Raw genomic sequence first — 56,645 nt, forward strand, 5'->3', positions numbered from 1 at the left:
CGCCCGTAACTACCGCACGACCCGGGCGAATACACTGCTGCTCGACAATGCTCTGGCGACGATGGGCGCTGGGCTGCCGTCGGCTATCGGGGCGAAGCTGACCTACCCGGAGCGTCGGGTCATGGCCGTGGTCGGCGACGGCGGGTTCATGATGAACAGCCAGGAGATGGAGACCGCTGTCAGGCTCGGGCTGGACCTCGTCGTGGTCATCCTCGAGGACAACGCCTACGGCATGATCCGCTGGAAGCAGGCCGCGGACGGGTTCCCCGACTTCGGGCTGACCTACGGCAACCCCGACTTCGTCAAGTACGCGGAGTCGTATGGGGCCACCGGCACCCGCGTCGATGATGTCGACAGCATCAGCGATGCCCTGGAGGATGCGTTCGAGTCCGGAGGAGTGCACGTCGTAGTCGTGCCGATCGACTACTCGGAGAACAAGCGCGTGCTCATCGACGAGTTGGGCAAGCGGTGAGGTGCTCGACTCACTCACAGTGAAATAAGGCCTGAGACAAGTACAGAGCCCCTGCCGACGCGATCTCGGCAGGGGCTCTGTACGTCTATATCACTGCATTGGTTGTTCGCGCATTGCGTGCGTTTGAGTTGTCATTGTGCCCACAGCGAGTCGGCATGCCGGCCTGAGTAACTGGTCTGACACCCTTGCTACAGATCAGGAACGTCGGACCCATCCGCCCCACTTCGTCATTTCCTAGAGTGAAAGTGGCCCACCGAAAACAGCAATTATGCAGGAGGAAACATGCCGAATCGCATGCCAAAGAAGATTTCGGCGACGATGGTTGCCCTCGCCACTTCAGCGTCTCTGCTCATCGCTGCTCCGGCAGCAGCTGCACCTACCTATTATTGGGGGACCTCAGTTCCGGGCCCCAAGGGAAATTGTATGGCGGCGACCGACAAGAAGATTCATCAAATCAAGAAACGCGGCGGTGAGCTCGTCGAAAGTTCCATTTGCAAATTCAGTTTGGGATGGAACGATGCCACTAACCGACCAGTCGCCTACCATTCGACGAACCTTAGGTGGAGATACTAATAGAGCCAGTCAGACTCTCTATCCATGCGATTGGCGCGTTCGACATTTCGCTTTATCAGTATGCCGGTGGACGTTCAGGCGACTCAAACGGGTAGCGAGCGCGGAAGTCGTCGGCGATTTCGCCCATTGTCACGATCTTCACTCCGTCGTGTCCGCCGATGTAGTCCAGCAGCCGTTCGAGCATGAGCAGCACCTGCGGACGGCCGGACACGTCCGGGTGGATCGTGATCGGGAAGATCGCATAGTCGAGTTCGCGGTAGACCCAATCGAACTGGTCGCGCCACAGGGTCTCGATATCGCGCGGATTGACGAAGCCGTGGCTGTTCGGGCTGCTCTTCACGAACAGCATCGGCGGCAAGTCGTCAACGTACCAGTTCGCGGCGATCTCGACGAGGTCGATCTCCTGACCGTGTTTAAGCGGCTTCATCCACGTTTCAGGCGACTGAGAATAGTCGATCGGCGTCCATTCGTCGCCGGCGATGGAGTAATAAGGCACGAAATCCTTATGGCTCTGGCTGTGGTCGTATTCGAAACCGAACTTCTTCAGCAGCTCAGGCGTGTATGCGCTCAGCTCCCACCATGGGGCGACGTAACCACGCGGCTGGCTGCCGGTGAGGTTCGTGATGAGCTCGACGGACTTCTCCATGACGATGTCTTCCTGACGGTTCGTCATTGCGACGGGATTCTCGTGGCTATAGCCGTGGGCGCCGATCTCATGTCCGTCGTCGTGCACCATCTTGCATTGGTCAGGGAAGGTCTCGAGCGAATGACCGGGGATGAACCAGCTTGCCTTGAGGTCGCGGCGTTTGAGCATCTTCAAGAGCCGGGGAACTCCGATTTTGCCGGCGAAGATGCCCCGCTGAATGTCCGAGGGTGAGTCTTCCCCACCGTAGGAACCGAGCCAGCCTGACACCGCATCGATGTCGATACCGAGTGAAACGAAAATCTCCTTGGCCATCTTGCGCATCCTCCGTCGATTCGAAAATGAGAACGCGGACTCGCTGCGGGCGAATGCCGCGATGCTGTGAGTCTTTCACCGAAGTGTGATCTGCGCAATGGGTCTCTCACCTGGTCAGAGAGCCTGCCTCTCCGCTAGGCGGCGCACTCTCATTCGACGGAGATGCCGAGTTCGGAGGCGAAGAGGTCGGCGAAGAGCATGAGCTGGGTATCGTCGATGGTCGCTCCACGCAATGAGTGCACACCAGAGATTCTGTGCGGTTCCAGTCCCCGGATATCGAAATTGCCGAGAGTGGCGCCTTCGCATTGGAAGACTCCTACGCTGCTTCCCGGAAATGCGACCCGGCTGACCTTCGCACGGTCGAGGTCGATCTCGTCGATCTTGCAGTCGCGGAACTCGACGTCGGTGAGCCTCGACTCACGCAGGTTGAGGTAGGAGATCCGGCAATTGATGAATCGCACCTTCTCCCACACACTGTCATAGACGACGCCGGCCCCGATCCGGGTTCCGGAGATCTCGGTGTGCAGCAGGCTTCCCCGGGGCATGCTCCAGGTGTCGGCGCGGCAGTCCGTGATCTCCGTACCGGAGATCCTGGCTCCGTTGAGGGCGATCGGAGCCACGGCATCACCAAAATTGACGTTTGACCATCGGCAGTCGAGGAACGTTGCTTGGGTGGCGTCCGCCTCGGCGAGGTTGAGGTCGGTGAACTCCATGCCTTCGAGGAATTCCTCTGGACCGATATCGCCGAGGTAACCCCCAACCAGATCGCCGAGGTTGAGCTTCGGTGGGCGTGGGGCTGAAGTCACCATGCGCCCACCTTAACTGCTGCTGGTGACACGGCGGCCCCTGCCCAACCGTGTTCGTCACCACTAGACTGCAGGCATGAAGCCACTGACAACGATCCTGTCATTGCCCGTCGCCGACCCGCAGGCCACAGCGAACTTCTACGCCGATGGACTCGGACTCGAAACCGACGGAGTGGAAGACGGCATCGTCGCCTTCGAACTGCCCAATCTGTCGATCTTCTTCATCACCGCAGACGAATACGGCCAGTACCTCGAACTCTCGGGCCGGCCCGGCTCGAAGAACCCTGTCCCGGGCGCCAGCATCATCTCCTGTGCGTTCGCCACCCGAGCCGAGATCGACGAGGTGCTCGACCGTGCTGTCGCCGCTGGCGGATCAGCCGATGGAGGCCAGGACGTCGATGGATCGTACATGGGCTACTTCGCTGACCTCGACGGATACATCTGGGAACTCGTCGCCAATGAGCAGACGGCTTGGGCCGCTGGGACCAGTTAGGGACCGGCTAGTCCTCACATCCGCTGGTTGCGCGCACTCTCGTAGATGCACACGCCGGCGGCGGTGCCGAGGTTGAGGCTTTCGGCCGAACCGCAGATCGGCACGGCCACGGACGAATCGCACAGCTCCAGATCCTCGGCGCTCATCCCCCACGCCTCATTGCCGAAGACCCACGCAGTCCGTGCGGTCAGATCCAACCCTGTATCCCACGGGTGGTGCAGATCGTGCGCCTCGTCGTTGGCATCGGCGGCAAGCACCTGCAGACCACGGGCCCGCGCCAGCTCTGTCACCTCGGACAGGCCGACTCCGGTGACAACAGGAATGTGGAAGAGCGAACCGGCGGTCGACCGTACCACTTTGTCGTTGTAGACATCGACCGACGACGTCAGCACCACAGCATCCGCACCCGCGGCATCGGCGAGGCGGATGATGGTGCCGGCATTGCCCGGGTCGCACACCTGCGACAGGACGACGACGAGCTGCGCCTCGTTAAAGTAACTAACTGTGGGGAAGCGGCATTCAGTAGCGGACGTGGAACGAAGTGGTCTCTGAGACCGGTTGTCCGTGAAGTGGTGAGGTTCAGTGTCCACGATGTAACGAGGTTACCCACCACTTCATTACACAGGTGCTACCGAATACCGCTTCCGTACAACTAGCTGATGGCGCAGAAAATCAGCCACCACAAGCCCGCCCACGTCGGTACAGAATGCACATTCTCAGAACCCTAGTCTTCTAGGGCAAAACCAACCATCAAGAATGGAGTGCGCAAATTTTCATATCATCAATCGATCTGCCCCACCGCGTAAACCACTCCAAAAGCCGATCCAAGCGACATCAGCTCCTGCTATTACGGCCTAGACCAGGTGCTTCCAATCAGCAAATCACACGTGGAAACATGACCACTGCCGCCGCCGCGAAAGAGCACGAACAGATACATTTTCCGTCTTAACCCCGCCCCAACTGGTGCGGCCAGGTCAACTTCAGCACGCCAGCTCCAGCTCACTGAAGGAAAATCTGCGACAGCACCGCCTTCAGATCAGATCGGCCGAGTATCAGCTGAACTTACCCAATAGACTCAATGTATGAGCAACGAACTTCCACTCAGAATCTTCCTAGCTTCCCCGTCGGATCTCACTGCAGAGCGCGATAGTGTCAAGGCAACCGTCGAACGATACAACTCATTATTGCGCAATCGGGACGATCGCCCCTTTGAGGTTGTCGGTTGGGAACGTACTCGAGGAACAGCAAACCGTCCCCAAGAAGAAATCAATCAACTCATAGGAAATGTCGACTTCATGGTCGTTCTCTTTAAGGAAGCGTGGGGCAGCGAACCAGGTGGACCACTTGGCTACACTTCGGGAACTGAAGAGGAACTCTTTACCGGGCTACTGGCGTTGGGTACGAAGGATAGACCCCTTCAGGACATTTGGGTCGGCTTTGTATCAGCGCACTCGCCAAGCGAAGAAGTTCTCGCCCTAAAGTCTCAGATCCAAAATCAACACGCACTGCTATACGACGTCATAGAGGGCGATCTAGATACGAAATTGACTGAAAGACTCCGGGATTGGCAGCAAACGTCCGGCCAGAAGACAGTAAAATGGATAGGACTTGTTCCACGATCAGGCAAAGACGTCATAGGCGCAGCTCAAAACCGAGCCAATGGTGAGCTATTGATAAGCCTTGGACAAGTAGAGGCCGGGATTCAGAAATTGAAGTTGGCAACGGAAATAGGGGGCCCGCGGGAACACATAACTTACGCTCGAGCGCTCGGAAGACGAGGCCAGTTCACAGAAGCTCTAGACACCGTGGCCGTCGCAATTTCTCAAGTGCTTAATGATTCTATCCAACTAAATTCAGAACTGGTTGGAGATGTTTTTACCACAGAAGCGGAACTATTACGCAAGCAGGGATCAGATTTAGAAGCAATTAATCGCCTTGGGATCATCCTCGGTGGACTCGACGGACAAGGCCAAGAGTTGCTAGAACTCCGAGCCCGAATCTACGATCAAAGAGGACTTGCAAATCACCGCGTTGGACGACTCGAAGAGGCGAAAGCAGATTTCGACGAAGCGTTCCGTCTCCGTACAGACTCCGGTCGAAACGTTGACATAGCTCAATCACTATTAAATCTCCTCAGGCTCAGCGTCAAGCTCGAAGATCTTGACGGTGCCAATACCTACGCAGAAAGTTTGCAGGACTCTTTACGACGGACGACTCCATCCGATCTTCATGCAAACGCGTGGACTGCGATAGCGCAATTACGTAGGCGGCAACAGAGACCGTACGACGGTATAGAAGTCGCGAGACAGGCGCTCAGCTTAAATAGACAGACCGGCCACAAGACCGGAATTGCGATATCTCTGCTAGTACTCGGCCAATGCCTACGCGATACCGGCGAAATTGACGAAGCGATGACCTGCTTCAAATCGTCCCGAAGCATCAACCAAGAGATAGGGAATGAACTTGGTGAGCAAAAAGCACATTGGCAAATTAATCACCTAAAGAACGTATACTACACATCCGAGTAGAAATCTTCTTAGATCGCCGCTTCGACGCGAATTTCAGTTGTGAGACATCGTTCCGCCCATTAGGCAATGTCAGATCCTAGTCCTATCAACCTGCAGGACACTGCGATCAGGCCACAAGAACGCAGTCAATCGGCCCAAATTGCCACCAGAAATAGAGCTAGTATCTATATGAGCAGATTCATTGTCTATTTTAGGCATCAATCCGACCGGAACGTGTGCCGAAACTGAAAACTTCCCACGAGCATTTTGAATGGGCTCATGGCTGGCGATCACCTCGCTCGACTCCCATTTTGAAGCCATAGATTTTAAACCGTGAATATGTGACTTTGGAATCTTTTCAACAAGGTCAGAGAGCACGTCGGCGGATACAGGACCTTCTGTATAAGATCGGATAGTACTGGCGCCGCCCATTTTCAAGAACGGCCCCAAGTTGCGAGATTCGAGTGCGTTAAGTAATTCAACCTCGTGATTACCTGACAGCAACGTTACTTCGGGAGCCTCGTTTAATATTAGTAGCGTATCTATGACTTCCCGAGACGACGATCCCTTGTTTATATAATCGCCCAGAAATACTTTCTCACCGACACCCTCCCGGTCGAGGGATACGAGAAGGTCATTCAGGGCACCGACGTCGCCGTGTATATCCCCAATAAATGCGATTCGTTTGCTCATAACAATATCTTCTCAACTTCAGCATAATCCGAGCCGCCACCGAATGAGCCTATTGCCATAAAGGCCATAGATAGAAGGTCTGAATTGGCGGTCCACTCGTTCACCACCGTGGCCTCAAGCGAGCCGTGTTTACTCGACATCAGTGGCCCAACTAATTGAGGCAATCTTTCAACACACATTGTGTAGTCCTCCACACTAGGCTCACTGTCGTGGCGGGAAGCTAAAAGCGAACTAAGTCGCGGATCTTTATGTCTACGCGCGATCTCTCGCACAGAAAAACATGGGCGACCCTCCTCAATCGCCTTTGCGTATAAGCTACTCCTCAAGAGATATCGAGCTTCTCGAAGGAGACCAGGCAAATAGTTCGGGACGTCAAACTCAGGCGTTGTGAATAGTTGCGACATATTACGAACTCGCTGAAAGAGTCGCTTCGTATCTACAGCACCCATCGATTTCAAAGCTTTCTCAAGAGACCCATCGGAGTCAAAGAGAATGCGCCCATCCCGCCTCAAATGTGCCCCAAATAGAGTACCGATCCCTGTGCTGAGCTGTTTTGGAGTGTAGAAGCTCACACTCACGCTACCTGAATGAATTGCACGATGAGCAGTCCCCGCTAGAGCCAATAGGTCGAGATCAGAACTAGGCAATTCATCTTTCCGAGCGCGACTCCCATAGAGAACTACTCCACATGTGTCATCTGGGAATACGGGTAACTCGTTCAACAACCAGTTCGGTACCCCGAACTGTTCGAGTGACTCTTTGAGCAAAGCCTGAATCATATGACCCACTATACGGTTGCTCGAGGTCATCACCTACGCTGCGTTCACCTACTGACTTAGAGATAGGCCGCAAATTGCAAGGTCAAAGTCACCCCGGACGTCAGCGTTCGCCAGTTTGCAAAAGCGAAAATCGCCTCACATCCGCTGGTTGCGAGCACTCTCGTAGATGCACACGCCGGCGGCGGTGCCGAGGTTGAGGCTTTCGGCCGAACCGTAGATCGGCACGGCCACGGACGAATCGCACAGCTCCAGATCCTCGGCGCTCATCCCCCACGCCTCATTGCCGAAGACCCACGCAGTCCGTGCGGTCAGATCCAACCCCGTATCCCACGGGTGGTGCAGATCGTGCGCCTCGTCGTTGGCATCGGCGGCAAGCACCTGCAGACCACGGGCCCGCGCCAGCTCTGTCACCTCGGACAGGCCGACTCCGGTGACAACAGGAATGTGGAAGAGCGAACCGGCGGTCGACCGCACGACCTTGTCGTTGTAGACATCCACCGACGACGACGTCAGCACCACGGCATCGGCCCCTGCGGCATCGGCCAGGCGAATGATCGTGCCGGCGTTGCCCGGGTCGCGCACCTGTGACAGGACGACGACGAGCTGCGCGTCCTTGTCGAGCACGGAGGTCAGTTCCAGATCGAGGGCGTTGCACACGGCCACGACACCCTGAGAGTTCACGGTCGATGCGAGCTCGGTGAGCACCTCGGGGGTGACGATGCTGCACTGCATGCGACCGTGCTTTGCCGCGGAGACGAACGCGGGGTGCTCCTCAGCGGCCTCCTCGGTGATGAACAGCTCGACAACGGAGCCCTTGCGCGCCAGTGCCTCACGGACGGCCTGCGGACCCTCGACGAGGAACTGCCCCGTGGCCTTGCGGTCTCGGCGCTTGAGCAGCTTCGCGGCGTTCTTGATCCGCTTCGACTGAGGTGAGGAGATGACGTCAGGGAGTTTCATGAAACCGTGTTCTCGATCCGTTGAATGCTGAAGAGGAAAAGGTGCGAGCTGAAGAGGCGGAAGCTGAGCTGAGAGCCAGGCGAATCCTGGTCAAAAGACCGACGGCCCCGAACCTGCAGTTCGGGGCCGTCGTCGATCACCGAAGCGATCGGTCAGTCACTTAAGTGACCGGAGTTTAGATAAAACGCTGCTCAAGCGGCGTCGGTCTTCGCTGCGTTGACGTCAGCAGGAAGAGCTTCCTTGGCGACCTTGACCAGGTGCGCGAAGGTGGCCGAGTCGTTCACGGCGAGCTCGGCGAGCATGCGACGGTCGACCTCGACTCCAGCGGCCTTGAGGCCCTGGATGAAACGGTTGTAGGTCATACCGTTGGCGCGGGCGCCGGCGTTGATGCGCTGGATCCAGAGACGACGGAAGTCGCCCTTGCGCTTGCGACGGTCACGGTAGCTGTAGACCAGCGAGTGGATGACCTGTTCTTTGGCCTTGCGGTACAGGCGCGAGCGCTGTCCGCGGTAGCCGCTTGCCCGGTCGAGGATGACCCGGCGCTTCTTGTGAGCGTTGACCGCTCTCTTCACACGTGCCACGTGTTACTCCTTTAGAAAGTTCGTATCTGCCGGCGGTGCCGGACTCTGGTTCAAGCTCTGGGAGCCGCTTTCGACTGCCCGTGGGAGATCCCGGAGACTGTCCGGGAAAGAAAGACCCGAAAGGGGTCTCACCTGCCCTTGAGCTTGCCCAGAAGCTTGCGGGCCATGGCGCGGTCGCCGCCGGTGAGTTCCTGGTCGGTGGACACGCGGCGCTTACGAGCCGAGGACTTGCCCTCGAACTTGTGCTGGTTGTTCACGCCTTCACGCATGATCTTGCCACTGCCAGTCACGCGCATACGCTTCTTGGCGCTGCTGTTCGTCTTCTGCTTCGGCATAGTGCCGTTCTCCTTTGCAATTCGTTGCCCGCGTCAACCGCCGGCAACTACTTCACACGCACAGACCAGGACGGACCTGGAACGCGACGTACTTAATTTCTCACGCGTCCGGGCGAGCTGCGTTCTTCTCTGCAGCGACCCGATCGCGACGGGACTTCACCTCAGCGGACTTGCCCTTGGCATCTGCCGATGCCTTCCGGGCCTCCGCCTTGGCGTCAGACTTTGACTTGTGCGGGGCGATGACCATCACCATGTTGCGTCCGTCGACTCGCGGTGAGGATTCGACGGAGCCGAGGTCGGACACATCTTCGGCCAAGCGGTTGAGCAGCTTGATGCCCATCTCGGGACGGGACTGCTCACGTCCGCGGAACATGATCATGACCTTGACCTTGTCGCCGCCTTCGAGGAAGCGGGTGACGTGGCCCTTCTTCGTCTCGTAATCGTGTTCGTCGATCTTGAGACGGAAGCGGATCTCCTTCAGCGCAGTGTTCGCCTGGTTCTTCCGGGCTTCTCTGGCTTTCTGGGCAGATTCATATTTGAATTTTCCGTAGTCCATGAGCTTGGCTACGGGTGGCTTCGCCTGTGGGGCTACCTCGACGAGGTCGAGGCCGGCTTCACCGGCGAGATCGAGTGCCTTGCGAATGGCAACGATACCGACCTGTTCACCATTGGGTCCGACCAACCGGACCTCGGGAACCCGAATCCGGTCATTGATGCGCGTCTCGCTGATGTGTTCACTCCTTTTGCTCAAATGTGGTCGTGACAACGAAAAAGGCTCCCGTTGACACATGCCAAGGGAGCCTGCACACACGAGCAGTACGGTAGACGTACGTTCAGTGAATACACCTCGATCTGGACCCGATCAGACTATGCCTGACGGACAGATCTTTGGACCCGATCGCTCTTCGCGATCAAGGTGGGAGACAGACTCCGCTTCGCACCAGCTACCAGTGTACTACGCTTCATGACTCTTCGCACATCGAGGCTCTGGTGTGATCGCCGCATTGATTTATATGTCAAGCTTATGGCATGAGTTCTGAAGAATCTGTTCCCGCCGAGGCGATCGCCGACGTTACGCGCGACATCGCCGAGGTCCCCGCTGTCGAGGTCATCACCTCCAGCGCCGTCCACCTCATGTCCGCCGCCGCCGTCAAGTGCGGCCTGGCCGAGGACACCGCCGAAGGTCGCGGCGCCGACCTCCAGGACCTCGATGAGGCCCGCAAGCTCATCACCGCACTGGCCGGCTTCGTCACCGGCGCCGCCACCGTGATCGGCGACCACCATGCCCGCCCGCTGCGCGATGGACTGCGCAGCCTGCAGCTGGCCTTCCGCGAAGCCTCGGAATACCCCGACGCCCCCGGCGAAGGCCCCGGAGAGAAGTTCACCGGCCCCGTCCGCTGACACTCCCCCACTGCCCATTCGCACAACGGCCCTCGACCAACGATCGAGGGCCGTTGTCATATCCTCATTCGCCGAGGTGGCCAGGCAGTTCCACACGGACTCCCGCCGGCTTACTCGCCGAGGCGGCTCACCACTCCGGACATCAGATCGTCTTCGACGTCGTCGAATCCCGGCCCGAATTGGCCGAACCGCAGACCGTTGATGAGGCCGATGACCGCGACCCAGATGGTCACGGTTTCCAAGATCACGCGATCGTCATACTCAAGCCCCAACTCCGCAAGCCCGTCCCGCAAAGGTTGAAGCGCGGACTCCGCGCCTCGCAATCCCTTGCTGCGGGGTGAACTGTTCGCCACTGATCCTCTCGGTTTCGCACCACTCTCAGGTGCCGCCTCGGCGTCGTTCCGAGCTTCCGCAACCAGCCCCGCGAGCGTCACCATGATCCGCGTTCCCGGCACCACAGTCTGCTCACGCGGAGCCTCATAGTCAGCGATCGGCGTGCCGTAGATGAGCGCCCATCGGTTCGGGTAGGTGCGCGACCACTCGAGCATCCTCAGAGCAAGAGCCTCTACGCTCCGCTCCTCCTCCATGGCCTCGTCGACCGCGTCGGCGATCTGAGTGAAGGCATCGCGGATGAGGATCGTCAGCAGTTCATCACGACTCTTCACGTACCGGTACACAGCACTGGAGACGACTCCGAGCTCTCGAGCGATCGCTCTCAGCGACAGTCCGTCGACACCGTCATCGTCGACCATCCGGTTGCCGATCGCGGTGATCTGGGCTTCCGTCTCGATCCGGGCGCGCTGTCGTGGGGTCGTCTCCGTCATGCTTTCACCATACGATCCGAGAGCAAAGATAACAACAGTGAGCACTGCTCTTGAATTGTCGACGCATGAGGCCTACGCTGATTCGAGAGAGCACTGCTCTCATTTGCTACTCGGAGACATCGGAAGGGTTCCGTCATGAAAACAGCACTCGTCATCGGCAATGGTCAGATCGGTTCGGAGATCGCGGCTCAACTCATCGCTTCAGGCACAGATGTCCGCATCGCCACCCGCTCCGGCAGTGGTTCCTCCAGTGCCGGGGCCGGCGCGAGCAACGCGACCGCCCCGTCGGAAACGTCGTCTACGACCGGCACGACGACAGTCAGCGCTCCCACCCATATCAGGGCCGATGCGAGTAATCGGGCCCAGTTGGCCGAGGCGGCGGCGGGAGTCGATGCGATCTTCGCATGTGCTCATGCCGCGTACGACAGCCGCACATGGGAGCAGCTTCTCCCCCGCCTCGATGCGGCGATCCTCGATACCGCCGCAGAACTCGGCATCCCCGTCGTCTTCCCTGAGTCCGTCTATGCCTTCGCCGGACTGCGCACCCCGATCACTGAGACCTCCCTGTTCGCTCCGGTGGAGGAAAAGGGACGAATTCGGCAGCGACTCATCGAAGCCCGTGAGGCTCACGCAGCGACCAGTGCGAGCGTCATCGCCGGGGATCTGCTCGGCAGAACCGCAGAGAAATGGTCATCCGTCGTGCGCATGTGCATCACCGAACCGATCTCTCACGGGCGCCGAGCCATGGTGCCGGCACGGACTGATGTCCCGCACGGAATCACCGTCATCGCCGATCACGCCGCCGCGATGATCCAGGCGGCAGAGGATCTGAAGGACGTCTCCGCGGGGACGCATCAGCTGCGGATCGCACCGGCATCAAATCCGACACTGGCCGAGATCGCCGACTTCACCGCGGACACTCTTGGGCAGAAGCACAAGCGTCCGCTCTCAGTCCCACGCTGGGCGACCCGTGCCATCGGTGCTTTCGAACGCTCCTTCTATGAGCTCAACCAGTTGGCACCGATCTGGTACGAACCCTGCGTCATCGCCTCCAGCGATTTGGCCGAAACAGTCGGAACAACCGACTGGCGCGAGGGCGTACGGCAGATGCTCGGAGGCATAAAGGTCGCGAACGACCTCTGACCGCGGAATTCCGACAGTAATCCGCAGAACTGCATGGTCGTTTCCTGCTTCTGTCACCGATTGGGTTGGGACTCAGCCATGGAAGTCGTCCGGCTCTGCGGGAATGCGCTTCGCCATGAGACAGAACTTGTTGCCGTCCGGATCCGCGAGGACATGCCAGCTTCCGGACGGCACGACATCAGTCTTCGTGGCACCCAAAGCCATAAGTCTTTCGAGTTCGTCCGCCTGGCTGCGGTCAGTCGGACAGAGGTCGAGATGCAGACTATTGTCCCCAAACGAATCGCTCGAACGCTCGAAGAGAATAGTCGGTGCATTCGACGCCCCGGAGATCGCGACTCCGGTTTCGTCTGTGGCCGTCACCTCGTACCCCAGTGCTTCGCACCAGAATCGGCTCAGCCGAGCCGGGTCCGGGGTTTTGACGATAAGATCGCTGATTCGGCTCACCATCGGCAATCGAACCTCACAATCGGATCCCATTGCCCGGGCCCAACGGCAGGTCGAAGACGAACCAGATGCCCAGCAGCAGGGCCCAGGCCAACCAGAACGGGATGACGAAGGGGAACATCCGAGAGATGACCGTGCCCAGCCCGGCGTTCGGCTCATAACGGCGGACGAGGCCGAGGAGGACGATCATGTACGGGTTGAGCGGGGTGATGACCTGAGTGGCCGAGTCTCCGACGCGGAAACCGGCTTGGATGAACGCCGGTTCGTAGCCGAGCAGGGCGAAGAGCGGGACGAACACGGCGGCCATGAGTGTCCACATCGACGACCCGGACACGATGAACAGGTTGAGCACGCTGGCCAGGAGCATGAAGCCGATGACCGCGGCGAACCCGGTCAGCCCGATCGCCTCGAGCCCAGACGCACCTGCGACGGCGATCCACGAACCGATTCCCGTCCAGTTGAACAGGGCGATGAACTGGCCGAGGATGAACGCGAGAATGAGGAACGACATCATGTCGATGATCGACTGGCTCATCATCTTCACGAGGTCGTTCATCGATCTCACGGTGTGCACGACGATGCCGTAGACGACGCCCATGAGCATGAAGTAGGCGAAGACGATGAACACGATCGACGACAGCAGCGGGGACTCCGGGAGGAATCCGCCGTCCTCGTTCCGCCAGGGTGAAGCGGGGAGAAGGAAAGCGAAGAGGAAGACCGCGGTGAGGACGAGCCCCGAGACGACCGCCCAGATCAGCCCTTTCTTCTCCTCCGGTTCGAGTTCGGCCTTGATCTCTGTGGACGACTCATCGTCCGAAGACTCAGAGGATCCATCCGATGTCGCCGAGGCATCCCCATAGGGGCTGTCGGGCGACTGGTATTCGCGGGCCAGTCCGCTCGACGAGGCATTCGCGTATTCGCGGGGCACTCCCTTGCGCACCATGTTCGGTTCGATGAGCCGGTCGATGATGAATCCGGCGATGATCGCGAGCACGATCGACGAGGCGATATTGAAGTAGTAGTTCGATACCGGGTTGACCGCGGTGTAGTCGGTGTTCGGCAGGGTCTCCATCACCGAGGTGGTGATCCCGGCGAACAGAGCGTCGAGGCTCGTAGGGACGATCGAGGTCGAATAGCCCGCACCGGTGGCGGCGAACCCGCCGATGAGACCGGCCATCGGATGCCGTCCTGCGGCTTTGAATACGAGCGCAGCCAGAGGCGGGATGATGACGAACGCCGAGTCGGCCATGATCGACCCGACCACCCCGACGAAGCCGACGGCATAGGGCAGCAGCCACTTCGGGCTCTTGCCGAAGGCGATGCGCACGGCCGCGGCGAGCATTCCCGACTTCTCTGCCACACCGACGGCCAGCAGAATCGGCAGCACCGTCGCCAAGGGCGGGAACCCGATGTAGTTGTCGCCCATCGTCGTGGTCAGCCACGCCAGGCCCTCCCCGGTGAACAGGCCCTTGATCGCGATGGTCTCGTCGCCGCCGGGAATGGCCACGGTGACATCGGCCATGGCCATCGCCGTGGAGACGAGGCCGGTGATGATGAAGAGCCCGAGGAACAGTGTGAACGGTTCGGGCAGCTTGTTTCCGATGCGTTCGATCCAGTCCAGCGTGCGCTGGCCGAAACCGACTTTCCCATCTGTCGTCGTCGACATGAGCGGTCCTTCTCTTCGATGGCGCGGGTCTGGGTGCGGCGGGACGATCTCAGTCGAAGAAGTGCTCGACGTCGATGGCTCCCCCGTCGCGGGCGAACTCTTCGGTCACCTCGGCGGCGAGGGCATCGTCGACGAGGAAATCCAGGGCGGTGCACGCAAGACCGTAGGCACCGTCGAGTGCCGCGGATTCGGCGGCAGGGGTCTTGGCGGCTGCGGCGAATTCTCGGGTGTGCAGCGCCACCTCGGCGTCGGCGGTCTTGATGAGCGGATGGATGCCGGGAATCCGGTAGGAGACGTTGCCGAAGTCCGTCGACGCGGCAATCGATTCGTCGAGGACCCCGGCAGGAAGCGGCTGGCGACCGCGCGCCTGTTCGTGTTCGGCCCAACGGGCGGTCAGCGTCGAATTCGTGCGCACGGGCAGCGACGGCGGATGTTCGTCCCAGTCGACGGTGACTCCGGTGCCGGTCATGAGCGCGGCGCCTTTCGCCGCGTCCTCGACCCGGTCGGAGAGCTCTTTGAGCGTCTCGGGGAACTTCGAACGGACGTAGCACTGCACGGTGGCGGTTTCGGTGATGATCGACGGCCTCGTTCCGCCGTCGGTGATGACCGCGTGCAGGCGTGAGATCGGCGGCATTTGCTGCCGCATCAACCCGAGCCCCTGGTAGAAGAGGTTCGCCGCGTCGAGGGCGTTGCGCCCCATGAAGGGCTGCGCGGAGGCGTGGGCGGCGACCCCTGAGTATGTGACCTTGAGCAGGCGGCGTCCCAGCCACACCTGGTCGGCGCAGTCGTATCCGTAACCATGGACCATGATGGCCGCGTCGATGCCGTCGAAGGCACCGGCCCGGGCCATGACCTCTTTGCCCGAATGGCCTTCTTCGGCTGGTGTGCCCAGCAGGACGACGGTGCCCGGCACGGCGTCGGGGTCTTTCTCGCACAGGGCGTGGAGGGCCAGGAAGGCACCGATTCCGGCGGTGGCGATGATGTTGTGTCCGCACGCATGCCCGATCTCGGGCAGGGCATCGTATTCGGCGAGGATCGCGATCGTGCGACCGTGTCCGGATCCCGTCGTCGCCCGCAATGTGGTCTTCACACCGTAGAGGCCGGTCTCGACGTCGACTCCGTGATTCTCCAGCACCGAGGCGATCGCGGCGACCGAATCGAACTCTTCGAATGCGGTCTCGGCGAGGTCATGGATGGTGTGGAGCAGACTCGTGAGGTCGCCTTCCGCAGTGTCGAGGCCCGCGGCGATGCCGGACCGGCCCGCCTCGGGGGCACCGGTGAAGTCGGAGGCCCACTCGGCGGCCTGCTCGGCCCGAGCCCGGGTCTGTCGAGCCATCTCATCGAGGTAGCTGTCGTCCGGTGCGGTCGAGTGGCCGAGGTCACGGATTTCGCTCATGGGTCATAAGCATAGGTGCCCCGCCGATCTGACACGCCCGGAACGGTCAGACTTCGACGAGGCGGATGGCCAGGGAGTCGATCTTCGCGACGAGGTCCTCGTCACCGGCGACGGTTTCCTGGAACCGGCGCACCTCTTCCGACGGCACCTCGGACTCGACACCGAGCGTGATGCCGAGCTCCGGCCCACCGAGGTGGACGCTGTTGCTGCCGGGGCTCACACCGATCCGAGCCAGCCACGGGAAGGACTCGGCGATGGCACGCAGACGCTGGGCCACCTCGGCGTCGGCCCAGGACGGAGTCCAGGGCTGGGACTGCACGAACGCGAACATGGCGGGGCGGCGCAGCAGGAATGAGGACTCGGCTCCGGGGTCGAGGACGACGAGCTGGGACTCGGCCTCGATCGCCCCGAGGACGAGCCGTTCGGACTCGATCGGGACGGGTCTGGCATCGGAATGCCACGCAGTCAGCGGTGGGATTCCGGTGAATCCGGGGGTGCACTCGCGGCCGTCCTCGGCTTGGAGGCGGACCATCGCCATCTCCGAGGAGTTGTCGGCCATGAGCCCGTTCTCTCCGACCTCCTGGTCGAGAACCATCGGCACGATCGGGGCATAGAGCCTGGCCCCGGACAGAGCCGTGACGACCTGCTGGTGTGCGGCCGGGTCCAGGGGTGTCTGAGCGACCTGGTTCATGGCCTCCAGCAAGGCCGCATCCGCCAGCCCGGTATCACCGGAGAACGGGTTGGGTTTGAGAGCCCGGCCCTCCCACGCCTGTCCGGCGGAATCCGTCGGGGCGTGGGCGTCGCCTGCCGGGGCATCAGACGCGGCGGACCGGGGCTCGCCCGGCCCATGCGGCTGGTCCGGCCCATGCGGCTGGTCCGGCTCGTGCGTGCTCACAGACTCACCGTCCTGCGACGTCGAGGGCTTCTTCCAGAGTGAACTTGCCGGCGTAGAGTGCCTTGCCCACGATCGCCGAGTCGACGCCGAAGGGCACGAGCTCACGGAGGGCTCGCAGGTCGTCGAGGCTCGAGACTCCGCCGGAGGCGACGATCGGGGAGTCGGTCTTCTGCGCGAGATCCTTGAGCAGGTCGACATTGGGGCCCTGCAGGGTGCCGTCCTTGCGCACATCGGTGACGACGTAGCGGGAGCAGCCGGCGGCTTCGAGGGTGGCGAGGACTTCGTAGAGGTCGCCGCCGTCCTTCGTCCAGCCGCGGGCGGCCAGGGTGGTTCCGCGCACGTCGAGGCCGATGGCGACCTGATCGCCGAAGCGCGAGATCATCTCGGCCGTCCACTCGGGGTTCTCGAGAGCAGCGGTGCCGATGTTGACGCGCTCGGCTCCGGTGTCGAGTGCGCGCTCGAGGCTTTCGGTGTCACGGATGCCGCCAGAGAGTTCGACCTTGATCCCCACGGCCTTGACGACCTGGTTGAGCAGATCCGAGTTCGATCCGCGCCCGAAGGCGGCATCGAGGTCGACGAGGTGGATCCATTCGGCGCCGCGGCTCTCGAAGTCCTGAGCGGCGTCGATGGGTGAACCGTAGTCGGTTTCGGTTCCGGCTTCGCCCTGGACGAGGCGGACGGCCTTGCCGTCAGCGACGTCGACGGCCGGGAGGAGGACCAGCTTGTTCGAACTGTCTGTCATTGTGACCTTTCTGCCAGGGTGCCACGGGGTTTGAGGCAACCATAGTCGGTGTGCTCGGTCAGGAGCTGAGTGAGTCTGTGGGGTTGGTGCCGGTACTGCCGGTGCTGCCGGAACCGCTGCCCGGGTTGCTGTCGGCGGCGAACGAGGCGAGCCAGTTGCGCAGGAGCTTGGCACCCGCCTCGGCGGATTTCTCGGGATGGAACTGTGCTGCCCAGGTGGTTCCGTCTTCGACAGCGGCGATGAAGTCATTGCCGTGGCGGGCGGTCGTCACCGTCGCGTTCGCCGGGGGCTCGGTTGCGGCGTAGGAGTGGACGAAGTAGAAGCGTTCGTCTCCGATGCCGGCGAACATGGCCGAGTCTGCGGGAGCGTTGACCTTCGACCATCCCATATGCGGGATGACCGGTGCCTCGAGGCCGGTGACAGCTCCGGGCCACAGACCGATGCCCTCGGTCTTGACTCCGTGTTCGACGCCGCGGGCGAAGAACACCTGGAGGCCGACGCAGATGCCGAGCAGCGGTCGCCCCTGTTCGTGGCGGTCCCGGATAAGGTCGACTCCCCCGACGTTCTCCAGTCCGGCCATGACGGCCGAAAACGCGCCGACGCCGGGGACCAGCAGTCCGTCGGAGTCGTTGATGACATCGTGATCGGCCGTGAGCGTGACCTCGGCGCCGGCTGCGGCGACCGCACGCACGGCGGAGCGGACGTTTCCGGCACCGTAGTCGAGGACGGCAACAGTCGTCATCGCTTCGCCCCCTTGCTCAGCACCGACCAGATCCTCCACAGGGAGAACCCGAGGACGACGGCACCGAGTGCGGCGACGACCCAGGCGATGGTGTTCCCGCCGAGGGCCAGGGCGATGCCGAAGGCCATGACGAGTCCGGCGAGGACGGCGGCGATGATCCACAGCAGTGCCGTGCGTGCCATGGCGGCCCGACCCGGGCTCATCGTGGCCGCACTGGCCTGCAGCTTCGTCATCGACGAGGTCGGGATATTGCCTTCGACGTCCTCTGCTGCAACGGTTTCGAGCAGCAGACCTTCGAGCACATCGGGCAGGTTCTTCAGCGCCAGCCCGGCCGGCACATCGGACTCCCGGGCGCCGTGGCGGAAATGGCCGGCGTCGATCTGCTCTTCGCTGCGCACGAGGAGGAGGACCTCATGTTTGCCCGCGAGCTTCGAGATCGCGGCGGCCGCCTCGTTGCCGGCTTTGACATCCGTGTCGGCGAGCACGATTCCGCTGAACTCGCCGATCGGCACGATGGTGCCGGAGATGTTCGATAGCACGCAGGCGGCGGCCAGCTGTTGGGCGACCCCGAACGGGGTCACGATGACGGTCGTGCTCACAGGACTCCCTTGGTGCTGGGAACGGAATCGCTGCGCGGATCGGTTTCGACGGCCTCGCGCAGCGCGCGGGCGAAGGCCTTGAACTCGGCTTCGACGATGTGGTGCGGGTCGCGACCGCGCACCAGGTCGAGGTGGACGGTCAGGCCGCCGTTGAAGGCGATCGATTCCAGCGAGTGGGAGGTCATCGAACCGGTGAAGTGACCGCCGATGAGGTGGTACTGCTGGCCCTCGGGCTCGCCTTCGTGGACGAAGTAGGGGCGGCCGGAGACGTCGACGACGCACTGTGCCAGGGCCTCGTCCAGCGGCACGGCGGCGAAGCCGTAGCGGCGGATGCCGACCTTGTCGCCGAGCGCTTCGCGCAGGGTCTGGCCGAGCACGATCGAGGTGTCCTCGACGGTGTGGTGGACGTCGATGTGCGTGTCACCGGTCGCGGTGATGTCGAGGTCGATCATCGAGTGCTTCGACAGGGCGGTGAGCATATGGTCGAAGAACGGCACGGAAGTCGAGATGTTCGAGGTGCCGGTGCCGTCGAGGTTGACGGACACGGACACCGTGGACTCGGACGTGGTGCGTGAGTTCTGGGCCTGCCTCATGGAGTGCCTTTCGTCGGGGCGGCTGATGACGGGGTCGGAGACTGCGGACGGTCCGCGAGGATGTCCGGTGATTCGGCGAGGATATCGTCGATGGCGGTCAGGAACGCTTCGGTCTCTGCCTCGGTGCCGGCGTTGACGCGGGCGTGGCCGGTGATGCCGATATCGCGGATGAGGACTCCGCGGTCGAGGAGCTTCTGCCACAGGTCGGCCGGTGAGGCGATGTTGCCGAAGAGCACGAAGTTCGAATCGCTGTCGTGGACGGTGAAGCCCGCCTCGGCGAGGTGGCACGACATGCGGTTGCGCGAGTCGATGAGACGGTCGACATTGCCCAGCAGCAGTTCGGCATGTTCGAGTGCCGTGCAGGCCAGCACCTGAGTGATCTCGGACAGGTGGTAGGGCAGACGGACGAGGCGGAGGACGTCGATGAGTACGGGGGCGGCGATGGCGTAGCCGAGGCGCAGTCCGGCACAGGCGAAGGCCTTGCTCATGGTGCGGGAGACGACGAGGCGGGGCCGGCCCTCAAGCAGAGTCATCGCCGAGGGCTTGGCGGGGCGGGAGAATTCCGCATATGCCTCGTCGACGATGACTATCCCTGCGCAGTTGTCGTATGCGGCTTCGATGACGTCGAGGCCGATCGAGGTGCCGGTCGGATTGTTCGGGGTACACAGGAAGACGATGTCCGGATTCGCACGAGCCACCTCGGCGGCGACCGTCTCGGCGTCGAGAGTGAAGTCGTCCTTGCGTTCGACGTGCTGCCATTCGGCACCCGTGCCCGTGGTGATGAGCGGGTGCATCGAATACGAGGGGGTGAAGCCGAGGACTGTGCGGCCCGGGCCACCGAAGGCCTGGACGATATGGCTGAGCACTTCGTTCGAACCATTGGCGGCCCAGATCATGGAGGGGTCGAGGTCGACGGAGTCACCGGCGCGTTCGTTCACACCGTCCAGATAGGTGACAAGGTGTTCGCGCAGTGCGGTGAATTCGCGATCGGGATATCGATTGAGTCCGGCGAAATGATCGTCGACGGCTGCGCGCATGCTGTCGACGACGACATCCGGAAGCGGATAGGCGTTCTCGTTGACGTTGAGCTGGACCGGCACATTGAGGTGCGGCGCCCCGTACGGCTTGAGGCCGACGAGGTCTGAACGCACTGGCAGAGAGTCGATGTTTCCCACGGCGATCATTCTACCGAGAGGCCCCCGCCGCCCGGGCGGCGGGTCGGGCATCGAGATACGCCGGTCGGCTCACCCGATCGAACGGGTCAGCGCACTGCCGGACGGGCCCGGCTGCTGCCGGTCGAGCCGGGTTCGGCCTCAGCGGACGGGGACGTCGAGGGTCTGTCCGGGGTGAACCGTCGGTGTGTCCAGGTGGTTGATCTCGACGATATCGGCAACGACATCGCGGGTGTCGCGGTCGATGCCGAGATTCGAAGCCACGGTCCACAGCGATTCACCCTCACCGACGACGACTGCCTCGGCGTCGATGCCGATGCTCTCCGTCTCCGATTCGGCGACGGCAGCGGCCGAGAACGACTGGGTGGCGAGGAGGACCGCCCCGCCGATGACGACGAGAGCGACGAGCAGGGTCCGGAGAAGGCGCACAGCCTGGCGTCCACGAGGGGTCAGGTGCAGCTCGGTGTTCTGTGCAGACATCGCATTACCTCTTTCATTCGTACGATTCCACCAGTAATCGGTAGAACGTCTGTTCTATTCAACATGCCAATCGAACAAATGTCCAGTCCAACTCGAACATCTATGCGACAATGAGAGGGAACCAGCGTTGTTGATTGATCTGTCAGAACCATCTCAGTCGGCACTGACACGAGAATTTCCGAAGCGGAGATCACGGTGTTCAGCGGCAGGGAATAGAACGAAGGGGAACGAGCAATGGTTCAGAACAAACGAGGCAGAGGCAGGCCTCGCAACGAAGATGTTGCCAGCGAGATCGCTGCCGCTCGCACAGATGACGACGTCGTCCAGATCCCTGAGGGGTCATCCGGTGAGGGCGACTTCCGCCTCACTCCCCGTCAGCGTCTCGTGCTCGAAACCATCGAACGCGCGGTCGTGACCAACGGCTACCCGCCGAGCATGCGCGAGATCGGCAAGGCCGCCGGGCTGGCCTCCCTCTCCAGCGTCGCCCATCAGCTCTCCCAGCTCGAACGCCTCGGCTATGTCCGCCGTGACCCGAAGCGCCCGCGTGCCATCGAAGTGGTCAATCCGTTCGAAGAGGAAGAGGCCGAGCGCGCGAAGTACGAGGAGCTGGCCAACAACACTGTGCAGGTGCCGGTCGTCGGACGCATCGCCGCCGGTGGCCCGATCCTGGCCGAGCAGGAAGTCGATGATGTCTTCTCCCTGCCGACCCAGGTCGTCGGCTCCGGTGAGATGTTCCTGCTCAAGGTCGTCGGCGATTCGATGATCGAAGCCGCCATCTGCCACGACGACTGGGTGGTCGTGCGCAAGCAGCACACCGCGGACAACGGTCAGATCGTCGCCGCCCTCCTCGACGGCGAGGCCACGGTGAAGACCCTCAAGCGCAAGGCCGGTCAGCAGTGGCTGATGCCGCAGAACGAGAACTACGAACCCATCGACGGCACCTACGCGCAGATCATGGGCCTCGTCGTCGCCGTCATCCGCCGCCTCTGACCCTCTGTCGGCTCTCCGCTGCCGAAACGCAAAGGCCCGCGACCGAATCGGTCGCGGGCCGTTGCGTCATCCTTCGTCGGTTTCGGCCAGCCTCGCCAGGCTCTTGCGGACGAGACCGGAATTCGTCGTCGGCCACATCCTCGGCATCGAATTGACGAGGAACCCGGCATACCGGGCCGAGCGCAGCCGCGAGTCGAGCACGGCCACCACTCCCCTGTCCTTGGTCGACCGGATGAGTCGTCCGGCTCCCTGAGCCAGACGCAGGGCGGCATGCGTGGCCGATACGGCCATGAATCCGTTGACTCCCCGCTGGTCGGCATCGCGTGCCCGCGCTTGCATGAGCGGGTCGTCCGGACGTGGGAACGGCAGACGGTCGATGATGACCAGTCGGTTCGTCCGTCCCGGCACATCGACTCCCTGCCACAGTGACATGGTTCCGAACAGGCAGGTCTGGTCGTCGGCGGTGAACTGAGAGACCAGTGCCGGCAGGCCGTCTTCGCCTTGGAGCAGGATCGGGAAATCGAACTTCTTCCGCAGGTGTTCGGCCGCCGCATTGGCCGCAGCTCGGGAGGAGAACAGGCCCAGTGCCCCGCCGTTCGAGGATTCGACGAGTTCCTCGAGTTCGGTCAGCGCTTCTTCGCTCAGTCCGCTGCGTCCGGGTTTGGGCAGGTGGGAAGCGACATAGAGGATTCCCTGTCTGCCGTAGTCGAAGGGAGATCCGACATCGAGGCTGTCCCATTTCGGGGCGTCGGGTCCGAAGAGTCCCAATGAGGCTGCCACCGCGTCGAAGTTGCCACCGAGGGACAGGGTCGCCGAGGTGGCCACGACTGTGGATTCTTCGAAGATGCCGTTGCGCATGGTGCCGGCCACGCTCAAGGGCGCGACGACGAGATTCGTCGTCTCTTTCTCCCGGAAGGTCGAGCGCGACAGCCAGATGACGTCGTTCTTGCCCGGATCGCAGAAGCGTTCGGCGAGTTCGAAGATCTCCTGGCAGCGCGCCTTGGCCATCTGCCGGCCGGCATCGGCGTCCTCGGTCTTGCCGCCGATGTCGTTGATGATCTGGCGGGCGGAGTCGCGGATCTGTGCCAGGGCCAGTCCGAGCGCCTCGCTCATGTGCAGGATGAGCCCCTCGGGTACCGAGGTCTGCGCACGTTCGAGTGCCGCCGCGGCGGAGTCGAGCAGGGACACGACCCCGTCCTGGACGGTGGTGTGTTTGCGTACGGAGCTCGTCGCGGCCGAGAGCATGCTCGTGTTGATCTGCCCGGACAGGGCGCTGGTCACCCGGTCCTTGAGCTCATGGGCCTCGTCGATGATGATGACATCGTGTTCGGGCAGCACGTTCGATTCCCCGAAGGCGTCGATGGCCAACAGGGCATGGTTCGTCACGACGATATCGGCTTCGGCGGCTTTGTTCCGGGCGATTTCGGCGAAGCATTCGGTGAACAGCGGACAGTTCGAACCGAGGCAGTCGAAGGCGTTGACGGACACCTGTGACCAGGCACGATCGCTGACGCCGGGCAGGAGGTCGTCCCGGTCGCCGGTGTCGGTGGTCTTCTCCCAGGTGCGGATCCGCTGGATCTCCTCTCCCAGGCCGGAGCGTTCTGTGGGTTTGCGTCCCGCCTCGGCGTCGGCACCGAGGTCGAAGAGCATGCCCTCGCCCTCGTCGGGGTACCCGCCGGCGAGCTTGTGCTTGCACACATAGTTCCGGCGCCCCTTGAGCAGTGCCGCCCGGGGCAACGGATCGAGGTCCTTCTTCACGGCCTTGAACAGCCGCGGCAGGTCGCGGTGGATGATCTGCGTCTGCAGGGCCAAGGTCGCCGTGGACACGACGACCTTCCCGCCGGTGCGGGTGACGTACTCGGCCGCCGGCACGAGGTAGGCCAGCGATTTGCCGGTGCCGGTTCCCGCCTGCACGAGCAGATGGATTCCCTTGTCCAGCGACGAGGCGACCGCCTGCGCCATCTCCTGCTGACCCTCACGTGGCGATCCGCCGATGGCGCCGACAGCGGATTCGAGGAGGGTGTCGACAGCCTTCACTCGTCGATGACCAGGTCCGGACGTTGGAATTCGCGCAGTTCGTCGACGAGTTCGGTCGGCACCTTGGCCTGCAGGCTGGTGCCCTCCGTGCCGTGCGATTCGTGTTCGACCGTGCCGAGGGCGTAGATCTTCGACACGAGGTCACCGCGTTCATAGGGAATGAGCACGGTCATGTCGATGTCCGGGACGGGAAGGCGGTCCTCGATGGCCTCGATGAGGTCATCGATTCCTTCCTTCGAGACGGCGGAGACGAACTGGGCGTCGGGATACTCCGCGCGCAGGCCGGTGATCACGGCCTCCTCGGCGATATCAGCCTTGTTGAACACAAGGAGTTCGGGGATGTCCCCGGTCTCGACGTCCTTGAGGACGTCGCGCACTGCCTGGATCTGACCGTGCGGATCCGGGTGGGAGGCATCGACGACGTGGAGGAGCAGATCCGAGCCGGCGGCTTCCTCCAGGGTCGAGCGGAAGGCCTCGACGAGCTGGTGGGGCAGGTTGCGGACGAACCCGACGGTGTCCGTGTAGGTGAAGACGAGGCCGTCGGCGGTCTTGGCCTGCCGGACGGTCGGGTCGAGGGTGGCGAACAGGGCGTTCTGCACCATCACCTCGGCGTCGGTGAGCAGGTTGAGCAGTGAGGACTTGCCCGCGTTCGTGTAGCCGACGATCGCGACGGAGGGCACGTGGTGGCGGGCGCGGTTCTTCCGCTTGGTCTCCCGGGAGGGCGCCATGGCGTTGATCTCGCGGCGCAGCTTCGACATGCGCGTACGGATGCGGCGACGGTCGAGTTCGATCTTGGTCTCACCGGGTCCGCGGGAGCCGATTCCGGCACCGCCGGCGACTCGGCCGCCGGCCTGACGGGACAGCGACTCACCCCAACCGCGCAGTCGCGGCAGCAGGTATTCGAGTTGGGCGAGTTCGACCTGGGCCTTGCCTTCACGGGATTTCGCATGCTGGGCGAAGATGTCGAGGATGAGCGCGACACGGTCGACGACCTTGACCTTGATGACGTCCTCGAGTCCGCGCCTCTGGCTGGGGGCGAGTTCGGAGTCGATGATCACGGTATCGGCGCCGACGGAGGCGACGACCTCGGCGAGCTCGGCGGCCTTGCCCTTGCCGAGGTAAGTGCCTGGGTCGGGCTTGTCGCGACGCTGGATGAGCGCGTCGAGGACTTCGGAACCGGCGGTTTCGGCGAGTGCGGCGAGTTCGCGGATCGAGTTCTCGGCTTCGGCCTGAGTGGTGTTCCAGATGCCGGCGAGGACGACGCGTTCGAGGCGGACCTGACGGTATTCGACCTCGGTGATGTCTTCGAGCTCGGTGGAGAGTCCGGCGACGCGGGTGAGGGCGGCGCGCTCGGCGAGGTCGAACTGGTCATCGCCCGGGGTGGTGTCGTGATCATCGAGGGCTTGGGCGCCTCGGGAAAGCACACGATCGAGCATCGCGTTGCGACGCTCTTTGTCTTCAGACGTCATTCATTCCTTTGTTCTCTGCCGTCCGCACGGTGCTTCTCGTGCGGACGTCGTCATGCTTGCCACCGGTCGCGGCGATTCGCACCGACGGTGGTGTCCATCAATTCTCCCACAGCCGTCTAGACTGAAACGGTGTCAGAGCACTATTTCACCGAATCGCCGAGCAGCGAGGCCAAGTCGCGGGTACTCAACCTCGATCTGGCCGGCCGCGCCGTCACCGTCGAAACCGTATCCGGCACGTTCTCGCCGACTCGCCTCGACCTCGGCACGGCTGTGCTGCTGCGGCACCTGCCTCAGCCGCCGGCCGGCGATATCCTCGATCTCGGGTGCGGTTGGGGTCCGATCGCCCTGCACACGGCCTTGGACGCCCAGGACGCCGAGGTGGATGTGCGAGTGTGGGCACTCGACGTCAACTCCCGGTCCCTGGAGGCCACCGCGGCGAATGCGCGCAGGCTGGGTCTCGATACGATCAACACCGTCACCGCCGCAGATGTTCCCGCCGGCCTGCAGTTCGCAGCGATCCGGTCGAATCCGCCGATCCGCATCGGCAAAGAAGCGCTGCACGAGCTCTTGGAGACGTGGCTGCCGCGTCTGGCCCCGGGTGGTCGCGCCGATCTCGTCGTGTCGAAGAACCTCGGTGCCGATTCCCTGCAGAAGTGGATCGCCGGGATGCTCGGTGACGAATTCGAGGTCGTGCGCACAGGTTCGTCGAAGGGCTTCCGCGTGCTCACGGTCGAGCGCGACTGAGAGACTCTTCCCGGCTTCGGCTCAGCTGATCGTGCCGCTGGCGACGAGAACTGCGGGGCCGGCGAGGCTGACGCGTCCGCTCGTGCCTTCGGCATCGGGTTCGATTTCGATGCGCAGCTGACCGCCGGGCACGTCGACTCTCCATTGCAGAGGCGACTTCTCGCCGGCCCAGTGGTGGGCTGCGATCGCTGCCGCGCAGGCTCCGGTTCCGCAGGAGCGGGTCTCGCCGACGCCGCGTTCGAATACGCGCATGCGCAGGGCGCCTTCTCCCCCGGCCACATCGGATCGGGCCGGTTCCATGACGATGTATTCGACATTCGATCCCTGTGCCGGGACGGGGTCGAGGACGGGTGCATCGCGCAGTTCGGCTGCGGCGAGTTCGGCGTTCTCGGCCAGGGCGACGACGGTGTGCGGGTTGCCGGTGGCCACGCGCAGTCCGGGACGGGCGACGTCGATGCCGCCGGTGGTCACGAGCACGCTGCTCGCGGGGTCGAGTGACCATTCGCCCATGTCGATGGTGTACCAGGCGTCGCTGGCGGATCCGGGTCCGGCTGTACCGGTGTCGACGACATCGTCTCCGGTCTGGACGCCGAGGGCCGGATTGAGGGTGGAGCGCACGGCTTTGATGCCGTCACGGGTGCCGACGAGGATCTCGCGGGCATCGGCGGGGACGCGACCGCTGGTCACAAGTGCGTGGGCGAAGACGCGAACTCCGTTGCCGCACATCTCGGAGAGGCTGCCGTCGTTGTTGTAGTAGTCCATGAACCATTCGGCACCGGCGTCGGCCTGTTCGGCGGCTCCAGGGATGCCGCTGGCTGCGGAGCGGACGATGCGGATGATGCCGTCTGCGCCGAGTCCGGCGCGTCGGTCGGCGAGTGTGGCCACGGTTTCGGGGTGCATCTCCAGTGTGCTGTCGTCGTCGGAGAGCAGAACGAAGTCGTTCTGGGTGCCGTGCCCCTTGACGAAGCTGACATCGGTCCAGGCGGCGAACGGGGTATCCGAAGTGCTCATGGCTCCATCTTATCGGTGAGCGTCCAGTCGGGTCTTCAGTGCCCGTTCAGGACGTCGAATGCCGCCGCCATATCGTCAGCGATCGCCCAGCACATCGAGCGGAGTCGCCACTTCCTCAGCGATCATTCAGCACATCGAGTGCAGTCGCCAGATTCTGTTCGGCGTCGGCGGCGCTGCCGTCGATCCAGCGGATGCGCGGGTCGCGGCGGAACCAGGTGTCCTGTCGGCGTGCGAACTGCCGGGTGCGGATCGTCGTCTCTTCCTTCGCCTCGGCGGCAGTGAGCTCTCCGGCCAGAAGGCGTTGGATCTGTGCGTATCCGATGGCACGTGATGCTGTTTTGCCTTCGGCCAGCCCAACGCCGAGCAGACGCGTCACTTCGTCGACCCATCCGTGCTCCCACATGAGGTCGACGCGGGTGGCGATGCGCTCGTGCAGAATGGCCCGGTCCATGCTCAAGCCCAGGTGGATGGTCGGTTCGATCTCCTGGTAGTCCGGCAGTTGGGCGCTGAAGGGACGTCCCGTGAGTTCGATGACTTCGAGCGCTCGTGCGATACGTCGTTGGTCGTTGACGGTGATCTTCTCGGCCGCTTTCGGGTCGAGTTCGCGCAGCTTCTGATGCAGCGCCCACCGGTCTGCTGCGACCTCGGCCTCGAGGCGAGCCCGCACCTCGGGGGCGGTGCCGGGAAACTCCATATGATCGACCGCAGCACGAACGTAGAGCCCGGACCCGCCGACGAGGATCGGCCGCAGACCGCGCCCCCGGATGTCCGCAATCGCTGCCCGCGCACGTGCCTGAAAGTCCTGCACGTTCGTCTCTTCGGTGACGTCGAGGATATCGATGAGGTGATGCGGAATCCCCCGACGCTCATCGATCGGCAACTTCGCCGTGCCGATGTCCATCCCTCGGTAGAACTGCATCGAATCCGTGTTGATGATCTCCCCGCCGAGGCGGCCGGCCAGATCCAGCGCAAGGTCCGATTTCCCGGTGGCGGTGGCTCCGACGACGGTGATGATCGGCGAAGTGTCCTCAACCATCAGCGATCACTCCCAGAGTCCGGTGCCGCAGAGTGTCCGCACTTCGTGGACACGTTCGTCGATGACCGGCTCCAGAGTCGAGACTCGCGCGACCTGGTCGACGGCGTGGCGGAAGCCTGCAGCCAGCACACCGAGGTTGGCGGCCATGGCCTCTGCCTGGTCGCAGAGGTCGAGCAGTCTTTCGGTGTCGATCGACGTCCCGGAGGTGAGTGTCTCGCTGACGGCACAGTCGAATTCCGAGGCACCGTCGATCGGGGCCAGGGGTGCGTCCTCTGTTGCGGCTCCGGACAGGTCGATCGGCAGCAGAAGGTTCTCGCTCGATCCGAGCGGGCCGATGTCGACGCCGGCGGCGTGAGCGTGAAGGATCGCGACGATGACGGCGGAGTCGGCCGCCTCGGCGAGTCTGCGTTCATCCGTCGTCAGGGTGTCAACGGTTTCGACCCAGTCGGACCGGGACAGCAGCCGACCGGTGCGAGTATCGACGCCGCGATCGATTCCCCAGCCGCCGAGCCCGGCCACGGGAGGCAGGGTCTCGATGGGCAGGGCCCAATCGGTCCGCGTCCTCACGGTATCGCGGATGGCGGTCCGCAGTTCGGCCATTCGCGCCGTCTCGCTGCGGTCGATGTTCTCGAGCAGCACGGGGGCTGCCGGGATGATGGCGAAGGCGCCCATCTCAGCCGCGGGGGCGGATCGTCGGCATGCCGAGGTTCGTTGCACCGGCGGCACCCTGACCGGGGCTCGGTGCGCCGCAGCTGTCGGCCTGTGCCCGGTCGTAGGCGTCACCGGCTCGGGACGGGCGTACGGAGAATCCGGAGTCGGCGAGGAGGAAGTAGGGTTTCGCCTCGGTGACGGTGGCGGTGACGAAATCACCGGGTCGCGGCATCTGAGCGCCCTCGGGGATTCCGACGTGGACGAGGCGGTTGTCGGCGGCGCGACCGCTCAGTCGTGGGGAATCGTCATGGGGCAGCTTGGTCACGAGCACCTCGACCTCACGGCCGATCTGGGCTTTGTTCTCGTCCCAGGCGATCTCATCCTGGAGTGCGGTGAGGCGTTCGAACCGCTCCTGCACGACGTCCTTCGGGACCTGGTTGTCCATCGTGGCCGCCGGTGTGCCGGGGCGGATGGAGTACTGGAAGGTGAAGGCCTGGGAGAAGCGGGCACGGCGGACGATGTCCATCGTCCCTTGGAAGTCCTCTTCGGTCTCTCCGGGGAAGCCGACGATGATGTCGGTGGTGATGGCAGCGTGCGGGATGCGTTCGCGCACGGAGTCGAGGATGTTCATGAACCGTTTTGTCCGGTAGGACCGCCGCATTGATTTGAGGATCGTGTCCGAACCGGACTGCAGCGGCATGTGCAGCTGCGGCATGACGGTCGGGGTCTCGGCCATGGCGTCGATGACGTCGTCGGAGAAGGCGGCCGGGTGCGGGCTGGTGAAGCGGACCCGTTCGATTCCGTCGACGTTGCCGACGGCGCGCAGCAGTTTTGCGAATGCGCCTTTGTCGCGGAATTCGGCTCCGTAGGAGTTGACGTTCTGGCCGAGCAGGGTGACTTCGACGACTCCGTCGGCGACGAGGGCTTCGACCTCGGCGAGGATGTCGCCGGGGCGGCGGTCCTTCTCTTTGCCGCGCAGGCTGGGCACGATGCAGAAGGTGCACGTGTTGTTGCAGCCGACCGAGATCGATACCCATCCGGAGTGCTGGGATTCGCGGCGGCTGGGCAGGGTGGAGGGGAAGACGTCGAGGCTTTCGAGGATCTCGACCTGGGCTTCCTCGTTGTGGCGGGCGCGTTCGAGCAGCGCCGGCAGTGATCCCATGTTGTGGGTGCCGAAGACCACGTCGACCCAGGGGGCCTTCTTCACGATCGTGTCCCGGTCTTTCTGTGCCATGCATCCGCCGACGGCGATCTGGAGGCCGGGGTGGTTCTCTTTGACCTTCGCGAGCTGGCCGAGGTTGCCGTAGAGGCGGTTGTCGGCGTTTTCGCGGACGGCGCAGGTGTTGAAGACGACGACGTCGGCCTGGTTGTCGGTGTTCGCCTGAACGTAGCCGGCATCGTCGAGCAGTCCGGACAGACGCTCGGAATCGTGCACGTTCATCTGACATCCGTAGGTCTTGACCTCGTAGCTGCGAGGGGTGGTTCCGGATGTCGTCGGGGATTCAATCAGTTCAGTCATGGCGCACCCATTCTAGCCGTTCCCCACCTACCGTTTCAGTCTTCTGCGAGCACTTCCCGTGTGACCTTGATGCAGATCGCCGAGGGGAAGCCTCGGCGGGCGAGCATGCCGAGGATTCTGCGCTCTCGCACCGCATAGTCGAGGCGCCTGGTGGAGGCAGCTTTCTTCTCGGCGACTTCGCGGGCGAGTTCTTCCTCACCGTCGATCTCGGCCACTGCGTCGGCGGCCAGTTCGGGGCTGATGCCCTTCTTGCTCAGTTCGCGTTTGAGCACGGATCGGGACAGTTTCCGGTTCTCGCGCTGTGCCCGTGCGAAGCGGTGGGCGAACTCTTCGTCGTTGAGCAGACGCGAGTTCTGCAGCTTCTCGATGAGGACATCGATCGCTTCGGGCATGAGGTTGCGCTTGAGCAGCTTCTTGCGCAGTTCGTCGCTGGAGTGATCACGCATGGCGAGCATGTTCATCGCCGTCTTCTTCGCCTGAGCGTAGTCCGCGTCGAAGTCGGGAGCGTCGTCTTCGTCGTCGTCGAAGCTCAGCCCGGGACCGGCAGCGAAGTCAGGTGGACCGTCGCTGTCATCCAGGAAGTCGGGCCCGGCATTGCCATCGCTCGCCAGGAAATCTGGACCATCATTCTCGGCTGCAAGGAAATCAGGGACATCGATGAAATCCGGAGTCGAGTCGGCACCGCCTTCGACCCACCCGTTGTCCGGTTCCTTCTGCTGTCGCTTCCAGCCGCTGGAGTTATTCTTGCGCTTCGAACCCGAGCTGTTTCGTTTGTCGGTTCGACCGTTGCCGCCGGTGACATCATCGTCGTCGAGTCCGGAGAGGCCGGCGAAGAACCCGGCCTCTCCTTCGGCATGACGTTGGTCGATCTCCGAGATCGCACTGCGCAGCTGCGAGAGCGTCTCGGTCTGAGACGAATCGCTCCGACCCGAGTCCCCCGCACCGACCGTCTCGGTCGATGCGGCGGGCTCGCGGCCCGGGAATTCGTCGTCGGTCGACGAGGCGTCAGGAGACTTCGACGTCATCCGTCTGTGCTTCTCCGGCCGCCTCGGCGCCTTCCTCGGGTTCGTCGACCTGGATCAGGCCCAGCTTGTGCTTGATCTTCAGCTCGATCTCTTCGGCCAGGCCCGGGTTGTCGCGGAGGAAGTTGCGGACGTTCTCCTTGCCCTGACCCAGCTGATCGCCGTCGTAGGTGAACCAGGATCCGGACTTGCGCACGATGCCGTTGTCGACGCCCATATCGATGAGGCTGCCTTCGCGGGAGATGCCGTGGCCGTAGAGGATGTCGAACTCGGCCTGCTTGAACGGCGGAGCGACCTTGTTCTTCACGATCTTCGCACGGGTCCGGTTGCCGACCGCGTCCTGACCTTCCTTGAGGGTCTCGATGCGGCGGACGTCGATGCGCACGGAGGCGTAGAACTTCAGCGCCTTACCGCCCGAGGTGGTCTCCGGGGAACCGAAGAAGACGCCGACCTTCTCACGCAGCTGGTTGATGAAGATCGCGGTGGTCTTCGACTGGGCCAGGGCACCGGTGATCTTACGCAGTGCCTGCGACATCAGGCGAGCCTGCAGGCCGACGTGGCTGTCGCCCATCTCGCCTTCGATTTCGGCCTTGGGCACGAGGGCGGCGACGGAGTCGATGACGATGATGTCGAGGGCACCGGAGCGGATGAGCATATCGGCGATCTCGAGTGCCTGCTCACCGGTGTCCGGCTGGGAGACGAGGAGCTGATCGGTGTCGACGCCGAGCTTCTTCGCATACTCCGGGTCGAGTGCGTGCTCAGCATCGATGAACCCGGCGATTCCGCCGGCCTTCTGAGCATTCGCCACGGCGTGGAGAGCCACGGTCGTCTTACCGGAGGATTCCGGACCGTAGATCTCGACGACGCGACCGCGTGGCAGACCGCCGATGCCCAAAGCGATGTCGAGTGCTACCGAACCGGTCGGGATGGAGGCGATGGGCTCACGCACACCGTCACCGAGGCGCATGATCGCGCCCTTGCCGTAGTTGCGATCGATCTGGCCCATTGCGGCTTCGAGTGCCTTCGACTTGTCTCCGCCGGTGGGAACCTGAAGGTTCTTGGGTGTACGTGCCATGACGTCTCCTCTTCGTTGCTTTTCCGTTGAGACCAAGGCTAGAAGATGGCACTGACATAACGACAGAGGAAGCGATTCCCCCGTGGATAACCAGCCACTCATGGTCACAGGTCCCGTGATTCCTCACCAGGATAACCCACATGGGAACAGGTGTTCTATATATTCGGGTGTGTCGCGTGTCTCCGCGAGAGTCAGGCCTGGGCCAGACCCAGCTGCCAGGTGAGACCGAAGCGGTCCCCCACCCACCCGAACGGGCCGAATCCGTAGTCGTCGAACGGCATGAACACAGTTCCGTCTGCGCTCAGTGCCGTGAAGAGGCGTTCGAGCTCCTCGGCCGAATCGCAGTCGACCATGAGTGACACGCCAGGGGTGATGTCCCACTCGTGTGCGACGAAGCTGTCACTGAAGCGCAGTCTCTGGCCGGCGATCTCGATCTCGGACATGATGACCGTACCCTCGGCGCCCGGACCGTCGGGACCGTACCGATTGTCGAGGATCACTCGCCCGTCGGCGAAGAGCTCGACGTAGGTGTCCATGGCCTCGGCAGCACTCTGGCCACGGCTGGGCTGAAAGGTGATGAACGGAACGGCCTGATTCATGCGGTCAGTCTACACTCGGCCGACACGGCGCCGACAGAGAATGACCGGCGCTGCTCCGACCAGACAGAGTCACAGACGGTGCGAGGCAGCTCCGATCCAGCAGAACGACGTCGAGCCTCGGTCAGAACGGCGTCGAGCGCGGCTTCTCCTTGCCGAGACGCCGAGATTCGGGAACACCCATGGAATCGCAGACGGCGGTCCAGATGTCGCGGGGTTCGACTCCGGCTTCGAATGCCTGGGCCGCGGCCCGCGAACCCAAGGAGCTCAGAGTGAGGTCGGTGTGCAGGGAGGCGGCGCGAGCCTCACCGAACTCCTCGTTCATGAGGATCCAGTAGAGCGTGTGCCGCATCAGGGCTTGGCGGCCAGCCGCGGAGCAGAGTACCCCTCGGGGTGACCGAGGATCTTGTCCGAGAGCTCCTGCGGAATGGTATCGGGGATCTGCACGCCTTCTTCGAGAGCGAAGCGATCAGACACAGACGACAGCAGTGCCGACAGCGGCAGGTCGAGTGCTTCGCAGATCGCCGACAGCAGCTCCGAGGAGGCTTCCTTCTGTCCGCGCTCGATTTCGCTGAGGTAGCCGAGCGAAACGCTGGCCCCGGTCGAGACATCGCGAAGGGTGCGTCCTTGACGACGGCGGGCGGAACGAAGTGCGTCGCCGATTTCGACTCTCAGTAACATAACGCGGCCCTCCCTTTGTCAGCGCGTCCCGTCAATGTAGTTCCAACAACCTTACAACCTGGCCGTGACACAGCACCAACCTGGTGCCCCGAGCGGATGGTATTGCCAGTCCATTCGAAGACTTTGGAGAATTTTCGTCCGATGGTCATCACCCGGTCAACCCCACAGCAGACGAACTTATTCCGTGGCGTCCTCGCCAGTATTCGACGCCTGCCCGGCCTCGGGCCCGAAGGCGAGTTCGCCGACGAATTCGTCGAGGTTGACGGCCATCGCCTGCACCGTCTGGCTGCGGATGGCATCACGGTCGCCGGTGAACTCGTGTTCGAAGACCTTCGCCTTCCCGCCGAAGGCGATCGCCGTGTAGACGAGTCCGACGGGCTTGTCGTCCTGCGGGTCGGGGCCGGCGACTCCGGTGCAGGAGATCCCGATGTCGGCGACGCACTGCACGGCCGTGCCGACGGCCATCTGCGCGGCGACGACCGGGTCGATCGGCCCGGCCTCCTCGAGGTGGTCGGCATCGACTCCGGCCAGGCTCGCTTTGAGGTCGGTGGCGTAGGTGACCAGTCCCCCGCGCACCACGGCCGAGGCACCCGGCACATCGACGAGCGAGGCGACGAAGCGTCCCCCGGTCAGCGACTCCGCCGACGCCAGCGAAATCCCCAATCGAGTACAGGTGGAGATGATGCGACGCGCGGTCTCCATCAGCTCGGACTCAGCCACGCTGCGCGTCCCCGCCAGTCTGCGTGCTCCCACCGCTCTTCGCGTCCTTGTACAGCTTCGCCGCCTGCACGCAGTAGTCAACACCGGTGACGATGGTGACGACGATGGCCGCGGTCATGATGATCCAGGCGAAGACGAGCAGGATGACGTAGACGACGGAGGGAACCACGTCCGAGAGCGGGAAGACCAACAGGAACAGGCCGATCGCCGCGGTCTGCAGCACGGTCTTGATCTTGCCGCCTCGTGAGGCGGGCATGACGGCGATGCGGATCATGAAGAACCGCAGCACGGTGATTCCGAATTCGCGGACGAGGATGATCACGGGCACCCACCACGTCAGTTCGACGATGATCGCCAGACCGATGAGCGCGGCCGCCATGAGCGACTTGTCGGCGATGGGATCGGCGATCTTGCCGAAGTTCGTGATGAGGTTGTTCCGCCTGGCCAGATAGCCGTCGACGAAGTCGGTGAACATGGCCAGCAGGAACACGATGAGCGCCCACCAGCGCAGTGTCACATCGTTGCCGCCGTCTGCCAGCAGAAGCACGAGAAACAGGGGCACCATGAGGATGCGCAGCACCGTGAGTGCGTTCGGGACATTCCACGGACTCGGTTCCGCAGAGGGCTGCTGAGAGGCTCCGGCCTCGACTCGATCGTTCACGCAACCAGCCTATCGGAGTGAGCTGAGCAGATCATTCCAACCAGGGCCATCTCAACGACAATCGCCGAGGCGGCGCACCGTCGGTACGGTGCGCCGCCTCGGCGAGGGGTGGGGTTCGGATCGGATCAGCGGCCGGTGAGCTGCCAGGCGTCCTCTCCGCTGGCTTCGACGACCTCGAGCCCGGTCTCCGGATCAACGTCACCGACGGTGAGGTCGCCGGCATGGCCGACCCCGTTTGCGTAGCGGTCGAACGATGCCGAGCTGTACGACGACGCCGAACCTTGGGAGGTCTCGCCGTAGTCGTCGTCGAACTCCTCGTCATAGTCCCCGGCCGCCGAGGCGTGCCCGGATCCGGTCTGTCCGGACTGGCCGTGGCCTCCGTCGGCCGGGACGTCGGCAACGGCGCCTCCGGAATCCTCGGGCGGGGTCTCGCCCTTGATGATGGCCAGGGTGCCCGGCAGATCGTCGGGGCGCACGAGCACGTCGCGGGCCTTCGAGCCCTCGGAGGGTCCGACGATTCCGCGGGACTCCATGAGATCCATGAGGCGACCGGCCTTGGCGAAGCCGACGCGCAGCTTGCGCTGCAGCATCGAGGTCGAGCCGAACTGCGTGGTGACGACCTGCTCGATCGCCTGGAGCAGCAGTTCGAGGTCGTCTCCGATGTCCTCGTCGATCTGCTTCTTCGGCGCTTCGACGGCCACGTCTTCGCGGTAGTTCGGGGTGAGCTGGCCCTTGACGTGTTCGACGACCTTCTCGATCTCTGACTCGTTGACCCAGGCGCCCTGGACACGCATCGGCTTGGCCGCACCCATCGGCAGGAACAGGGCGTCACCCTGACCGATGAGCTTCTCCGCGCCGGGCTGGTCGAGCACGACTCGCGAGTCGGCCAGCGACGAGGTCGCGAATGCCAGACGGGAGGGCACGTTGGCCTTGATGAGGCCGGTGACGACGTCGACGCTGGGGCGCTGGGTGGCGAGCACCAGGTGGATGCCGGCGGCACGGGCCAGCTGCGTGATGCGCTGGATCGAGGCTTCGACGTCGCGCGGGGCGACCATCATGAGGTCGGCGAGCTCGTCGACGACGACCAGCAGGTACGGGTAGGGCTGGAGGACGCGTTCGGATCCGGCGGGCGGCTGGATGCGGCCCTCGCGGACGGCCTTGTTGAACTCCTTGACGTGTTTGAACCCGTAGTTCGCGAGGTCGTCGTAGCGGGCGTCCATTTCGCGCACGACCCATTCGAGCGCCTCGGCGGCCTTCTTCGGGTTCGTGATGATCGGGGTGATGAGGTGCGGGATGCCTTCGTAGATCGTGAGCTCGACGCGCTTGGGGTCGACGAGGATCATGCGGACCTCGTCGGGGGTCGCGCGCATCATGATCGAGGTGATCATGGAGTTCACGAAGCTCGACTTACCGGCACCGGTGGCACCGGCCACGAGGAGGTGGGGCATCTTCGAGAGGTCGGCGACGACGAAGCCGCCTTCGACGTCCTTGCCCACACCCATGACCATGGGGTGGTCGGTCTTGCGGGCGGCCTTCGAGCGCAGCACATCACCGAGGGCGACGTTCTCACGGTCGGTGTTCGGGATCTCGATGCCGATGGCCTTCTTGCCGGGGATCGGCGAGAGGATGCGGACATCGGCGCTGGCCACGGCATAGGCGATGTTCTTCGACAGGGCCGTGACCTTCTCGACCTTCGTACCGGCGCCGAGCTCCACCTCGTAGCGGGTGACCGTCGGTCCGCGGGAGAAGCCGGTGACCTCGGCGTCGATCTTGAACTGCTCGAGCACATCGCGCAGGGCTTCGACGACACGGTCGTTGGCCTCGGAGCGTTCCTTCGCGGGAGGCCCGGGCTGGAGGTTGTCGGAGGCGGGCAGGGTGTAGGTGACGTCGCCGGCGAGGGTGAGCTGTTCGACGCGTTCGGGCAGCTGCTCCGTGGGCGGAGGTGCGGGTGCGTTCGTGATCGGCACCGGCGCCGAGGCGGCAGCGGGCTCGGACTTCTTCGCCTGGTTCGCGGCGTCGTCGTCCATCCCGATGGTCTTCTTCAGCTCGGCCATCTCGCGTTCGGCCTTGGTGGGCCGGCGCTGGCCGGGCTTGAGCTTCGGCTCCGGACTGGTTTCGATGCGGGTGGTGTCGGCGTCTTCGTCGCTGACGTCATCCTCGTGGATATAGGCCTTGTCGTAGGCCTTCGTCGCGGTGTCGTCGTCAGCGGATTCGGCGTCGAGATCCGGGATCTCGGTCTTCTTCTTCCGGCTGCGGCGCTTGGCGCCCATCACGGGCTTGAGGTCGGAGGTGCGACCGTTCTCCGCAACGAGGTCGGACTGTTTGGTCTCGGCCGCCTCGGCGTCGGTTTCCGGTCGGGCACCGCCGGTGAGGCGGTAGTAGAGGTCGGTGAGGCGACGGGGAATCGCGCGCACCGGGGTTGCGGTGACCACGAGCAGGGAGAACAGCCCGAGGAGGACGAGCAGCGGCACCGCCACGTACACGGTGGTCGCAACGACCAGCGGTGAGGACACGACGAATCCGAGCGCGCCGCCCCCGTTGGCCATGGCCTCGCGGGAGTTCGTGAAGGTCGGGTTGCCGGCGGCGATATGGGCCAGGCCCGATGCGGCGAGCAGGCCGAAGATCATCCCGATGAGGATGCGGTTGTTGCCGCGGTTGTCGTCGCCGCGCAGGAACAGGCGGATCGCGTAGCAGGTGAAGACCACCGGCAGGGCGAGTGCCACCCGGCCGAAGGTGCCTTCGACGATTCCGCGGACGCCGTCGCTGATCGCGCCGGGGATGTTCCACCATTCGAATGCGGCGATGATGATCGAGAGTCCGATGAGGAAGAAGGCTGTGCCGTCCCGCTTCGTCGGTGATTGATCGGTCGGTTCGTCGCTGAGAGTCTTACGCGCACGGTTTCCGGCCATGTGGGCCACTCCCCTCCATGCACCGGTGACAACGTTTGTCCCGGGTTCTTCGGTCCCCGCTTGACCGGACCGACCAGCGTTTTTGCGCGCTGTGCGTTTCCCGGAACCAGAAGCGGGGGAAGTCGTTCTGGTCGCCATGTCTCTCATCTTAGGACGATATTGCGCTCCTGCCCAGCAAATCCGCAGGTTTCGGCGTGCCACCAGGGGCGATGTTCGGCCCCGCGTGTCACTGCGGTTGCGCTAGCCCGGAACATGCGATTTCGCGGTCGTGAGCGAGTTAAGTGTGCTCAGATTGCCCGTTTTCCTAGACATTTTGGCATTCTGAGTACACTTAACTTGCCGTTCGCGGCAGCGCATCGCGCGTCGACATAGCTGTCCCCGGCGTCGGCTTCCCATTCCCCGGCGCTGTCAGCGGTCATGTGGATCGCTCGGGTGCATTGCGATGAACAGACCCCATTGGGTGGCACCGTCCTCGTTGCGGCGACTGCGGAACTCTTCGAACAGCTCATCGATACGAGCCCGGAACTCCTCGACCTCATCCTCGGTGAGCATCGCCGCCATCCGACCCATCGTCCGCTCCTCATACGGTGCGGCGGTGAACTCAGCGGTGAAGGCCTCGATCATCTCGGTCGTCATATCGCCGGTGTTGAGGAACCAACTCTTGCCCGTGGCGAGGTACGGGATCTCCCTGGACCCGCGCTTGCCGCGCCGCGCCTCCTGAGGTTCGAGGAATCCGGTGTCGGCGAGCATCCGCACATGATGAAGTGAGGTCGCGGGATTGAGGCAGGTCGCCTCGGCGATCTCCCGATTGCTTAAGGCCTCGTCCAGACACAGCCGCAGGATCCGAATCCGAATGCTCGACGCCAGCGCCTTGGCCTCGGCATCGGTGGCATCCCTGCGCTCCACGGCTCGGGCAAGGGCGGCCGCGGCAGGTGTGTCATCGCTCATGCCTCAACGCTAGCGAGTGATCGGGAGAAGTCAATCAATCGTCCAAAGTGATTGACTTCCCTCAATCGCTCGTGGAGCATTACTGATTGACAACCCTCAATCACTGACTCTCAATCACCGATCCTCCACCCGCCGTCGCGAGGAAGAGCCATGGCAGCAGCCGACCAACCGCCGTCGAGCGAACCACAACCGCAGCACGGTCCCGCCTCATCGCAGCGGCCGAAACACGTCTCCCTGTGGAGACACCGCGACTTCATGAAGTTATGGGCAGGCGACACGGTCTCCGTGTTCGGCTCCCAGCTCGTCCTCTTCGCTCTCCCCCTCATCGCCGTGCAGCTCCTCCACGCCGACGCCTTCGAAATGGGAGTGCTCGCAACCCTGGAATCCGCGGCTTTCCTGCTCATCAGCCTGCCCGCCGGGGCCTGGGTCGACCGCCTGCCGAAGAGACTCGTCATCGTCTCCGGCGACATCATCCGCGCCGCCATCCTCCTGACCATCCCGCTGACCTGGGCGTTCGATGCCCTGAGCATGGTCCAGCTCTATCTCGTCGCGGCCGGGGTCGGAATCGTCAGCGTCTTCTTCGACATCGCCAACCAGTCCTACCTGCCCGAACTCGTCGACGGCGACGCGATCTCGGACGGCAACGGCAAGCTCCAAGCCAGCCAGCAGACTGCCGGAGTTGCCGGCCCCACTCTGGCCTCCGGGCTGGTCACCGCGATCGGTGCCCCGCTGACCATCGGACTGACCAGCATCTGCATGGGTCTCTCCAGCATCCTCGTCGGACTCATCAAACACCGCGAAACCCCACGACCGGCCGAGGGCCGGGCCGGATTCGTCGCCGAGATTCGGGAGGGACTCGGCTTCGTCCTCGGTCACCCGCTGCTGCGCCGGATCACTGCCTGCACAGGTCTGACGAACTTCGCGTCGTCGGGCATCTTCGCGCTTCTCGTGCTGTACGCACTCACCACGCTCGGTCTTCACCAGGTCGAACTCGGAATCATCATGTCCGTCGCCTCGGCCGGTGGCATCCTCGGCGCGCTCACTGCGGCGTGGGTGCAGAAGATCCTCGGCGAAGGAACGAGCATCGCTGTGTCCGCGCTGATCGGCGGCCTCTGCTTCCTCGGTGTGCCGCTCGCCTCCGTCCTGCCAGCGCTGCCGACCCTGCTGATCAGCTGGTTCCTTGTGACCTGGGCAGTCGTCGTCTACAACATTGCGCAGGTGAGCTTCCGCCAGCGCCTGTGCCCGAAGCCGTTGCTGGGCCGGATGAACGCCTCCATCCGCTTCCTCGTGTGGGGGCCGATGCCCTTGGGCGCCTTCCTGGCCGGCATCCTCGGTGACCGGCTCGGGGTGACGACGACGATGTGGATCCTGGCAGTCTGCGCGCTGCTCGGCTCACTGCCGGTGCTCGCCTCCCGCCTGCTGCGGATGCGCGAGCTCCCCCGCGAACTTGATCTGCTCGCCGAGGCGACCGACCCGATCTCACCGTCGGCGGAGGCCGAAGACCGCGGTTGAGCTCTCCTGCCAACAGCGAGATAAGTGTGCTCAGATTGCACGTTTTCCTCGGGTGGGCTCAGGGTTCTAGTGCAACAGTGGGCTAGTCTCAGGCTACCTGCTCATGCAACAGATCAGCCAGGACCTCGGCCGGGGTCGCGAACCCGAGGACCTTCCGCGGCCTGCGGTTGAGCTGATCCTGCATCGCCTGGATCTCCTCGTCAGTAACCGACTCATCGAAGACCGTGCCCTTCGGGTAGTAGTCCCGGATAAGCCCGTTGGAATTCTCATTCGTCGGTCGTTGCCAGGGTGAGTGCGGGTCGCAGAAGTACACCTGGCAGTCGGTGGCGACAGTGATCCGCAGATGCTCAGCCATCTCCTGACCCTGGTCCCACGTGAGAGTCGAGAACAACGCCTCCGGCAGGGATGCGATCATGTCCTGGACTAGTCCGGTAACGGTGACCGATTCGCGGTTGTTCGGCAGTTTCCGGATCAAGGAGAACCGGGACCGGCGTTCGAAGACGGTCACCAGGCCACCGGTGTGGGAATCGACGACGAGATCACCCTCCCAGTGACCGGGAACGCTGCGGTCGGCAGCTTGTGGGGGACGGTCGGTCAACAGGGCACCATCGAGCCAGGGACGGTTGGACCGACGTGGCAGTTTCGATTGCGGCTTCCTTCCCGTCCGTCCCGATCGGAGGGCCTTGACCACGGACAGCTCGTGACGCAGGGATCCGCGTCCTTGGACGTAGAGAGCTTGGTAGACCGTTTCGTGGCTCACGTGCAGGTCCTTCCGGTCGGGGTAGTCACGCCGAAGCCTACCGGCGACCTGTTCGGGCGAGCACTTGTCGTTGAGCCCGTTGATCACGTGAGCCCGCAGCCACGGGTTATCCAGACGTTTGGGGCGGTGCTTCTTGCGTGCTTGCCGGGCATAGGTGCGGCCGTGGGCGCCGGCGGCACTGTAGACCGGGTGTGGGCTGATTCTGTCGTATTGGATGAGTCGGTTGCGGCGGATCTCTCGGGACACGGTTGACGGAGCAACACCGAGTTGGGTCGCGATGGTTCTCATCGACAAAGGCGGATCTGATTGCAGGCCAGCCTGGATTGTCATTCGGTCGGCGATCGTCAGGTGGCGGTAGGCGGCTGGCCGTGGTGGTGCCGGGGCAGCAACGATGGTGGTCGGCATGGACAGTATTCTGCCGGTCCTGCCTTTGGGCAGGCCGAGTCGCCGCGCCCACCGGGTGACGGTGTTGAGGTTGATGCCGAGGTGGTCAGCGATCGCTGATCGTGGTCTGCCTTCGAGGAGGAGCCAGAAGAGTTCGTCGAGGACGTCGAAGGGCAGTCGTGGACGTCTGTGGTGCGTGGTCATGGGGTGTTCCTTCGTTCAGTGGAAACACCCGGTCTGATAGTGCTGGTCAGACCGGGTGTTGCACTAGAACCTAGAAACCGCCTCGCCTATTTGGCAATCTGCGCACACTTAACTTGCCGCTGGCGGCAGAATCACTGCGGCCAGGCAGCGCCGAAGCCGTCGATCGAAAGAGATCGAGAGTGACCGAGGCGAGCCCGCGCCACCTCAGCGGGTGGCGTAGAGGTGTTCGGGCCGGCCGGTGTTGCCGTACTGGAGGGACACCGTGATCGTGCGGGCCTCGGCAAGTTTCGCCAGATGTCGCTGCGCGGTCGCACGGGAGGCACCAACCGCCTCGGCGACCTCGAGAGCCGTCATCGGACCGCTCGCCTCCTCGAGTGCGGCGAGAATCCGGGTCGTCGTCGACGATCCCGCCGGGCTCGCTCCGGTCCCGCCGACGGCCGCGGCATCGTGGAGGTTGCGCAGCTGCCGCTCGAGATCGTTCTGCCCGACCTTCTCCCGCTCCCAGTAGCGGAGGAAACGAGCGTAGCGGCGCAGGAAGTTCTGCAGCACCTCGGCGGCGAAGGGCTTGACGATGTACGTCATCGCCCCCGCACGCAGCGACGAGCGGACCACTTGCGGATCAGTGACCGCCGAGAGCACGATCGCATCGATATCGGTCTCGCGGATGAGTTCGACCCCGGTGCCCTCGGGCAGCACATAGTCGACGAGGAGCAGGTCGACCTCGTTCTCGGCGATGACCTCGCGGGCCGTCTTCAGGTCGCGGACGGGTTCGAGTGCCGTGAAGCCGGGCACCTCGTCGACGTACCGGGCGTGGATCTGCCCGACGAAGAAATCGTCATCGAGCACGAGAACGTTGACCATCATCTCTCCTCAGTTTCGCTGAAAATCATCATCACCGCAGATTCGTTGAAAACACGTCGTCATCTCAGGCCAGAAGCTGTGCTGCCGCCATCGCCAAAATCGCCGTCTTCGCCCGCGTTGGCAGGGTCGGCAGGATCGTCGAGGGCATCGGGCAGGTGCATTCCGAAGCTCGCCCCGCCGAGGTCCGGGTCGTGGCCGTCGATGAGCCACACCGTTCCCCCGCCTTTCTCCGCGACCCGGCGGCTGAGCGCAAGGCCGATGCCGAGTCCGTGACCGTCCCCAGTGCCGGTTCCCGACGTCAGTCCGATCCCGAAATCCGGCGCCGAGGCGGCCGTCGAGGTCGAGAATCCCTCATCGAAGATCTTCCCCGCCACCTCATCGTCGATCCCGTCGCCGGTGTCCGTGACGACCGCGTGGAGCTCCGTCCCGGAGCTGAGCACCTGCACTTCGACCCGGCCCCCGGCCTCGGCGTACCGCTGGCCTGCAACGGCCGCACGGACGGCATTGTCGATGAGGTTGCCGAGGATGAGCGTGACCGCTTCCGGGTCGCGGACTGCACCGACGGCCAGGGAGTCCGGTGTCACGGCCAGGGCCACTCCCGCCTCGGCGGCGGTCGTGCCCTTCGCTTCCAGAACGGCCCGCAGGTACGGGTCGAACACGAGGTCGATGTCTTCGACCGGGGTCGTGATCGGCCCTGTGCCCAGGAGGGAGGACAGGTAGGTGTGTGCCTCGTCGGTGGCGCCCGTGTCGACGAGACCGAGCACGGTATGCAGCCGGTTGGCGAACTCGTGCCGCTGGGTCCGCAGCGCCCGAGCCATCGCTGTGACGGATTCGAGCTGGCGAGCCATCGTGAGCATCTGAGTCTCGTCCCGCAGGGTCACGACCCCGCCGACGGACACCCCGTCGCGCTGGACCCGCACGGCCGTGGCCAGCAGGATCCGATCGTCGATCGTGATCCGCCGCCGCAGCGCTCCGTCCGCCGGGGCGTCGGCCATGAGCACGGTGATCTCATCGGGCACATTGACGAGTTCGTCGTCGGACACGGCGGCCAGTTCGCGGTCGGAATCCCCCGCCGAGGCGGCACGGAGCAGCTCTTTCGCGTTCGAATTGCTCAGGGTCAGCTTCCCGTTCGTATCGAATCCGAGCACCCCGTCGTCGAGGCCGTGGAGCACGGCCCCTTGGTCGCGAGCCATCTCGGCCAGCTCTTCGGGTCCGACGCCGAGCGTCTCCCTCCGCAGCCGGCGCCCGAGCATGACCGATACGACACCGCCGAGCGCCAGGGCGAGCACCGCGACGGTGCCGAGCAGGATGAGTTCGCGGCGGACATCGGCGTCGAGCACGGAGGCGAAGATGCCCACCGAGACCTCACCGACGACGGTCCTGCCGTCCTCATTCGAATAGATCGGAACCTTCGCCCGCACCGTCTCGCCCAGGGTTCCTGATTCGTGGGAGACGTTCTCGCGTCCGGCCAGCGCCTCCTCCGGCGACGTGGAGACCCTGTGTCCGATCTTCGACCGGTCGGGGTGGGTGAGTCGGATGCCGCGGTCGTCGGTGATGACGGCGAAGCTGATGCCCGAGCGGTCGCGCAGATCATCGGTGATCGCCAACATCGAGGTCACGAGCTGCTCATCGGGTTTCTCAGCATGCTCGGCCGAAGCCTGGGTGGCGGCGGCACGGACGTCCGGATCGATCGCCAGCGTGCGGGCAGTGGCCAGCGCCTTCGTCTCGGTCACCTCGGTGACGGTGCGCGCACCCATCCACGCGAACACTCCGGTGACCAGGGCGAGGATCACGATGACGAGCGCGAGCTGAGAGATCAGCACACGACGGGAGAACGAACGATGGGGCCGGGGCACGCGCTCAGCGTAGCCGCGTTTGAGCGCAATGCGCAAAAGGCGCGCAACGATCTAAACGCCATCAGTGCACACAAGCGCGCGCGGCCCGTGATCTGGGCCCTACGGTGTTTCGAGCCTCACATTCGCCTTCGAAGGAGAAGCTCGTGCTTGTCATTCTCGGTTTTGCCATGATCCTCGTCTTCATGACGCTGATCATGACCAAACGACTCTCGCCGATCCTCGCGCTCATCCTCGTGCCCACGATCTTCGGCCTCTTCGCCGGGGCCGGACTGGGCATCGGGGACATGGTCATGGACGCGATCGCCTCGATGTCGTCGACGGCAGCGTTGCTGCTCTTCGCCATCATCTACTTCGGCATCATGATCGACGTCGGCCTCTTCGACAAGCTCGTCGAGTTCATCCTCAAGGTCGCCGGCAACGACCCCGTCAAGGTCGTCCTCGGCACCGCGCTGCTCACCGGTGCCGTGTCTCTCGACGGTGACGGATCGACGACGTTCATCGTCGTCACCGCGGCCATGCTGCCGATCTACCAGCGCCTCGAGATGTCACCCGTGGTGCTCACCTGCGTCGCCGGTCTCATCAACGGCACCCTCAACATCGTCCCGTGGGGCGGCCCGACGGCCCGAGCCTCCTCGGCGCTGCAGATCGACGCGAACGAGATCTTCGTCCCCATGGTCCCCTCCCTGGTGGCGGGCCTGCTCGTGTGCCTCATCTTCGCCTACGTGCTCGGCATCTCCGAACGCCGCCGCCTGGCCAAGAACGGCGTCGCCTGGGTCGAGGACCGCGGTTCGAACCGTCGCAGGGACCTCGTCGGTGCCGTGGCCGGAGCCAGCACGACCGCGGGTTCGTCCGCGGGCACCGGGAACGGTGCGACCGTGGCTGGGCACGGACACGGATCCAACTCGGCCGCCTCGGCGAATGACGGCACCACCACCGAGGCGGCCCCCGCCTCCGCGAACGACACAGACGGATCCGCCGGTTCCGGCACAGGTCTGTCGAACACCGCGCTCGATCCCAACCGCGCGACCCTGCGTCCGAAGCTGTTCTGGTTCAACCTGGCCCTGACCGTGGCCGTGATGGTCCTGCTCATCATCGACATCCTGCCGCTGCCGTACCTGTTCATGATCGGCACCGTCATCGCGCTCATGGTCAACTTCCCGAAGATGAAGGACCAGCAGGAGGAGCTCGCCTCCCATGCGACCGCGATCATCTCCGTCGTGGCCATGGTGATGGCCGCGGGCGTGCTCACCGGCATCATGTCCGGCACCGGAATGGTCGACGCGATGGCCGAATGGCTCGTCGAGGTCATCCCGAACTCGATGGGACCCTATATGGCCGTCATCACCGGCCTGCTGTCGATCCCGATGACGTTCTTCATGAGCAACGACGCCTTCTACTTCGGCATCCTGCCCGTCCTCGCCGAGACCGCCTCCCACTTCGGCATCTCAGCGGCAGATATGGCCCGCGCCTCGATCACCGGCCAGCCCGTGCACATGCAGTCGCCTCTCGTGCCCGCGATCCTGCTGCTTGTGTCCCTGTCCGGCGTCGAGCTCGGCGACCACCACAAGAAGGTGCTGTGGCGCGCGCTCATCGTCGCCCTCGTCATGCTCGCCGTGGGTGTCGCCGTCGGCGTCATCGGAATCGGCTGAGCGGAGGACTGCGATGACTGACCTCTATTCGACCTCACGCCCTCGCTTCCCCGCCCCGTCCCTGCAGGTCACTGCCTCACCGGGCATCGATTCGGCCTCGGCGACCGTGGTCCTGGCGCTGCGTCCGGATGCCTCGGTCCAGGTGCTCGAGCAGGCGATCGCCGCGGCCCGCCGTGAGAACGCCGCGGTGCAGGCGGTCGTGTTCGGCACGGATACGACGACGGCTCCGTCGACGTCGTCCCTGTCCGAATGCACCAAGTTGGGTGCTGCCCTCGCCGAGGCGGGGCTCGAGTATGCCGTGCACCGCTCCGGTCCCGATCCGGCCGAGCAGATCCTCAGTCTCGCCGAGGATCACGATGCCGCACTCATCGTCATGAGCACAAAGCGACGCTCGCCCGTGGTGAAGCTGCTGCTCGGGTCGAGTGCGCAGCAGGTCATCCTCGAGGCCGAGTGCCCGGTGCTGTTGGTCAAGTAGAAGTACGGGACCGGACACGGTGGTGCTCGCCTCCAGTCGCGGGGGTCGACGAGTTCTTTGAGCTCGCGCAGCCCTCGCCTGCCCGGCTGCGGACCCCACGCATCAACCTCGTCCCAGACCGGAGCCGGCGCTTCGATCAAGCGAGCGTCAAAGCGGATACGCGTAAGCTGTGCATTTCGCCTGCTAAACAGTCCAAACTAATGGTTCTAGACTGAGCCGTTGGCCTGCGCCCATGTCGAGCCTGGACAGGCGCTTTTTGATTTGTTTGTCGGAACACCATGAACTTTCATCACCGTTTTCGGGCTGGCCGCGGGCCCAAAGGACACACGACATCGATTTCCGATTCCAGCAGGGGGTCTTAGCAGTTAAACTTGAAAGAAAGTACCAGACTGGCACCGTACTACAGACCTAAAACTCTGGTTTGGATCTTTCAAATTGCACGGTTGCATTTCTGTTCTGCAGCTAGCCCGGAGGAGTGGCGATGTCCGATCCCATCGGAGCCAACCAACTGTTGTCGTTAAGCACTACGAGTCCCGAACTATTCTTCAGCCGTGTGACGATAGTGCTCCTCATTGCCGGGGCGTGCATTATCGGACTGCTCATCATTTGCATGGTGTGGTCCAGAATTGGCAGAAGCCGGACCCGAGCAAAGGGTGCGCTTCCTGCGCCCGAACTCGCCACTTTGAGAGAGGAACTCGTCGACGCTGTCGGTGTGGCTTCCCAGACGCAAGGAGCACACGTCTCATTGCGCGGGTTCTGGAAAGATAGGGGCCTGACTTCAGCCCAGAAGTTTGTAGTCCTCGATGATCTGCTTCAACGTCAAGTGTTTTACCGAGCCTATTCGAACGACAAGGTCATCTCGTTCTTCCAGTCACTGCGCTGGGATTGGTTAAATCGCCCGGTGAGCTACGTACGACTTAGCGACCAACATTGGACCAAGCTTGCCACTGGAACTTCACCCGGGATCGTAGCAGGCAAGGGAGCCATCGTTGTGCAGGATTCCCCTGGCGCCGGGGTGATGTCCCGCAGTCCACATTCCACCCAAAACACCAGTGTGGAATTCAGCCCCCAATTGGTCTATGACGTCGCAGAGGCATTGCGCAGTGATTCCAAAGCCCTGGTGCCGGACCACCCCTTGGCATTGACAGCGGAAGACTTCGCGAGACAGCTAGAGCTATACGCGAAACGATCCGAATGGGAGAACGCTAAGGCGACGCTTGCTGAAGTGATGACTTTTGCGGCAAACTCAGCTGGCTTGTGGGCTTCAACTTTGGCAATTCTTGCTTCAGGTTAGCCAGGATCAGGAAACCCAAGAAACCTCATTCCTATGTCCGCAATGGGCTATTCTCGGAAGTTGGAAATCAGTGCCAGCCTCCAATTCCTGCATATAACAACTACACTGGCCGAGTGCACCCGGTTGGGGGCCGCCCTCGCCGAGGCGGGGCTCGAGTATGCCGTCCACCGCTCCGGTCCCGATCCGGCCGAGCAGATCCTCGGTCTCGCCGACGATCACGATGCCGCGCTCATCGTCATGAGCACGAAGCGACGTTCCCCTGTGGTGAAGCTGCTGCTCGGCTCAAGTGCGCAGCAGGTCATCCTCGAGGCCGAGTGCCCGGTGCTGTTGGTCAAGTAGAAGATCGGAGCCGTCGCCAGCCGCGCGGCCCCGGTGGCGCGGCCCCGGTGCCGCGACGCTAGATTCCGGCGATCCCGCGGCCCGGAGCCAGGATTCCTCGCGGGTCGACCAGTTTCTTGATCTCGCGCAGACCCGCCTGCCCCGGCTGCGGACCCCAAGCGTCCACCTCGTCCCAGACAGGTGCGGGTGCGTGGATCAGCCGGGCGGCGATGACATGCAGGCCGAAGGTGCGCAGATGTTCGAGGACCACGCGGGTGGCCACTCCCGGTTCGGATTCCGGTGCGCCGATGCCCAGTTCGAACGTGCCCGTCGCACTGCCGCGCAGCTGCAGCGGATAGCCGATCGTCGTCTCCAGTCGGGCGACGGCATCGATGAGCGTCGGAATGAAACTCGGCGCCACGGACAGCCCGATGGTCGCGGCCAGCCGCGTTCGGCGACTCCACCATTCCGGCTCCCCGCACAGGGTCGAACCAGGGATCCGATCGACGAGGTGGCCCGCCTCGGCCTCGACTTCGTCGGTCTGCCCTTCGATGAGGACCACCGTCGCCGCTGGCGAACCGGGTGGGCGCTCGATGACGACCGCGTCCGGGGCTCTGCGGGCGATGAGGAGAGCAGCGGCCGCCTCGGTGCCGGGGATCCATACGAATCTCTGCGCTGCGGGACGCTCGGTCAGACGGATCTCGGCCTCGGCGATGATCGCTCGGGTTCCCCAGGATCCGGTGACGAGTCCGGGCAGATCGCGGTCGCCCAGGTCCCGGTGGAGCCCGTGAGAAGTGCGGGCGATGGTCCCGTCGGCTCCGACGACGGTCACGGATTCCACGGTCTCGGCCAGGCGAGGGCGGCGCACACTGCGGGGGCCGGTGGCCGCGGTGGAGATCATTCCGCCCAGGGTGGCGCCGGCTTCGATGCGGTCGGCGGGAAGGTCGCCGAGGAGCTCCCGACCCGACTGTGCGGCGAACCTGGTCAGGGCGCTGATCCGGGTGCCGGCTCCGGCACGGATGGTGCCGCCGCGAGGGTCGGCCGCCTCGGCGATGGATGTCAGGTCGATGAGGAGTCCCGGAGTGGACGCGGGCGGATGATCGTCGAAGGCGGTGCCGCCGCCGAACACGGCCACGGTGCGGTGCTCGGCATGGGCACGGGCCATGAGTTCGGAGAGTTCGGCAATGCTTGAGGGGCTGGCCAGTCGGGGCAGTTCGTCTGTGGTCAGGCTCATCCCCACCTCCGTAGATCCATCCGTCGTCGGCGCCTCCCACCTGCGGGTCGAGCTGGAGCCCTCACGTGGGTGTGTATGTCGAGCTTAGCGAAGAACGCCCCCGAAATCGGTGCTCAAGGCACAGATTTCGGGGGCGTTCGGCTTCGTCAGCGAGTGCCGATCACGGCATGCGGGCGTAGGCCGGCAGGGTGAGGAAGTCGACGTACTCGGGATCGAGGGCGACCGAGACGAAGGTGTCGGTGGCGTCCTTCCAGCCTGCGTCGTCACCGGGCAGCTTGGCGACCTCCTCGGCGACGATGCGCTCCACGAGCTCCTTCGTCACCTTCTCACCGGAGTCCAGGGTGATTCCGGCGTCCAGCCACTGCCACACCTGGGAGCGCGAGATCTCGGCGGTCGCGGCGTCCTCCATGAGTCCGTTGATGGCGACAGCACCGTTGCCTTCGAGCCAGGCGCGCAGGTACTGGATGCCGACGGACACGTTGGTGCGCAGGCCCGCCTCGGTCATCGCACCCGGAGTCGACTTCACGTCGAGCAGATCGGCAGCGGTGACATTGACGTCTTCGCGCTTGTTGTCGATCTGGTTCGGCTTGTCGCCGAGGGTCTCGGTGAAGACCTCCTTGCAGAGGGCGACCATTCCGGGGTGAGCGACCCAGGAGCCGTCGAAGCCGTTGGAGGCCTCACGCGACTTGTCCTCACGCACCTTGTCGAAGGCGGCCTTGTTCGCGGCTTCGTCCTTCGAGGGGACGAATGCGGACATTCCGCCGATGGCATGCGCCCCGCGCTTGTGGCAGGTGCGCACGAGCAGTTCGGTGTAGGCGCGCATGAACGGCACCGTCATCGTCACGTCCGAACGGTCCGGCAGCAGGAAGTCGGAGCCGCGGGAGCGGAAGTTCTTGATCACGGAGAAGATGTAGTCCCAGCGGCCGGCGTTGAGTCCGGCGGAGTGCTCGCGCAGCTCGTAGAGGATCTCCTCCATCTCGAAAGCCGCGGTGTAGGTCTCGATGAGCACGGTGGCGCGGATGGTGCCGCGGGCCAGGCCGAAGGCATCCTCGGCGTGTTCGAAGACCTGGTTCCACAGGCGGGCCTCGAGATGGGACTCCATCTTCGCGAGGTAGAAGTAGGGGCCGCGGCCCTTCTCGATCTGGATCTGACCGGCGGTCGAGAAGTAGAGCGCGAAGTCGACGAGCGAACCGGAGGTCTCCTCACCGTCGATGAGGATGTGCTTCTCCGGCATGTGCCAGCCGCGGGGACGCACGACGATGGTCGGCAGCTCCTCGTCGGGGGCGAGCTTGTATTCCTTGCCCTCGGGCGAGGTGAAGTCGATGTCGCGGTTGAGCGAGTCGAGCAGGTTGATCTGGCCCTCGATGACCGAGTCCCACTGCGGGGTGTTCGCGTCTTCCTGGTCGGCCAGCCACACCTTCGCGCCGGAGTTGAGCGCGTTGATCGTCATCTTCTTGTAGGTGGGGCCGGTGACCTCGACGCGGCGGTCTTCGAGACCGGGTGCCGGGGGTGCGACCTGCCAGGAGGGATCGTTGCGGATCTCCGCGGTCTCGGGGAGGAAGTCGAGGTCCTTGCCCGCGGCGATTTCGGCCTGGCGTTCCTTGCGAGCCTCGAGGCGCTCGAGGCGGTCGCCGTTGAACTTCCGGTGCAGATCGACGATGAGCTCAAGCGCCTTGGGCGTGAGGACCTTCTCAGCCCCGTCCGGCAGCTCACCGGTGATCTCCATCCCGGCGGGGATGTCCAGGTTTTCGATATGAGCGGTCATCGATGGTTCTCCTTAGTCAGCACATCGGTGCTGCGTCCTTATCCACATCTGGTGATGCGATATGTTCGCTGGTCAACGGGGTTTTGACTGCGAAACTTTCACATTGTGAAAATGTTTGTTCACACAACGAAAGAATATGAGGTGATGCACGTCTCGTCAAACCATATCCTGCATTCGAGACGGTGTGGTCATTGACTCTGATCAGGCGGCTGGGGAGGATAAGGGGAACATCTCTCATGGACTCGCCGAGGCGGCCCATCGTCACCGACCACCGCTGGTTCTCGGTCGGCTGAGGAAGATCGTCGCACCAGGTCGGTTTCTTGGAACGATGCGGCAAGGACGCCGCGGATCGGACTCATGGTGGACAACCTCGCTGTTGCAGCTCTCCTGGCCCTCTCCCCCATCCTCTTGGCCGGAATCCTTCTCATCGGATTCCGCTGGCCCGCGAAATACGCCATGCCTGTCGGACTGATAGCCGCGGCGCTCGTGGCGAATTTCGCGTGGAAGATCGAGTGGGTGACGATCGGCGCCTCGGTCGTCCAGGGCCTCCTCGTCGCGATCGGCCTGCTGTGGATCGTCTTCGGGGCGCTTCTGCTGTTGGCCACGATCACCCGGTCCGGAGCGATCGAGACGATCCGCGCCGGCTTCATCGCGATCTCCCCGGACCGGCGGGTGCAGGTCATCATCGTCGCCTGGCTCTTCGGCTCGTTCATCGAGGGCGCCGCTGGCTTCGGCACTCCGGCCGCCGTGGTCGCCCCGCTCATGCTGGCCCTCGGCTTCCCCGCGATCGCCGCGGTGCTCGCCGGTCTCATCATCCAGTCGACGCCGGTGAGCTTCGGCGCCGTCGGCACTCCGATGGTGCTGGGCATCGGCTCCGGTCTGGCGCAGGAGGACGGGTCGATGTCGGCCGACGTCGCCGAACGTGCCGGTCAGCTCGGCCTCGGCCAGGCCGAATTCGTCGCTCACACCGCCACGCAGGTCGCGCTCATCCACGCCTGCTGCGGCATCCTCATCCCGCTGCTGCTCTCGTGCCTGATGACGGGATTCTTCGGTGCCAACCGGCGCTTCGCCGACGGCCTGGCCATCGCCCCGTTCGCGATCTATGCGGCCCTGGCGATGATCGTGCCCTACCTCATCGTGGCCAATGTGCTCGGACCGGAGTTCCCGTCTCTGCTCGGCGGGCTCATCGGTCTGGCCATCGTCGTGACGACCTCGCGGATGGGCTTCCTCATGCCGAAGAAGACCTGGGACTTCGCACCGCGCGAGAAGTGGCCGGCCTTCTGGATGGGCACCGTCGACCCGAACAAGGAGAAGGCGCAGCTGACCAAGAAGATGTCGCTGCCCCGGGCGTGGTCGCCCTATCTCATCGTCGTCGCCCTGCTGCTCATCACGCGCAATGTGCCCGCGATTAAGGAGTTCCTCAACGGTCCGGCCGTGATCAAGATCGACAACATCTTCGGCACCCCGATCAGCCAGAACATGGATCTGCTGTGGTCGCCCGGAGCGATCTTCGTCCTCGCCTGCGGGCTGACGTACTTCATCCACCGGATGACGAAGAAGCAGATCGCAGGCTCGTGGCAGATCGCCGGTTCGCAGATCGCCGGCGCGGCCGTTGCCCTGCTGTGTTCCCTGCCGCTGGTGCGCGTGTTCATCAACTCCGGCGCCGACTACAACGGCGCCGGCTTGGAGTCGATGCCGGTCACCCTCGCCGAGGCGGCTGCCAGTTCCGTGGGCGACGCCTGGCCGTTGTTCGCCCCGTTCGTCGGGGCCCTGGGTGCCTTCGTCGCCGGGTCGAACACCGTCTCGAACGTCATGTTCTCGCAGTTCCAGTTCTCCACCGGCACCGCGATCGGTGCCGCCAGCCCTGAGACCGTGGTCGCGGCTCAGGCGGTCGGCGGCGCCGCTGGAAATATGGTGGCCGTGCACAACGTCGTAGCCGCCTCGGCGACGGTGGGACTCATCGGTCGGGAAGGCGAGCTCATCCGGCGGACCTCGATCCCGATGCTCGTGTATTCGCTGGCCGCGGGTGCCCTGGCGTTCATCGGACTCAACGGGCTGGGCTTCAACGCGGGCACCGTCGTCCTCACTGCGATCATCATCGGGCTCGCCGTCGTCGTGGTGATGGTCCGCCGCTCGCCGGGCAAGCCGCTGCCGGGCCTTGAGGCAGGAGCTGGCGGCGCAGCCATGGCCGACGGGATTGCCGAAGGCGCCGACGGGCACTCGGCTCGCGGCGGCGGCTCTGACATCGACGATGACGAACCGGAGCCCACCGCTCGCGCTTGACGCTCCCGCCCGCGCGAATTGTCCCCCGCGCCAGGTGTCATCGCCTTTTTGCGCGGGAGTCATCGCCTTTTGATCCACGCATTGGGTTCAAACCCGATGTGCCGATCAAAAGGCGATTCGCTCAGAACGCGACAACGCCCGCAGAGCCTCACGAGGAGGCATCTGCGGGCGTTCGCAGTTTCGTCGGGCAAGAGACCGACGACGGAGCCGCTCGAAAGCGGAGTCTCAGACGATGACGACCATGGGGACGATCATCGGCTTACGGCGCAGCTTCGACGACACCCAGCGGCCGATGGTGCGGCGCACCACCTGCTGGAGCTGGTACTGATCGGTGGTGCCGTCACGCAGGGCATCCTCGACGGCCTTCTGGACCTTCGGGACGATCGAGTCGAAGACGTCATCGGACTCGGCCACACCGCGGGCGTGGATCTCGGGACCGGCGATGAGCGACTTCGTCTGCGAGTTCACGGCCATGAAGATCGTCACGAAGCCCTCACCGGACAGGACCAAGCGATCCTTGAGGTCCGCCTCGGTGATCTCACCGACCGAGGAACCGTCGACGAAGACGTAGTTGCAGTCGACGGCGCCGACGACCTCGGCGTGACCGTCCTTGAGGTCGACGACCCAGCCGTCATCGGCCAGGACGATGTTGTTCGGGTCGACTCCGGTCGCCTCGGCGTGGCGGGCGTTGGCCAGCAGGTGGCGCCATTCGCCGTGGACGGGCATGACGCCGCGGGGCTTGACGATGTTGTAGCAGTAGAGCAGCTCGCCGCCGGAGGCGTGGCCGGACACGTGGATCTTCGCGTCGGCCTTCGAGATGACACGAGCGCCGAGCTTCATCAGGCCGTTGATGACCTTGAACACGGAGTTCTCGTTGCCGGGGATGAGCGAGGAGGCGAGGATGACGGTGTCGCCGTCGCCGACGTCGACGCGGTGGCTGCGGTTGGCCATGCGGGACAGGGCGGCCATCGGCTCCCCCTGGGAGCCGGTGCACATGAGGACGATCTGGTCCTCGGGGTAGTCGTCGACCTTCTTGATGTCGATGAGCGTTCCGGCCGGCACGTTGAGGTAGCCGAGATCCTCGGCGATCTTCATATTGCGCACCATGGAGCGGCCGACGAGGGCTACCTTGCGACCATGGGCGGTGGCGGCGTTGAGCACCTGCTGCACACGGTGGACGTGGGAGGAGAACGAGGCGACGATGATGCGCCGTTCGGCGGTGCCGAAGAGGTTCTCGAGCACGGGCCCGATGTCCTTCTCCAGCGCGGTGAAGCCGGGGACCTCGGCGTTCGTCGAGTCCGTCATGAACAGGTCCACGCCCTCTTCGCCGAGGCGGGCGAAGGCGCGGAGGTCGGTGATGCGGCCGTCGAGCGGCAGCTGGTCCATCTTGAAGTCACCGGTGTGCAGGATGTTTCCGGCGCCGGTGCGGATGAACACGGCCAGGGCGTCGGGGATCGAGTGGTTGACGGCGACGAATTCGAGGTCGAAGGGACCGAGCTGGTCGACGTCGTCTTCCTTCACCACGCGGGTGATGGGCTTGATGCGGTGCTCTTTGAGCTTGGCTTCGATGAGCGCGATCGTCAGCTGCGAACCGAGGATCGGGATGTCGCCCTTGCGACGCAGCAGGTAGGGAACGGCACCGATGTGGTCTTCGTGGCCGTGGGTGAGCACGAGGCCGATGATGTCATCGAGGCGGTCATCCAGATAGGAGAAGTCGGGGAGGATGAGGTCGACGCCGGGCTGGTCCTCTTCTGGGAAGAGCACACCGCAGTCGACGATGAGGAGTTTGCCGTGGTATTCGAAGACGGTCATATTGCGGCCGACTTCGCCGAGTCCGCCGAGCGCGACGATGCGGACGGCTTCTTTGTCCATCTTCGGCGGGAGGGACAGTTCTTGGGTCAATGCATTATTCACTGAGGTAACCACTCCTGGTCAATTGGGCGGCGACGAACGCCATCTGCTCCTCATCAGCTGGGAGCAGCGGCATACGCACGTCGCGGTTGTCGAGTATTCCTTGGGCCTGCAGAGCGGCCTTCGCCGAGATCACTCCCGGCATGTGGTTCATGAGCGCATCCACCACGTCCGCGGTGTCGCGGGAAAGGGTGCGTGCGGTGTTGAGGTCGTTGTTCGCCACTGCGGAGACCATGGCGGCGAACCGGTCCGAGCAGACATGTCCGGCCACGGACACGAGTCCGAGCGCGCCGAGGGACAGCAGCGGCAGGTTGAGGGCGTCCTCGCCGGAGTAGTACACGAGCGAGGAGTTGTTCATCACGAACGAGGAGGCGAAAAGGTCGCCCTTGGCGTCCTTGACCGCGAGGATGTTCGGGTGGTCCGAGAGTCGCAGCAGGGTGTCCGTGATGATCGGGGCACCGGCACGGCCGGGAATGTCATAGAGCATGACCGGCAGGTCGGTGGAGTCGGCGGCCGCGCGCATATGGGCTTCGATCGCCGGTTGGGTCGGCTTCGAATAGTACGGGGTGACGAGCAGGATCCCGTCGGCTCCGGCATCGGCCGAACGGCGGGAGAGGTCGATGGTGTGTGCGGTGACGTTGTTGCCGGTGCCGGCGACGATCTTCGCCCGCTTGCCGATGACACCGCGGACGACGCGGATGAGTTCGACCTTCTCATCGTCGGTCGTCGTGGGAGATTCGCCGGTGGTGCCGGAGACGACGAGCATGTCGTTGCCGAGTTCGACGAGGTGGTTCGCCACCTTCTCCACGGACGCATAGT

Annotated in this window: 53 protein-coding genes and 1 pseudogene (2 of these 54 running past the window's edge); 13 read left to right on the forward strand and 41 right to left on the reverse strand. The window is 63.7% G+C overall.

The annotated features are described in order from the left end of the window. A protein-coding gene (locus AC3CD9_RS08080) for an acetolactate synthase large subunit (protein WP_488367157.1) crosses the window boundary here: on the forward strand, positions 1–472 show its 3' end. 1,160 nt of this gene lie to the left of the window's left edge; the window shows 472 of its 1,632 coding nt (coding positions 1,161–1,632); the start codon falls outside the window, past its left edge; it ends in the stop codon at positions 470–472. Between the two features lie 628 nt (positions 473–1,100). Here the strand turns inward: AC3CD9_RS08080 and AC3CD9_RS08085 are convergent. Continuing rightward, a complete protein-coding gene (locus AC3CD9_RS08085; RefSeq protein WP_488367158.1) occupies positions 1,101–2,003 on the reverse strand; it encodes a polysaccharide deacetylase family protein in 903 nt (300 codons plus the stop codon). Positions 2,004–2,152: 149 nt separating this feature from the next. Further along, the gene (locus AC3CD9_RS08090) at positions 2,153–2,812 is read right to left on the reverse strand and encodes a pentapeptide repeat-containing protein (RefSeq protein ID WP_488367159.1); all 660 of its coding nucleotides are present in this window, start codon (positions 2,810–2,812) and stop codon (positions 2,153–2,155) included. Between the two features lie 73 nt (positions 2,813–2,885). Between AC3CD9_RS08090 and AC3CD9_RS08095 the strand changes: the two genes are divergently transcribed. Then, positions 2,886–3,302 (forward strand): VOC family protein, encoded by a 417-nt coding sequence (locus tag AC3CD9_RS08095; RefSeq protein WP_488367160.1) that lies wholly within the window; start codon positions 2,886–2,888, stop codon positions 3,300–3,302. Positions 3,303–3,316: 14 nt separating this feature from the next. Here the strand turns inward: AC3CD9_RS08095 and AC3CD9_RS08100 are convergent. Next, positions 3,317–3,790, reverse strand: a pseudogene (locus tag AC3CD9_RS08100) (TrmH family RNA methyltransferase); the annotation flags it as partial. 594 nt (positions 3,791–4,384) lie between these two features. Here AC3CD9_RS08100 and AC3CD9_RS08105 point away from each other — a divergent pair. Then, a complete protein-coding gene (locus AC3CD9_RS08105; protein ID WP_488367162.1) occupies positions 4,385–5,830 on the forward strand; it encodes a tetratricopeptide repeat protein in 1,446 nt (481 codons plus the stop codon). 69 nt (positions 5,831–5,899) lie between these two features. Here AC3CD9_RS08105 and AC3CD9_RS08110 read toward each other — a convergent pair whose 3' ends face one another. From AC3CD9_RS08110 to infC, 5 genes are all read right to left on the reverse strand, one after another. After that, positions 5,900–6,502 (reverse strand): metallophosphoesterase, encoded by a 603-nt coding sequence (locus AC3CD9_RS08110; protein WP_488367163.1) that lies wholly within the window; start codon positions 6,500–6,502, stop codon positions 5,900–5,902. A 914-nt stretch (positions 6,503–7,416) separates the two neighbouring features. Then, complete coding sequence (locus AC3CD9_RS08115) at positions 7,417–8,238, reverse strand: TrmH family RNA methyltransferase (RefSeq protein ID WP_488367164.1); 822 nt, start codon at positions 8,236–8,238, stop codon at positions 7,417–7,419. A gap of 191 nt (positions 8,239–8,429) precedes the next feature. Further along, positions 8,430–8,819: a 50S ribosomal protein L20 gene (gene rplT / locus AC3CD9_RS08120; protein ID WP_039206669.1), complete on the reverse strand. Its 390-nt coding sequence runs from the start codon at positions 8,817–8,819 to the stop codon at positions 8,430–8,432. A gap of 128 nt (positions 8,820–8,947) precedes the next feature. Then, complete coding sequence (gene rpmI / locus AC3CD9_RS08125) at positions 8,948–9,154, reverse strand: 50S ribosomal protein L35 (RefSeq protein WP_039206667.1); 207 nt, start codon at positions 9,152–9,154, stop codon at positions 8,948–8,950. Between the two features lie 100 nt (positions 9,155–9,254). After that, entirely contained in the window at positions 9,255–9,905 is a 651-nt protein-coding gene (gene infC, locus AC3CD9_RS08130) for a translation initiation factor IF-3 (RefSeq protein WP_229664191.1), read from the reverse strand. Between the two features lie 278 nt (positions 9,906–10,183). Between infC and AC3CD9_RS08135 the strand changes: the two genes are divergently transcribed. Beyond that, positions 10,184–10,555 carry a DUF1844 domain-containing protein gene (locus AC3CD9_RS08135; RefSeq protein WP_039206663.1) on the forward strand — a complete coding sequence of 124 codons (372 nt, stop codon included), beginning with the start codon at positions 10,184–10,186 and terminating at the stop codon, positions 10,553–10,555. 110 nt (positions 10,556–10,665) lie between these two features. On the opposite strand, the gene AC3CD9_RS08140 is transcribed toward AC3CD9_RS08135, so the two are convergent. Further along, positions 10,666–11,379 carry a TetR/AcrR family transcriptional regulator gene (locus tag AC3CD9_RS08140; RefSeq protein ID WP_488367165.1) on the reverse strand — a complete coding sequence of 238 codons (714 nt, stop codon included), beginning with the start codon at positions 11,377–11,379 and terminating at the stop codon, positions 10,666–10,668. A gap of 135 nt (positions 11,380–11,514) precedes the next feature. Between AC3CD9_RS08140 and AC3CD9_RS08145 the strand changes: the two genes are divergently transcribed. Next, on the forward strand, positions 11,515–12,522 hold the full coding sequence (locus AC3CD9_RS08145) for an NmrA family NAD(P)-binding protein (RefSeq protein ID WP_488367167.1): 1,008 nt from the start codon (positions 11,515–11,517) through the stop codon (positions 12,520–12,522). Between the two features lie 72 nt (positions 12,523–12,594). Here AC3CD9_RS08145 and AC3CD9_RS08150 read toward each other — a convergent pair whose 3' ends face one another. From AC3CD9_RS08150 to AC3CD9_RS08195, 10 genes are all read right to left on the reverse strand, one after another. Next, positions 12,595–12,969, reverse strand: a complete 375-nt coding sequence (locus AC3CD9_RS08150; protein ID WP_488367168.1) for a VOC family protein — start codon at positions 12,967–12,969, stop codon at positions 12,595–12,597. Positions 12,970–12,982: 13 nt separating this feature from the next. Beyond that, entirely contained in the window at positions 12,983–14,632 is a 1,650-nt protein-coding gene (locus AC3CD9_RS08155) for an AbgT family transporter (protein WP_488367169.1), read from the reverse strand. A gap of 49 nt (positions 14,633–14,681) precedes the next feature. Further along, positions 14,682–16,028, reverse strand: coding sequence for a M20 family metallopeptidase (locus tag AC3CD9_RS08160; RefSeq protein WP_488367170.1), 1,347 nt, complete (start codon positions 16,026–16,028; stop codon positions 14,682–14,684). Between the two features lie 46 nt (positions 16,029–16,074). Continuing rightward, the gene (locus AC3CD9_RS08165) at positions 16,075–16,923 is read right to left on the reverse strand and encodes an SseB family protein (protein WP_488367171.1); all 849 of its coding nucleotides are present in this window, start codon (positions 16,921–16,923) and stop codon (positions 16,075–16,077) included. Between the two features lie 4 nt (positions 16,924–16,927). Continuing rightward, positions 16,928–17,665, reverse strand: coding sequence for a bifunctional 1-(5-phosphoribosyl)-5-((5-phosphoribosylamino)methylideneamino)imidazole-4-carboxamide isomerase/phosphoribosylanthranilate isomerase PriA (gene priA / locus AC3CD9_RS08170; RefSeq protein WP_139470134.1), 738 nt, complete (start codon positions 17,663–17,665; stop codon positions 16,928–16,930). Between the two features lie 58 nt (positions 17,666–17,723). Next, positions 17,724–18,407 (reverse strand): imidazole glycerol phosphate synthase subunit HisH, encoded by a 684-nt coding sequence (hisH, locus tag AC3CD9_RS08175; RefSeq protein WP_488367172.1) that lies wholly within the window; start codon positions 18,405–18,407, stop codon positions 17,724–17,726. Further along, positions 18,404–19,006: a hypothetical protein gene (locus AC3CD9_RS08180; protein WP_488367173.1), complete on the reverse strand. Its 603-nt coding sequence runs from the start codon at positions 19,004–19,006 to the stop codon at positions 18,404–18,406. Before AC3CD9_RS08180 ends, hisH begins: the two co-directional genes overlap by 4 nt. Continuing rightward, a complete protein-coding gene (hisB, locus tag AC3CD9_RS08185; RefSeq protein WP_172174436.1) occupies positions 19,003–19,599 on the reverse strand; it encodes an imidazoleglycerol-phosphate dehydratase HisB in 597 nt (198 codons plus the stop codon). The genes AC3CD9_RS08180 and hisB overlap by 4 nt, the downstream gene beginning before the upstream one ends. Further along, positions 19,596–20,774, reverse strand: a complete 1,179-nt coding sequence (locus AC3CD9_RS08190; protein ID WP_488367174.1) for a histidinol-phosphate transaminase — start codon at positions 20,772–20,774, stop codon at positions 19,596–19,598. The genes hisB and AC3CD9_RS08190 overlap by 4 nt, the downstream gene beginning before the upstream one ends. A 138-nt stretch (positions 20,775–20,912) precedes the next feature. Next, on the reverse strand, positions 20,913–21,251 hold the full coding sequence (locus tag AC3CD9_RS08195; RefSeq protein ID WP_101546893.1) for a LysM peptidoglycan-binding domain-containing protein: 339 nt from the start codon (positions 21,249–21,251) through the stop codon (positions 20,913–20,915). A gap of 234 nt (positions 21,252–21,485) precedes the next feature. Here AC3CD9_RS08195 and lexA point away from each other — a divergent pair, with 234 nt between their 5' ends. Beyond that, positions 21,486–22,241, forward strand: coding sequence for a transcriptional repressor LexA (lexA, locus tag AC3CD9_RS08200; RefSeq protein ID WP_092012603.1), 756 nt, complete (start codon positions 21,486–21,488; stop codon positions 22,239–22,241). A gap of 66 nt (positions 22,242–22,307) precedes the next feature. Here lexA and AC3CD9_RS08205 read toward each other — a convergent pair whose 3' ends face one another. Together AC3CD9_RS08205 and hflX are read right to left on the reverse strand one after the other, a co-directional pair. Continuing rightward, a complete protein-coding gene (locus AC3CD9_RS08205; protein ID WP_488367175.1) occupies positions 22,308–24,278 on the reverse strand; it encodes an ATP-dependent DNA helicase in 1,971 nt (656 codons plus the stop codon). Continuing rightward, a complete protein-coding gene (hflX, locus tag AC3CD9_RS08210) occupies positions 24,275–25,747 on the reverse strand; it encodes a GTPase HflX (protein ID WP_458311109.1) in 1,473 nt (490 codons plus the stop codon). Before hflX ends, AC3CD9_RS08205 begins: the two co-directional genes overlap by 4 nt. A gap of 129 nt (positions 25,748–25,876) precedes the next feature. On the opposite strand from hflX, the gene AC3CD9_RS08215 reads away from it, so the two are divergent. Beyond that, entirely contained in the window at positions 25,877–26,491 is a 615-nt protein-coding gene (locus AC3CD9_RS08215; protein ID WP_488367177.1) for a class I SAM-dependent methyltransferase, read from the forward strand. A gap of 21 nt (positions 26,492–26,512) precedes the next feature. Here AC3CD9_RS08215 and dapF read toward each other — a convergent pair whose 3' ends face one another. From dapF to AC3CD9_RS08280, 13 genes are all read right to left on the reverse strand, one after another. Continuing rightward, positions 26,513–27,502 carry a diaminopimelate epimerase gene (gene dapF / locus AC3CD9_RS08220; RefSeq protein WP_488367179.1) on the reverse strand — a complete coding sequence of 330 codons (990 nt, stop codon included), beginning with the start codon at positions 27,500–27,502 and terminating at the stop codon, positions 26,513–26,515. A gap of 115 nt (positions 27,503–27,617) precedes the next feature. Beyond that, positions 27,618–28,538: a tRNA (adenosine(37)-N6)-dimethylallyltransferase MiaA gene (miaA, locus tag AC3CD9_RS08225; protein ID WP_488367180.1), complete on the reverse strand. Its 921-nt coding sequence runs from the start codon at positions 28,536–28,538 to the stop codon at positions 27,618–27,620. 6 nt (positions 28,539–28,544) lie between these two features. Next, complete coding sequence (locus AC3CD9_RS08230; protein ID WP_488367181.1) at positions 28,545–29,255, reverse strand: hypothetical protein; 711 nt, start codon at positions 29,253–29,255, stop codon at positions 28,545–28,547. After that, the gene (gene miaB / locus AC3CD9_RS08235; RefSeq protein ID WP_488367182.1) at positions 29,212–30,708 is read right to left on the reverse strand and encodes a tRNA (N6-isopentenyl adenosine(37)-C2)-methylthiotransferase MiaB; all 1,497 of its coding nucleotides are present in this window, start codon (positions 30,706–30,708) and stop codon (positions 29,212–29,214) included. Before miaB ends, AC3CD9_RS08230 begins: the two co-directional genes overlap by 44 nt. A gap of 35 nt (positions 30,709–30,743) precedes the next feature. Beyond that, complete coding sequence (locus AC3CD9_RS08240) at positions 30,744–31,733, reverse strand: regulatory protein RecX (protein ID WP_488367183.1); 990 nt, start codon at positions 31,731–31,733, stop codon at positions 30,744–30,746. Then, positions 31,714–32,805, reverse strand: coding sequence for a recombinase RecA (gene recA, locus AC3CD9_RS08245; RefSeq protein ID WP_139908395.1), 1,092 nt, complete (start codon positions 32,803–32,805; stop codon positions 31,714–31,716). The genes AC3CD9_RS08240 and recA overlap by 20 nt, the downstream gene beginning before the upstream one ends. 191 nt (positions 32,806–32,996) lie before the next feature. Next, a complete protein-coding gene (locus tag AC3CD9_RS08250; protein WP_488367185.1) occupies positions 32,997–33,404 on the reverse strand; it encodes a VOC family protein in 408 nt (135 codons plus the stop codon). 121 nt (positions 33,405–33,525) lie between these two features. After that, on the reverse strand, positions 33,526–33,753 hold the full coding sequence (locus AC3CD9_RS08255; protein ID WP_488367186.1) for a DUF3046 domain-containing protein: 228 nt from the start codon (positions 33,751–33,753) through the stop codon (positions 33,526–33,528). Further along, positions 33,753–34,082 carry a helix-turn-helix domain-containing protein gene (locus AC3CD9_RS08260; protein WP_139470108.1) on the reverse strand — a complete coding sequence of 110 codons (330 nt, stop codon included), beginning with the start codon at positions 34,080–34,082 and terminating at the stop codon, positions 33,753–33,755. The genes AC3CD9_RS08255 and AC3CD9_RS08260 overlap by 1 nt, the downstream gene beginning before the upstream one ends. Positions 34,083–34,259: 177 nt before the next feature. Continuing rightward, a complete protein-coding gene (locus tag AC3CD9_RS08265) occupies positions 34,260–34,802 on the reverse strand; it encodes a CinA family protein (protein WP_488367187.1) in 543 nt (180 codons plus the stop codon). After that, a complete protein-coding gene (gene pgsA, locus AC3CD9_RS08270; protein WP_488367188.1) occupies positions 34,795–35,463 on the reverse strand; it encodes a CDP-diacylglycerol--glycerol-3-phosphate 3-phosphatidyltransferase in 669 nt (222 codons plus the stop codon). The genes AC3CD9_RS08265 and pgsA overlap by 8 nt, the downstream gene beginning before the upstream one ends. Before the next feature lie 125 nt (positions 35,464–35,588). Continuing rightward, complete coding sequence (locus AC3CD9_RS08275; protein ID WP_488367189.1) at positions 35,589–38,372, reverse strand: FtsK/SpoIIIE family DNA translocase; 2,784 nt, start codon at positions 38,370–38,372, stop codon at positions 35,589–35,591. A gap of 408 nt (positions 38,373–38,780) precedes the next feature. Then, positions 38,781–39,320 carry an ArsR/SmtB family transcription factor gene (locus AC3CD9_RS08280; protein WP_488367190.1) on the reverse strand — a complete coding sequence of 180 codons (540 nt, stop codon included), beginning with the start codon at positions 39,318–39,320 and terminating at the stop codon, positions 38,781–38,783. Between the two features lie 150 nt (positions 39,321–39,470). Between AC3CD9_RS08280 and AC3CD9_RS08285 the strand changes: the two genes are divergently transcribed. Beyond that, a complete protein-coding gene (locus AC3CD9_RS08285) occupies positions 39,471–40,832 on the forward strand; it encodes an MFS transporter (RefSeq protein ID WP_488367191.1) in 1,362 nt (453 codons plus the stop codon). An 88-nt stretch (positions 40,833–40,920) separates the two neighbouring features. On the opposite strand, the gene AC3CD9_RS08290 is transcribed toward AC3CD9_RS08285, so the two are convergent. The 3 genes from AC3CD9_RS08290 to AC3CD9_RS08300 form a co-directional block, all read right to left on the reverse strand. Continuing rightward, positions 40,921–42,180, reverse strand: a complete 1,260-nt coding sequence (locus tag AC3CD9_RS08290; protein WP_488364662.1) for an IS30 family transposase — start codon at positions 42,178–42,180, stop codon at positions 40,921–40,923. A 204-nt stretch (positions 42,181–42,384) separates the two neighbouring features. Next, positions 42,385–43,041: a response regulator gene (locus tag AC3CD9_RS08295; protein WP_488367192.1), complete on the reverse strand. Its 657-nt coding sequence runs from the start codon at positions 43,039–43,041 to the stop codon at positions 42,385–42,387. Positions 43,042–43,100: 59 nt separating this feature from the next. Next, positions 43,101–44,897, reverse strand: coding sequence for an ATP-binding protein (locus tag AC3CD9_RS08300; protein ID WP_488367193.1), 1,797 nt, complete (start codon positions 44,895–44,897; stop codon positions 43,101–43,103). A 143-nt stretch (positions 44,898–45,040) separates the two neighbouring features. On the opposite strand from AC3CD9_RS08300, the gene AC3CD9_RS08305 reads away from it, so the two are divergent. From AC3CD9_RS08305 to AC3CD9_RS08320, 4 genes are all read left to right on the forward strand, one after another. After that, positions 45,041–46,546, forward strand: coding sequence for a CitMHS family transporter (locus tag AC3CD9_RS08305; RefSeq protein WP_488367194.1), 1,506 nt, complete (start codon positions 45,041–45,043; stop codon positions 46,544–46,546). Positions 46,547–46,559: 13 nt separating this feature from the next. Next, the gene (locus AC3CD9_RS08310; RefSeq protein ID WP_488367196.1) at positions 46,560–47,021 is read left to right on the forward strand and encodes a universal stress protein; all 462 of its coding nucleotides are present in this window, start codon (positions 46,560–46,562) and stop codon (positions 47,019–47,021) included. 481 nt (positions 47,022–47,502) lie between these two features. After that, a complete protein-coding gene (locus tag AC3CD9_RS08315) occupies positions 47,503–48,315 on the forward strand; it encodes a hypothetical protein (protein WP_488367197.1) in 813 nt (270 codons plus the stop codon). A gap of 42 nt (positions 48,316–48,357) precedes the next feature. After that, on the forward strand, positions 48,358–48,654 hold the full coding sequence (locus AC3CD9_RS08320) for a universal stress protein (protein WP_488367526.1): 297 nt from the start codon (positions 48,358–48,360) through the stop codon (positions 48,652–48,654). A 58-nt stretch (positions 48,655–48,712) separates the two neighbouring features. On the opposite strand, the gene AC3CD9_RS08325 is transcribed toward AC3CD9_RS08320, so the two are convergent. Together AC3CD9_RS08325 and aceB are read right to left on the reverse strand one after the other, a co-directional pair. Then, positions 48,713–49,867, reverse strand: coding sequence for an FAD-binding oxidoreductase (locus AC3CD9_RS08325; protein WP_488367198.1), 1,155 nt, complete (start codon positions 49,865–49,867; stop codon positions 48,713–48,715). Positions 49,868–50,027: 160 nt separating this feature from the next. Then, entirely contained in the window at positions 50,028–51,632 is a 1,605-nt protein-coding gene (aceB, locus tag AC3CD9_RS08330; protein ID WP_488367199.1) for a malate synthase A, read from the reverse strand. 357 nt (positions 51,633–51,989) lie between these two features. Between aceB and AC3CD9_RS08335 the strand changes: the two genes are divergently transcribed. Further along, a complete protein-coding gene (locus tag AC3CD9_RS08335) occupies positions 51,990–53,915 on the forward strand; it encodes an L-lactate permease (protein ID WP_488367200.1) in 1,926 nt (641 codons plus the stop codon). A gap of 225 nt (positions 53,916–54,140) precedes the next feature. On the opposite strand, the gene AC3CD9_RS08340 is transcribed toward AC3CD9_RS08335, so the two are convergent. Together AC3CD9_RS08340 and dapA are read right to left on the reverse strand one after the other, a co-directional pair. Beyond that, the gene (locus AC3CD9_RS08340) at positions 54,141–55,787 is read right to left on the reverse strand and encodes a ribonuclease J (protein ID WP_181272060.1); all 1,647 of its coding nucleotides are present in this window, start codon (positions 55,785–55,787) and stop codon (positions 54,141–54,143) included. Between the two features lie 34 nt (positions 55,788–55,821). Continuing rightward, positions 55,822–56,645, reverse strand: the 3' portion of a protein-coding gene (gene dapA / locus AC3CD9_RS08345; RefSeq protein WP_139468766.1) for a 4-hydroxy-tetrahydrodipicolinate synthase. 100 nt of this gene lie beyond the right edge of the window; 824 of the gene's 924 nt are visible here — the last part of the coding sequence; its start codon lies off the right edge, out of view; the stop codon is at positions 55,822–55,824.

The sequence above is a fragment of the Brevibacterium sp. MGP-B1 genome, from assembly GCF_057766545.1.

Coding starts and splice junctions, on each gene's coding strand:
- AC3CD9_RS08085 (WP_488367158.1), bottom strand. CDS start 2,003: ATGGCCAAGGAGATTTTCGTTTCACTCGGTATCGACATCGATGCGGTG.
- AC3CD9_RS08090 (WP_488367159.1), bottom strand. CDS start 2,812: ATGGTGACTTCAGCCCCACGCCCACCGAAGCTCAACCTCGGCGATCTG.
- AC3CD9_RS08095 (WP_488367160.1), top strand. CDS start 2,886: ATGAAGCCACTGACAACGATCCTGTCATTGCCCGTCGCCGACCCGCAG.
- AC3CD9_RS08105 (WP_488367162.1), top strand. CDS start 4,385: ATGAGCAACGAACTTCCACTCAGAATCTTCCTAGCTTCCCCGTCGGAT.
- AC3CD9_RS08110 (WP_488367163.1), bottom strand. CDS start 6,502: ATGAGCAAACGAATCGCATTTATTGGGGATATACACGGCGACGTCGGT.
- AC3CD9_RS08115 (WP_488367164.1), bottom strand. CDS start 8,238: ATGAAACTCCCTGACGTCATCTCCTCACCTCAGTCGAAGCGGATCAAG.
- rpmI (WP_039206667.1), bottom strand. CDS start 9,154: ATGCCGAAGCAGAAGACGAACAGCAGCGCCAAGAAGCGTATGCGCGTG.
- AC3CD9_RS08135 (WP_039206663.1), top strand. CDS start 10,184: ATGAGTTCTGAAGAATCTGTTCCCGCCGAGGCGATCGCCGACGTTACG.
- AC3CD9_RS08140 (WP_488367165.1), bottom strand. CDS start 11,379: ATGACGGAGACGACCCCACGACAGCGCGCCCGGATCGAGACGGAAGCC.
- AC3CD9_RS08145 (WP_488367167.1), top strand. CDS start 11,515: ATGAAAACAGCACTCGTCATCGGCAATGGTCAGATCGGTTCGGAGATC.
- AC3CD9_RS08150 (WP_488367168.1), bottom strand. CDS start 12,969: ATGGTGAGCCGAATCAGCGATCTTATCGTCAAAACCCCGGACCCGGCT.
- AC3CD9_RS08155 (WP_488367169.1), bottom strand. CDS start 14,632: ATGTCGACGACGACAGATGGGAAAGTCGGTTTCGGCCAGCGCACGCTG.
- AC3CD9_RS08160 (WP_488367170.1), bottom strand. CDS start 16,028: ATGAGCGAAATCCGTGACCTCGGCCACTCGACCGCACCGGACGACAGC.
- priA (WP_139470134.1), bottom strand. CDS start 17,665: ATGACAGACAGTTCGAACAAGCTGGTCCTCCTCCCGGCCGTCGACGTC.
- hisH (WP_488367172.1), bottom strand. CDS start 18,407: ATGACGACTGTTGCCGTCCTCGACTACGGTGCCGGAAACGTCCGCTCC.
- hisB (WP_172174436.1), bottom strand. CDS start 19,599: ATGAGGCAGGCCCAGAACTCACGCACCACGTCCGAGTCCACGGTGTCC.
- AC3CD9_RS08195 (WP_101546893.1), bottom strand. CDS start 21,251: ATGTCTGCACAGAACACCGAGCTGCACCTGACCCCTCGTGGACGCCAG.
- lexA (WP_092012603.1), top strand. CDS start 21,486: ATGGTTCAGAACAAACGAGGCAGAGGCAGGCCTCGCAACGAAGATGTT.
- hflX (WP_458311109.1), bottom strand. CDS start 25,747: ATGACGTCTGAAGACAAAGAGCGTCGCAACGCGATGCTCGATCGTGTG.
- dapF (WP_488367179.1), bottom strand. CDS start 27,502: ATGAGCACTTCGGATACCCCGTTCGCCGCCTGGACCGATGTCAGCTTC.
- miaA (WP_488367180.1), bottom strand. CDS start 28,538: ATGGTTGAGGACACTTCGCCGATCATCACCGTCGTCGGAGCCACCGCC.
- miaB (WP_488367182.1), bottom strand. CDS start 30,708: ATGACTGAACTGATTGAATCCCCGACGACATCCGGAACCACCCCTCGC.
- AC3CD9_RS08240 (WP_488367183.1), bottom strand. CDS start 31,733: ATGACGTCGAAGTCTCCTGACGCCTCGTCGACCGACGACGAATTCCCG.
- recA (WP_139908395.1), bottom strand. CDS start 32,805: ATGGCACGTACACCCAAGAACCTTCAGGTTCCCACCGGCGGAGACAAG.
- AC3CD9_RS08250 (WP_488367185.1), bottom strand. CDS start 33,404: ATGAATCAGGCCGTTCCGTTCATCACCTTTCAGCCCAGCCGTGGCCAG.
- AC3CD9_RS08255 (WP_488367186.1), bottom strand. CDS start 33,753: ATGCGGCACACGCTCTACTGGATCCTCATGAACGAGGAGTTCGGTGAG.
- AC3CD9_RS08260 (WP_139470108.1), bottom strand. CDS start 34,082: ATGTTACTGAGAGTCGAAATCGGCGACGCACTTCGTTCCGCCCGCCGT.
- AC3CD9_RS08275 (WP_488367189.1), bottom strand. CDS start 38,372: ATGGCCGGAAACCGTGCGCGTAAGACTCTCAGCGACGAACCGACCGAT.
- AC3CD9_RS08280 (WP_488367190.1), bottom strand. CDS start 39,320: ATGAGCGATGACACACCTGCCGCGGCCGCCCTTGCCCGAGCCGTGGAG.
- AC3CD9_RS08285 (WP_488367191.1), top strand. CDS start 39,471: ATGGCAGCAGCCGACCAACCGCCGTCGAGCGAACCACAACCGCAGCAC.
- AC3CD9_RS08290 (WP_488364662.1), bottom strand. CDS start 42,180: ATGACCACGCACCACAGACGTCCACGACTGCCCTTCGACGTCCTCGAC.
- AC3CD9_RS08295 (WP_488367192.1), bottom strand. CDS start 43,041: ATGGTCAACGTTCTCGTGCTCGATGACGATTTCTTCGTCGGGCAGATC.
- AC3CD9_RS08310 (WP_488367196.1), top strand. CDS start 46,560: ATGACTGACCTCTATTCGACCTCACGCCCTCGCTTCCCCGCCCCGTCC.
- AC3CD9_RS08315 (WP_488367197.1), top strand. CDS start 47,503: ATGTCCGATCCCATCGGAGCCAACCAACTGTTGTCGTTAAGCACTACG.
- AC3CD9_RS08320 (WP_488367526.1), top strand. CDS start 48,358: ATGGGCTATTCTCGGAAGTTGGAAATCAGTGCCAGCCTCCAATTCCTG.
- AC3CD9_RS08325 (WP_488367198.1), bottom strand. CDS start 49,867: ATGAGCCTGACCACAGACGAACTGCCCCGACTGGCCAGCCCCTCAAGC.
- aceB (WP_488367199.1), bottom strand. CDS start 51,632: ATGACCGCTCATATCGAAAACCTGGACATCCCCGCCGGGATGGAGATC.
- AC3CD9_RS08335 (WP_488367200.1), top strand. CDS start 51,990: ATGGTGGACAACCTCGCTGTTGCAGCTCTCCTGGCCCTCTCCCCCATC.
- AC3CD9_RS08340 (WP_181272060.1), bottom strand. CDS start 55,787: ATGGACAAAGAAGCCGTCCGCATCGTCGCGCTCGGCGGACTCGGCGAA.